The sequence below is a fragment of the Rhizobium mesosinicum genome (assembly GCF_019511345.1).
GTDB lineage: Bacteria > Pseudomonadota > Alphaproteobacteria > Rhizobiales > Rhizobiaceae > Rhizobium > Rhizobium mesosinicum.
The window spans coordinates 509,137-563,671 of record NZ_JAEUAK010000002.1 but is presented as its reverse complement, the minus strand read 5'-3'; the positions used below and the strand labels follow the sequence as shown (position 1 = coordinate 563,671).

The following is a 54,535-nucleotide window of genomic DNA, read 5'->3' as shown; positions in this document are numbered from 1 at the left end:
CCTCATAGGCCGCGATCTGGCCGAGCGAGAAGGCGCGCATGTCGGCTCCTTCGCGGTTGGCCTTGTACCAGGCGGCTGTCCAGTCGATTGTCCGCTGCAAGGTCAGGCGCGGGCGCCAGCCGATGGCGGAAAGCGCCAGAGCCGAGCTCAGCGTAAGCGCGGGCGCCTCCGGCAGGTGTGCTCCGGGTGCCTGTTTCCAGACGTCGTTTACGCCATGGGCGAGGCCGAGGGCTTCGGCGAGTTCCGCAACGGTTGCGAAACTCTGCGGATCCGGACCGAAATTGAGCGCGTCGGGTAACTCCGCCTCATCCGAAACCGTCAGCGCTTCGGCAAAGGCAAGATAACCGCCGAGTGGCTCCAGCACGTGCTGCCACGGACGGATCGCCTGCGGGTAGCGGAGTTGGATCGGCTGGCTACTTTCAAAAGCGCGGATGAAATCCGGGATCAGCCTATCCTTCGACCAGTCACCGCCGCCGATGACATTGCCGGCACGCACGGTGGCAACACTGATATCGCGCCCCTTGAAGAAGCTGTCGCGATAGCTCTGGACCACGAGCTCGGTGCAGGCTTTGGAATTGGAGTAGGGGTCCTTGCCGCCGAGCGTATCGCTTTCGATAAAGGGAACGCCGCTGCCATTGTTGGCATAGACCTTGTCGGAGGTAACGACGAGAACCGTCCTGACCGAGGGCGTGTCGCGCACCGCATCCAGAACGTTTGCAGTTCCCATCACATTGGTTGCGAAGGTCTCGGTCGGATTTTCATAGGAGCGCCGCACCAGCGCCTGTGCTGCCATGTGGATGACGATTTCCGGTTCGAAATCGGTGAGGTGCTGCTTGAACGCCGTCGCATCCCTGATGTCGGCGATGTGGTGTTCTCGCCCACTCCAGGGCGAAAGCCGCGCATAAAGGGAGGGGCTGGTTTCGGGTTCCAGCGAGACTGCCGCCACGTCCGCGCCGAGCTTTTCCAGCCACAGCGAAAGCCAGGATCCCTTGAACCCCGTGTGCCCCGTCAGGAACACGCGCCTGCCATTCCAGAAGTCCGTCAGGCCCATATCTTCCACGGTGCCTTTCCGGTGCGCCAGAGTTCCTCGAGCTGATTGCGCTCACGAAGCGTATCCATCGGCTGCCAGAAGCCATCATGGCGGAAGGCGGCAAGCTGCTTGTTGGAAGTCAGCCAATCGAGCGGCCCGGCTTCCCAGATCGAATCATCACTATCGATGAGATCGATGACGGAAGGATCGAGCACGAAGAAGCCACCATTGATGCGCTGTCCGTCGCCCTTCGGCTTTTCGGTGAAGGCGGTCACGACATTGTCTTCGATGATCGTCGCACCGAAGCGACCGGGAGGTGCGACAGCTGCCATCGTCGCCTTGAGGCCGTGGCTGCGGTGGAAGGCGACCTCTGCGGTGATGTCGATATCGGCGACACCGTCGCCATAGGTCATGCAGAAGGGTTCGTCCGGGTCCAGGTAGTTGCGCACGCGTCGGATACGGCCCCCGGTCATGGAATACATGCCGGTATCGACGATGGTTACCTTCCAGTTAGGCTTGGAGCCTTTGTGGTATTCGATCGCGTTGGTGGCGAGGTCGACGGTGATGTCGCTGTGATGCAGGAACAGGTTTACGAAATATTCCTTGAGCATGTAGCCCTTGTAGCCGGCGCAGATGATGAAATCATTCAGGCCGTGATGGGCGTAGATGTTCATGATGTGCCAGAGGATCGGCTTTTCACCGATCTCGACCAGGGGCTTGGGCCGCACGCTGGTCTCTTCGGCGAGGCGCGAACCCAGACCACCTGCCAGAATTACGACTTTCATCCCAGGCGAACTCCAAAGGGTCTGATAACATTCATTGCCGCCGGTAGGCGCCTGGCGAGTATGTCCGCTATGCGGGCAAGGATCGCCGCGGAGCGCAACGGCAGTAACTTCATCGTGATGCCGGTATCCGACTTCGTTCTTGTGCGAGGCTTGCCTTAGCTGACGCGAAAATAACCGGCAGCCGCGCGGCGTCCGCCCGCCCGGCAGAGTGGTTTGCCGATAGTCTGCTGGAATTATTTGCTATTTTCGCAGCGCCCCGAATGGGCGCTGCATGCCTATGATTTTTGAGGGGTAAGAAAAGCGCTCTGCAGGAACGAGGCGTTCAGAGAATGCGATCGAGCTTATGCTGGATATGCAGATTGGGCATCAGCCCGGCCGTATGGGCGGCGCGATAGGCGTTGCGCGCGGCATCGAACGTAACGCCCCACATGATGGCGCTCAGGAGAAAGGCGATGATGTAGACCTGAATCCGCATACTGACCATCGAAATAGAGCATATTGGCATTAATGTGGCAATGTTGAAGCGGCCCCGCGACGGGACGGCTTCTCGACCGAAATTACTGGAAAATAAGCTCTTTCGAGAAGGAATGGTGCCCAGAAGAGGACTCGAACCTCCACGCCTCGCGGCACAGGTACCTGAAACCTGCGCGTCTACCAATTCCGCCATCTGGGCGACGGAGAGCCATGTACGGGGGTGGCTCGTTGCTGTCAACAGGGTTTTTGAAGTTTTCCTGACAGTCTGTGAAAAAGCGTCACGAAGCCGTGGTCGCACCCACTGCTCAGCGGATGGCATGGCCTGTTTCTCCGCCCTATATAAGAGGATGTTGGAAAGGAACCGCCATGTTCGACCTTCGCCCTGCTCTTCTTGCCGGTCTGCTTGCCGCGGTGCCGCTGGCCGAGGCCGTTGCTGCCTCGCCGTCGCTTGGGCCTGTCAATACCCAGTCGACGATCTGCGACTATCGCGGCTGCTTCGGGTTCGGCCCGCAGCAGTGGCATCGCCCGGCCTATGTCCAACCGAACTATCGCCCGCCCAATGCCGCCGGTCCGAAATATTACCAGCCGCCCGGCGCCCTGCCGCCAAGGTTGACCTACGATCCGCCGCCGGTGCAGCGGGTGCGGCCCCCGGCGGACGATCGAAGCCGTCATGTGGAATGGTGCAGGAACGAATACCGCTCTTACAATCCGCGCACCGATCGTTTCGTGACTTACGAGGGCATCTACAAGACCTGCCGCTCGCCTTATCGCTGAGTATCAGCTTTCCAGCGAGGCCCGGTCGGCATGGCCGAGATCGCGGTCGGGCTCGATGATGTCGCGCACTCGTTGCTTGAGTTCCTTTGGTCCCGGAAAACCGCCGTCGCGCTTGCGCTCCCAGATCAGATCGCCATTGACGCGGATTTCGAAATTGCCGCCAGTGCCAGGAATGAGCGCCACTTCGCCAAGGCTGTCCGTAAAGGTCTGCAGCAGTTCCTGTGCCATCCAGGCGGCACGCAGCAGCCAGTTGCACTGGGTGCAGTACAGGATCGTCACGCGGGCTTTCTCGGTCATGGGGATCTCCTTATTATCCGTGAGATCTAAAGTCTTCCAAAAGACGCCGCAATGGACCGCCGCCGAATCGGCACGCCGAAAGTTCGGATTCAATCTTTTTTGACAATTTTCCGTTAGCTATTCCAGACTGGTGTTCTTCACGGATGAAAGAAGCACCTTCGGTCTTGTTTTGCGTAACGGTGCTCATGCGTTCCACGGCTGTTCCAGCGATCCTTTTTGCTTGCCTTGCTCTGGCGAGCTGCTCGTCGGCTTCCGGTCCGGAAACTCTTTCGGCCGGTGCCACCCCGAAACCGTCGAAGGAAATCACCGCTTCCGTCACCCCGCCGCCGGCATCAGTGCCGCAGGCCACAGGCCCGGCAGCCGAAACGGACGATGCGATACCGCAGGCAAGCCTTGCCTGGGAAGCACCCGCGCCTGCGCCGCGCGCCTTCTCGGCAATGACGCCCTCAGCCGTTTCGCAGCCGGGGATGCCGGTTCCGAGCGAACGCCCCGTCGAATTCGCGATGGCGGCGGCGCCTGCCATCGAGCCGCCGACCCGCGGCCGCTCGAGGGTCTATGGTTATGGTTTCCGCGATGCCAAGCCGATCAACTTCGGCAGGATTTCGCCGCGCAAGCTCGCGGTCCATGGCGTCGACGTTTCCCGCTGGCAGGGCGACATTGATTGGGAAACGCTGCGGACCCGCGGCGCAAACTTCGCTTTCATCAAGGCGACCGATGGCGGCGACCATCTGGACCCGATGTTCAAGACCAATTGGCGGCGCGCCAAGGAGGCCGGCATCAAGCGCGGCGCCTATCACTTCTTCTACTGGTGCCGTACGGCCGGCGAACAGGCGGACTGGTTCATCCGCAACGTCCCGCGCGATCCGGATGCACTGCCGCCGGTCATCGATGTGGAGTGGAACGGTGAATCGAGCTGCAAGGTGAAGCTCTCCCGCGCCCGCGTGCTGGAAAAGATGCAGGTCTTCATGGAGAAGATCGAGCGACACTATGGCAAGCGCCCGATTATCTACACTGCCCCGGATTTCTATGCCGACAATCTCGAAGGCGCCTTCCAGAACTATCACTTCTGGCTGCGAGCGGTCGCGGAACATCCCTCCAAGGTCTATCCGAACCGGAAGTGGCTCTTCTGGCAATATTCCGGCTCCGGCCTGTCGCACGGCGTCGAAGGCCGCATCGACCTCAATGTCTTCCGCGGCAGCGAGGAAGAGTGGCACCGCTGGGTGGCTGGGCTTTAAAAGCAAAAGGCTGGCTCGAAGCCAGCCTCTGATTTCGCGCTTAACCCTGAAGATCGGGCACGCAACTCTATAGCCTCGCTTACTCGTCGCCCATCTTGAGCGCCGCGATGAAGGCTTCCTGCGGAATTTCCACCTTGCCGAACTGGCGCATGCGCTTCTTGCCGGCCTTCTGCTTGTCGAGCAGCTTGCGCTTGCGGGTGGCGTCGCCGCCGTAGCATTTCGCGGTCACGTCCTTGCGCAGCGCCGAGATCGTTTCTCGGGCAATCACATTGCCGCCGATTGCCGCCTGGATGGGGATCTTGAACATGTGCTTCGGAATCAGCTCCTTGAGCTTCTCGCACATATCGCGGCCGCGCTTTTCGGCGGCCGTGCGATGCACCATCATCGAGAGCGCGTCGACCGGCTCGCCATTGACGAGGATCGACATCTTCACGAGGTTGCCCTCGCGGTGGTCGGTGAGCGTATAGTCGAAGGAGGCATAACCTTTCGAGATCGACTTCAGCCGGTCATAGAAATCGAAGACGACTTCGTTGAGCGGCAGGTCGTAGGTCAGCATGGCGCGCGTGCCGACATAGGTGAGCTCGATCTGGATGCCGCGCCGGTCCTGGCAGAGCTTCAGGATACCGCCGAGGTAGTCGTCCGGTGTCAGGATCGTCGCGCGGATCCACGGCTCGTGGATCTCCGAGATCTTGACGACATCGGGCATGTCGGCAGGGTTGTGCAGCTCGCGCTCGGTGCCATCAGTCATGTACATCTTGTAGACGACGGACGGTGCGGTGGCGATGAGGTCGAGATCGAACTCGCGCTCAAGCCGCTCCTGGATGATTTCGAGATGCAGGAGGCCGAGGAAGCCGCAGCGGAAACCGAAGCCGAGGGCGGCGGACGATTCCATTTCGAACGAAAAGGAAGCGTCGTTCAGGCGAAGCTTGCCCATGGCGGCGCGCAGATCCTCGAAATCGGCGGCATCGACCGGGAAGAGACCGCAGAACACGACGGGCTGCGCCGGCTTGAAGCCCGGCAGCGCTTCGGCGGTTGGGCGCTTGTCTTCGGTAATGGTATCGCCGACGCGGGTATCGGCCACTTCCTTGATCGAAGCGGTGATGAAGCCGATCTCGCCGGGGCCGAGGCTGTCGACATTGACCATCTTCGGCGTCAGCACGCCGACACGCTCCACCTGGTATTTCGCATCCGTGCCCATCATCCGCACCGTCTGACCCTTGGTCAGCACGCCGTCAATAACGCGCACCAGGACCATGACGCCGAGATAGGTATCGTACCAGCTGTCGACGAGCAGTGCCTTCAGCGGCGCCTTCTCGCCGCCGGGGCTCTTTGGCGCCGGCAGCTTGTGAACGATCGCTTCGAGCACGTCGGGAATGCCGAGCCCGGTCTTGGCCGAAATCAGCACGGCCTCGGAAGCGTCGATGCCGATCACTTCCTCGATCTGTTCCTTGATGCGGTCAGGCTCGGCAGCCGGGAGGTCGATCTTGTTGAGGACGGTGACGATCTCGTGATTGTTGTCGATCGCCTGGTAGACGTTGGCGAGCGTCTGGGCTTCCACACCCTGCGAGGCGTCGACGACGAGCAGCGAACCCTCGCAGGCCGACAGCGACCGGGAAACTTCATAGGCGAAGTCGACATGGCCGGGCGTGTCGATCAGGTTCAGGACATATTTCTCGCCGTTGTTCGCCTGGTAGTGCAGGCGCACGGTCTGTGCCTTGATGGTGATGCCGCGCTCGCGCTCGATATCCATATTATCGAGCACCTGCTCAGACATTTCGCGCTCGGCAAGACCGCCGGTCGTCTGGATGAGGCGGTCAGCAAGCGTCGATTTACCGTGGTCGATGTGGGCCACGATCGAGAAGTTGCGGATATGGGATAGCGGGGTCGTCGAATTGGTGCTCATGCGCGCCATATAGCAGCGCGCAGATCGCCCGCAAAGCGGTAATTATTCCGCCGTTTACGCTATTTTGCTATCCGGGGAGCGTGCCTCAGACGGGCCACTTCTCCAGTCGCCAGGCCGAATCCCAGAACATCCATTCATATTGCGAGGCACGCACGAAGACGTCCATCATCTGCTGGCGCTCCACCAGAGAGGCGGCGCGCCCGGCAATATCAGTCAGAGCGATGACCTCACGAGCGCCGGCCGCGAACTGCGGATCGCCATAGGTATTGATCCAGGCCTGGAAGACGTTGCCCTCGATCGCCGGCCTGCTCTTGATGCCTTCGCCGACATGCCAGTAGATCCAGAAGCACGGCAGGATGGCCGAGAGCGCAACGGCATACGAGCTGTGATAGGCAGTCGCCAGCAGGAAGTTCGTATAGGCGAAGCAGGATGGCGAGGGCTCGGCCGCCGTCACATCCGCGCTTGAAATGCCGAACTGGGTCAGGAAACCGGCATGCAGGCCCTGCTCGACTGTGATCGCCTTCTGCGCCGAACCGAGGAAACGCAGCACCTGCGCATTATCGGGCGCCTTGGCGGCGACGATCGCAAGGCAGCGGGCATAGTGTTTCAAGTAGATCGCATCCTGCAGGATGTAATGGCGGAAAACCTCCGGCGGCAGCGTGCCGTCAGAAAGCCGTTCCAGCAACGGCAATCGTCCGATCTCGGCCATGATTGGCTTGATCCGGTCCCAGGCTGCAGCCGTGAAGCTTCCCGCCGTCTCAGTGCCTTGCGCAATACCGTCCATCTTGCTCTCCGTCGAATGCCGCTGCCATATATCGACGGCGCCATGGTGAAAGCAAGGGTGTTCGCAGGGACTTGATTCCATCATTGGATCATGTATTTCTCCTATAGTAGAATTGCGGATCATGAAATGGAACAGGAACTCGAACAAGCGATTGGCATCCGCATCCGCACATTGCGGATGGAAAAGGGGCTGACGCTCGATGATCTCGCCTCCGCCTCAGGCGTCAGCCGCGCCATGATCTCTCGCATCGAGCGCGCCGAAGCGAGCCCGACTGCATCCCTGCTGGCAAGGGTCTGCGCCGCACTCGGTCTGTCGCTATCGGAGTTTTTCGCCGAGGAAGGGCAGGAAGCGTCGCCGCTGTCGCGTCGGCAGGACCAGCAGATCTGGCGCGATCCGGAAACCGGTTATATGCGCCGCGCCGTCTCGCCGCCAGGCACGGCCTCCAATGTCGATATCATCGATGTGGAATTTCCCGCCGGTGCCAAAGTAAGCTTCCCGCCGCACGCAGCGAGCCGCGGCATGACCCAGCATGTCTGGCTCTTCGACGGCGAGTTGGAAATGACCGTCGGCGAAACCGTTCACCGCCTGAAGCCCGGCGATTGCCTCTTCATGCCGGTCGGTGACGGCCATGTCTTTCACAATCCGGGCCACGCGCCCGCACGCTATTGCGTCGTGCTGGATCACGGCACCCGCTAATTCACGCGCTCATTGACCAGGAACCATCATGTCGACCGTCCGTTTTCTCTCCGCCGCCGAAGCCTATGCAGCCATTCCCGATCTTTGCGAGGTGCTTGCCGATTGCGTCAACGGCGGCGCTTCGGTCGGCTTCATGCAGCCCTATACGCCGGCTGATGCAGAACCCTATTGGCATAGCGTCGCCGAAGCCGTGGCCGATGGCGCCACTCTGCTCTTCGCAGCCGAAATGAATGGCAAAATAGTCGGCACGGTGCAGGTCGGCGCCGCCCAGATGCCGAACCAGCCGCATCGCGGCGACCTGAAGAAGCTGCTTGTTCATCGCTCAGCCCGCGGCCATGGGTTGGCGCGCCACTTGATGGAGATGGCCGAGCAGGAAGCAGCCCGTCGCGGCAAGACGATTCTCGTTCTCGACACGGCAACCGGCAGCGATGCCGAAGCGATTTATCCGCGTCTCGGCTGGGAGCGCGTCGGCGTCATCCCCGATTATGCGCTCTGGCCGGAAGGCGGGCTTTGCGCCACGACGCTTTTCTACAAGCGGGTGGGCTGAGGGTTCTGCGTAAAGACGGCGATGGCATCTGCGAGCGCCGACGCGGGCGTCCAATGCAATGCCTTCCAGCCGAATTGCGTGGCAGCCACGATATTTTCCTCGACATCGTCGATGAAGCCGATGTCTTCAGGGGCGGCACCGACGCCATCGGTAGCAAGACGGAAAAAATCGCTTTCGGGCTTTCGAGCACCAAGGGCTGCGGAATAGAAGATGCCGTCGAAAAGCGCGCCGAGTTCGAGCACGTCGCGCAAGTAAGCCGCCCGCCTGTGCTCCTGATTGGTGGCAAGATAAAGAAGCGTGCCTTCATCCTTCAGGCGGGCGAGGTCGGCAAGCAGTTGCCGGTCCAGGCGGGAATCGTTTTCAAACCAGTAATCGAGCAGTTTTTCGGCGGTAAGATGCGGAGCGATCCGGTCGAGAACCTCCGTCAGACGGGGTTCGATCGGCTCTTGTCCCGTAATGATCCCCGGCCAGTGCGGCTTGAAGAACTCCCGCTGAAGCAAGGACGGCGACAGGCCAAGGTCGCGTTCAAGATAGGTAAAGAGCGGCAGCCCGTCCGCTGGCCGTCCGTGGATCAGCACGCCATCGACATCGACCATCAGGATTTTCATGGGACTTAATCTCTCGAGAAAAGGAAGGCGTTCTGAAATCGGCCTGAACGTGGCGTCATCCGCCGTGGCGATCAAGACGTGTTCAACGGCTTTTTTCTTGGGGCGGGCCTGTGTAAGGCTTGAGTCTGACAGACTGATTTGCGGAGGACACTCGTGCGCGTCATCTATTCCGAAGACCACAAGCTGCGCGATGCGAAGACGGAGCTGCACGACGGCCAGCTCGTGACGCCCTTCGAGGCGCCGTTCCGGGCGGAATGGATTCTCGCCGCGGTGAAGGAGGCGGGCTTTGCGGACGTCGTCGCACCAGAGGCACATGGCTTCGAAACGGCGCGCAAGGTCCATGATCCGGCCTATCTGGAGTTCCTGGCGACGGTCTGGGATCGCTGGGTGGCCGCGGGATATACGGGCGAGGCGATTGCCAACTCCTTCCCCGTCCGCCGCACCAGCCAGCGCATACCGGAAAATATCGTCGGCGCGATCGGCCATTATGCCAATGCCGCCGACACGTCCATCACCAAGGGTTCATATGAGGCAGCCGTTGCCTCCATGCGCTGCGCGATATCGGGCGCGGACTGGCTGAATGCCGGCAACCGCTTCGCCTTCGCGCTCTGCCGCCCGCCGGGCCATCACGCCGGCATCGACCTCTTCGGCGGCTATTGCTTCATCAACAATTCCGGCGTCGCGGCCCAGCGTCTGCTTGATCACGGCGCCAAGAGGGTCGCCGTGCTCGATGTCGATTTCCATCACGGCAATGGCACGCAGGATCTCTTTTATCGCCGCAGTGATGTCTTCACCGCCTCGCTGCATGGCGATCCCATCCACGCCTTTCCCTATTTCCTCGGTCATGCCGATGAGGCGGGCGAAGGGCAGGGCGAAGGTGCCAACCGCAATTACCCGATGGCGCCCGGCACCAGTTTCGATATCTGGTCGGCAGCTCTTGCCGATGCGCTCTTGCGCATCAAGACCTTCGGCGCGGAAGCGATCGTCATGGCCCTCGGCGTCGACACGTTCGAGCGCGACCCGATCTCCTTCTTCAAGCTGAAATCGGAGGATTTCATTCGTATGGGCGAGATGGTCTCCGCTGCCGGCTTGCCCGTCGTCACCTGCATGGAAGGCGGTTACGGCGTGCCGGAAATTGGCCTCAACGTCGCCAATGTGCTCAAGGGATTGGAAGCCTGATCGCTGCCGATGACCGAGGAGACCATTCCATCCGATGTTCCGACGCCGCGTATGCTGAACTGGGCGCGCAACTCGACCATCTATCGCCTCGAACGGCGCATGATGACGGAAAAGCAGCTCTTCGACGCCATCACCCGCAAGGCGAAGGAGAAGTTCGAGGATATCAGCCCCACGCAAATCAAGGCCGTTGCCGATTTCGCCGTCAAATTCGCCTATGACATCAAGGCGATCGACGATGTCGCCTATGCGGGGATGAGCACGCGCTCCGCGGTGCGTAGTGGCAAGTCGAAGCGCGCTATTGCCCGGAAGCTCGCGGTCAAGGGCGTGTCGAGCGACAAGGTGGAGGCCGCACTCGAAGAGGCTGACGATCTCTACGCCGCAACGGTCTTTGCCCGAAAGCGCGCCTTCGGCCCCTTCCGCCGCATCGAACTCGACGAGAAGAGGAAGGCGAAGGAACTCTCCGCCTTCGCCCGCAATGGCTTCAGCTTCGAAATCGGCAAGAAGGTTTTCGATATGAGCTTCGAAGAGGCCGAAGAAGTGATCCTCTCAGGCCGCCTCTGACATCGCATCAAGCCTTTTGCTGCCCCGATCAGAAGTTTGAATTTGTCGCTTGCGCGCCGTCCCCATATGAAGAGCGCGTCATTGGAGGCATCAATGGAAGAAAGAACGAACGCCGGAACGAGCACCCTGACGGCGCAGACGCCCGCAGCGTTTGGTGGCGTCGCGGCTGGCGGGCTGATGTGTCTCATGTCCATGTCCTCCGTCCAGTTCGGTGCGGCTCTTTCCTCCTCCGCCATCGCCACCTATGGGCCGGTCGGTGCTACCTGGCTGCGCCTTGCCTTTGCGGCCATTATCCTCGCGATCGCCGTGCGCCCGCGCATGTCAAGCTACAGCCGCGCTCAATGGACGAGTGCCTTTGTTCTCGGCACCACGACGGCGCTGATGACGATGAGCTTTTTCTCGTCGATCGAACGCATTCCGCTCGGTCTTGCCGTGGCGATCGATTTTCTCGGGCCGCTTTCGGTCGCAACCATCGGTTATGGATTGAACTGGCGCCTCATCTGGCCGCTCGTCGCCGCTTTCGGCGTTCTGGCTCTCGCCCACGACGGCGAAGGCTGGGTTGGAGATTCCCTCGGTGTCCTGTTTGCATTCGGCGCTGGAACCGGCTGGGCGATCTATATCGTGCTCACGAAGAAGATCGGCGCAAGCTTCAGGGGGCTGGAAGGACTTTCCATGTCGCTCATGGTCGCTGCTCTGGTGGCGACACCCTTCGGCTTCTCGGATGCCGCGCCGAAGCTCGATGCTTTCGGTCTGGTCGAAATGGTGGGTCTCGCCATTCTCGTGCCGCTGCTGCCCTACACGCTGGAGCTGATCGCGCTGCGTCGCATGCCGACCGCCTCCTTCGGCATCCTCATGAGCCTCGAGCCGGCCATTGCAGCCCTCGCAGGCTTCGTCATCCTGGCCCAGCCGATGACGTTTCTGCAAATGGCCGGGACGGCTCTGGTCGTCGCCGCAAGCGCGGGTGCGACCTTTTCGGCGAGGCAGTAAAGGGTCAGCCCGTCTTCTTTGTGGAATCGTCGAGTGCCGGATTGTAGAAGAGCGACAGCGTCAGGCTCTTTGCGATCCGCTCCGCTGTCGCCATGAACCAGTCCCTGGCTTCCGGTGTCGGGGCCACGTCTTCGAACGTTTGCGAAAATAGCGAAAGCCATTTCGGGAAAAGATCCGGCGTCATGTTCGCCACGCCGAGATGCGCCTGCACCGGCTTGCCGCCATAGGCGCCGTTGCGGAAGGCGACGGACGACCAGAAGCTCTTCATCTTCTGCATATGTTCGGCCCAGCGGCCGGAAAGCCGCGCATCGAAGACCGGTCCGAGCTCGGGATGCGCGAGCACCCGCCCGTAGAAAGTCTCCACCAGCTTCGAAATGAAGACCTCGTCCACGCCGATCGCCTTCATCTCGGCTTCGGCTTTGTCACGGATCGCGGCAATATGCGCGGCCCGTCCCTGTATCTCGCTATTCATCTTTAACCCCGGTGCTGCTTGTGGCTAGCAGCCTCCATATAGGTTGGCGCGCCGCCTCCGCAAAGCGCGATCGGCCGATCGCGGCAATCTGTCAATCTCGCGGGGTTTCGATCTTGACCCACGGGCTACGCCCCTCTAAGTTTAGAATAATTCTAAATTATTGGAGACTACCTATGTTGGCCCGTTTTTTCAGATCACCGAAACGTTCCTTCCGCTCTCTCTCCGAGCAGGAAATCCTGGCGCTTGCTATCGCCTCGGAAGAGGATGACGCTCGCATCTACCTCGCTTATGCCGAACATCTGCGACAGGAATTTCCGGCCTCCGCCAAGGTGTTCGAAGACATGGCGGAAGTTGAGGACACCCATCGCAGGTCGCTGATCGAAATGCACCGCCAGCGCTTTGGCGAGCGTATTCCCCTGATACGCCGCGAGCATGTCGAAGGCTTTTATGAGCGCAAGCCCGACTGGCTGCGCGCCAATCTCTCCCTCGATGCGATCAGACAGGAGGCCGAAGCGATGGAGGAGCAGGCCTATCGCTTCTATGTCGAGGCGATCAAGCAGACCTCTGACGCCTCTACTCGCCAGCTTCTCGGCGATCTTGCCCTTGCCGAGCAAGGCCACGAGGATATTGCCCGCATGCTCGGCGCCAAGCACACGCCCCAAGATGTGAAGAAGGAAGAGGATGAGACAGCACGCCGACAGTTCGTGTTGACTTATGTGCAGCCGGGTCTCGCCGGTCTGATGGACGGCTCGGTCTCGACGCTGGCGCCGATCTTCGCCGCGGCCTTTGCCACGCAGGACACCTGGCAAACCTTCCTCGTCGGCCTGTCGGCCTCTGTTGGCGCCGGCATTTCGATGGGCTTCACGGAAGCCGCCCATGACGACGGCAAGATCTCCGGCCGCGGCTCGCCGATCAAGCGCGGCCTTGCCTGTGGTATCATGACGGCGCTCGGCGGCCTCGGCCACGCGCTGCCCTATCTCATCCCGCAATTCTGGACCGCGACCGTCACCGCCGCCATCATCGTTTTCTTCGAGCTCTGGGCGATCGCCTTCATCCAGAACAAATATATGGAGACGCCGTTCCTGCGCGCTGCCTTCCAGGTTGTCGTCGGCGGTAGCCTCGTGCTCGCAGCCGGTATTTTTATCGGGAATGCGTGAACGGCGCTCGCGCGTAGCCCAGCCAATACACGGATGGCAGCGCGAGAAGATCCTGGAATGAAAAAGGCCGGCTTTCGCCAGCCTTTCCCACAGTCCCCTCGAAACGTCTTACTTGAGAGCGCCGACCAGAACGTCGCGGCCATTCTCAATGGTGACCCAGCGGCCGGCATTGAAGCTCGACTGGCGCTTGATGAAACTATAGGGCGTCGCAAACCAGGGCTTGACGTCGGAAGCGAGGTTGTCGAGCACGAAATCGCCCTCGGCGGTGCGCAGCGTCAGCACCGCATGGCCTTCGCCATCCGGCTTGCGCACGACCGTCATCAGCAGATCGGCAGGCGAGAAGCCGCGCTGGATGAGGATGCGGCGCTTCAGAAGCGCGAAGTCCTCGCAGTCGCCGGCCGTGGTCGGATAGGCCCAGACCTCGTCCTTACCGTAGATTTCCTTATCGGTCATCGGCGTGATCGTGCGGTTGACGGTCGCGTTGACCGAACGGACGGTTGCCCACCTGGCGCCCGTCATCGCGACCGGGCCGGTATTGCGGTCGGCACCGCATTCGCTGCGGTGCGTCTGACAGAAATCGTAATGACCAACCGGCTGCGATGTCGCATTGCCGGTCACCATGGAGGCATTCTTGCTCGGAGCCGGAATAGCGGCCGGCGCCATTGCAAACACGGCCATCATGGCCACGAGGAAACCCTTGATCCGCACGCCCTACTTCCCTGCATCGCCCTTTATTTATTAACAAAGAGTTAACGGAGAGGGCCGAAAGGAGTCAATCGTTACTTCTTGGGAGGGCCGTACAACTCGCAGACATGGTTAAAATGCAACATAACCTTTGGATGATCGAACAGATCTTGTTCAACCATGACCTTCTATTTGGGCAGTTGCATATGTTTTGATGAGGGAGCGGCTTCCGCTCAGCGGATCATGCCTTTGACGGCGGTGCGCAGCCGCTCTATGTCCTGCGGGCGCGAAAGCCGGTGATCGCCGTCGCGAATGAAGGTCAGCAGCACGTCGTCTGCCGGAAGATGTTCCACGAGCTTCATCGCATGCAGATAGGGAACATCGGCATCTTTCATACCCTGCAGGATATGGATCGGGCAGCCCGTTTCTATGATGCCGGTCAGCACCCGATTCTGGCGGCCATCCTCGATCAGCGCGCGCGTATAGATGTTGGGCTCAGGGCTATACTGCGAGCGTTCCTCGAAATAGCCGCGCTCTTCCAGCGAGGCGCGTTCTTTCTTCTTGAGGTTCGGCTCGATCAGATCGGAAGTGAAATCCGGCGCCGGCGCGATCAGAACAATGCCTTCAAGCTTTGGCCCGCCACCCTTCGCAAGCTCCTGTGCAACCCGCAATGCGATCCAGCCGCCCATCGAAGACCCGATGAGGATCATTCGTTCCGGGGCGGTATTGCGGATCACCGCGAGCGCCTCCTCCAGCCAGCGGGAGATCGTGCCGTCGGTGAAGGCGCCGCCGGAAAGCCCATGGCCGGAATAGTCGAGGCGGATGCAGGCGGCACCGAGTTCCTCCGCCAGCCGGTCGATTTCGACAGCCTTGCTGCCGCTCATGTCCGATCGGTAGCCGGATAGCCAAATGAGAGCGGGAAGATCGGTGTTGGCCTTCGCCGGCCGTATCAGCATGGCGATTTGCCTCGCCGCCTCGCCTTCGCCGACCTCAAGGAACTTGGGCTCAAGAACGGACATCTGGTCGGACATCGGGCGAAACTCCTGTTGTTTTGGCCTATAAAACAGATTCTTGACGGGCTGACAGCAGGTGATTTTTCCGCTAAAGGATGTTATTGAATCCGTTGCAGCGATGGTGTGACCCGTTTGTGCCCCTTTTCGAACTGGGACACGAAGCTGCAACGTTCCGAACAACGCGAGGAGAATACGACCATTCGCAGACCCTTTAAAACCGACGCGCCCGTGAAGGATGGACCGCGCTCGAATCGGGATATCCGCATTCCCAAAGTTCAGCTGATTGCTGCTGACGGACAGAATATGGGCGTTGTGCCCACCGACCAGGCCTTGAGAATGGCGGAAGAAGCCGGCCTCGACCTCGTCGAAATTTCCCCCAATGCCGAACCGCCTGTGTGCAAGATCCTCGATCTGGGCAAGCTGAAATATGCCAACCAGAAGAAGGCTGCCGAGGCGCGCAAGAAGCAGAAAATTGTCGAAGTCAAAGAAATCAAGATGCGCCCGAACATCGACACCCATGACTATGAGGTGAAGATGAAGGCGATGGGTCGCTTCTTTGACGAAGGTGACAAGGTGAAGGTGACGCTGAAGTTCCGCGGCCGCGAAATGGCCCACCAGGAACTCGGTATGAGGCTTCTCCAACAAGTCAAGGCCGACACGCTCGAGATTGCCAAGGTCGAGGCCGAGCCCAAGCTCGAAGGCCGCCAGATGATGATGGTGCTGGCGCCGAAGTGACCGGTGCCGCATCCTTTCGCTCAAAGCCGTCCGACAGGGCGGCTTTTGTGTTTCTTGAAGTCGGCAAGATTCCTCATCGGCCCCGTTGCACTTTCATGACGCTGCGGTTATAAGCGCGCGTCCGAACTGACCGGCAGGGCATGCCGTGGCAGTTTCGAATGCTTGCGGGCAGGTTTCGTCACTGGACCCGCAGATCAACAACAAACGCTCCCGCGCCTTTGGCGAAGACCGGAAAACCGGGCTTTCGCAGAAGGGCTTCTTTGATGAAGCATGTGAGGAGCTCTCAGAACGGAGTAGCAAAATGCCCAAGATGAAGACGAAGTCCTCTGCCAAGAAGCGGTTCAAGATCACCGCTACCGGCAAGGTCAAGGCGGCTGCCGCTGGCAAGCGCCATGGCATGATCAAGCGCACGAACAAGTTCATTCGCGATGCACGTGGCACGATGGTTCTGGCAGAACCCGATGGCCGCAAGGTCGTGAAGAACTATCTGCCGAACGGTCTCTGAGACTATTCCGGTAACGCGTTAGATTAAGGAGATCATGAAATGGCACGTGTAAAAAGAGGCGTCACCGCCCACGCCAAGCATAAGAAGGTTCTGAAGCAGGCCAAGGGTTTCTACGGCCGCCGCAAGAACACCATCCGTACCGCCAAGGCTGCCGTCGATCGCGCCAAGCAGTACGCATATCGCGACCGCAAGGTTAACAAGCGCAACTTCCGCGCCCTCTGGATCCAGCGTATCAACGCTGCCGTCCGCGAATTCGGCCTGACCTATGGCCGCTTCATCGACGGCCTGAACAAGGCTGGCATCGAAGTCGACCGTAAGGTTCTCTCCGACATGGCAATCCATGAGCCGGAAGCATTCGGCGCCCTGGTTGCTGCGGCCAAGAAGGCCCTTGAGTACCTCAAGGAAACGGGCACGGCGAACGAGTTTGAAGGCGCGGTTCGGTAACCAGCGCTTCCCAGGCTCCATGCTCTATTGAATTTTGGGAAACCCGCGCTGGTTTGGGCTGGCGCGGGTTTTTCTTTCTTTGTACTGCTGGCGCCGGCCGCCCCGGCCCCGCCTTTCGAACGCCGCCTGATCTGGACGGAAAGAAGACAATGTCAGATATCGACCAGCTTAAATCCTCTCTGCTTGCCGAAATTGCCGCCGCCAATGACGAGCCGGCGCTCGAAGCCGTCCGTGTTTCGGCACTCGGCAAGAAGGGCTCGGTCTCTGAGCTCCTGAAGACGCTCGGCGCCATGACCCCGGAAGAGCGGCAGAGCCGCGGCGCAGCAATCAACGCGCTGAAGAACGAGGTGACCGACGCTCTCACCGGTCGTAAGACGGTGCTGAAGGACGCGGCGATCAATGCCCGTCTGAAAGCCGAAACGGTCGATGTCAGCCTGCCGGTACGTTCATCGCCCGCCGAGTGCGGCCGTATCCATCCGATCAGCCAGATCGTCGACGAAATCACTGCGATCTTCGCCGATATGGGCTTCTCCATTGCCGAAGGTCCGGACATCGAGACCGACTATTACAATTTCACGGCTCTGAATTTCCCCGAGGGACACCCGGCCCGCGAGATGCACGACACCTTCTTTTTCAATCCGGATGAGAAGGGCGAGCGCAAGGTTCTGCGCACGCACACCTCGCCTGTGCAGGTGCGCACGATGGAAGCGCAGAAGCCGCCGATCCGCATCATCATCCCCGGCAAGACCTACCGCCAGGATTCCGACGCCACCCATTCGCCGATGTTCCATCAGGTCGAGGGTCTGGTCGTCGACAAGAAGGCCAATGTTGCCAACCTTCGCTGGGTGCTGGAGGAATTCTGCAAGACCTTCTTCGAGGTCGACGGCGTGACGATGCGCTTTCGCCCGTCCTTCTTCCCCTTCACCGAGCCCTCCTTTGAGGTCGATATCCAGTGCGACCGTTCCGGCCCGATCGTCAAGTTCGGCGAAGGCACCGACTGGATGGAAATCCTTGGCTGCGGCATGGTCCACCCGAACGTACTGCGCTACGGCGGACTCGATCCGGACGAATATCAGGGCTTTGCCTGGGGCATGGGGCTCGACCGCATCGCCATGCTGAAATACGGCATGCCGGACCTGCGCGACTTCTTCAACGCCGACGTCCGCTGGATAAACCATTACGGCTTCCGCCCGCTTGACATGCCGACGCTGTTCGGCGGTCTCAGCGTTTAAGGGAGGATTTGACCTATGAAATTCACGCTCTCCTGGCTGAAAGATCATCTGGAAACGGATGCCACGCTCGATGAAATCTGCGCCCGCCTGACTGAGATCGGGCTGGAAGTGGAAGATGTCGACGATAAGGCCGCCTTCAAGCCCTTCGTCATTGCCAAGGTTCTCTCCGCCGAAAAGCATCCGCAGGCGGACCGCCTCAAGGTGTTGATGGTCGATACCGGTCAGGGCGCTCCGGTGCAGGTCGTCTGCGGCGCGCCGAATGCGCGTGCGGGCCTCGTCGGCGCCTTCGCCGCTCCCGGCACCTATGTTCCAGGCATCGATGTGATGCTGTCGGTCGGCAGCATTCGCGGTGTCGAAAGCCGCGGCATGATGTGCTCGGAAAAGGAACTGCAGATCTCCGACAATCACGACGGCATTATCGATCTGCCCGATGATGCGCCTGTCGGCACGAGCTACGCCGCCTATGCCCATCTCGACGATCCGGTCATCGAGATCAACCTGACGCCGAACCGTCCGGACTGCACCTCGATCTACGGCATTGCCCGCGATCTTGCTGCCTCCGGCCTCGGCACGCTGAAGACGCGTCCCGCGCCATCCTTCGCTGTCGAAGGCGAAACGCCGGTCAAGCTGACGCTCGATCTCGACGATGCCAAGCTCTGCCCGGGCTTTAGCCTGCGGCTCGTCCGTGGTGTCAAGAATGGCCCGAGCCCGCGCTGGATGCAGCAGCGGCTGCTCGCGATCGGCCTGCGCCCGATCAATGCGCTCGTCGATATTACCAACTACATGACTTTCGATCAGGGCCGGCCGATGCACGTCTTCGACGCTGCCAAGGTCAAGGGCAGCCTGACAGTGCGCCGCGCCAGGGAAGGCGAAACCGTGCTGGCGCTCGATCAGCGCGAATACAAGCTCGGCCCGAACAACGTCGTCATCGCCGATGAAGACGGCATCGAATCGATCGGCGGCATCATGGGCGGCGAACATTCCGGCTGTGATGAAAATACCGTCGATGTGCTGATCGAATCCGCTCTCTGGGATCCGATGAACATCGCCAAGTCAGGCCGCGCACTCGGCATCATCACCGATGCCCGCTATCGTTTCGAACGCGGTGTCGATCCGGAATATATGGTTCCGGGTCTGGAACGCACGACGGAACTGGTGCTCGAGCTTTGCGGCGGCACGCCAGCCAGGGCCGAAATCGTCGGCTACAAGGGCTACGAGCCGAAGATCGTCGACTTCCCCTATTCGGAGGTCAAGCGCCTGACCGGCCTGGAGGTTTCGACGGAAGAAAGCAACACGATCCTGACCCGTCTCGGTTTCAAGGTTTCAGGCTCGGGTGAGCGCGTCTCCGTGGCCGTTCCATCCTGGCGTCCCGATGTCGACGGCAAGGCCGATCTGGTGGAAGAGGTCATGCGCATTCACGGCGTCGACAACATCAAGCCGGCGCCGCTCGAAAGCCATGCTGCCGTCAACGGTAAAATCCTGACGGTGCTGCAGATCCGCACGCGCACCGCCAAGCGCGCTCTCGCCTCGCGCGGCATGCTGGAAGCCGTCACCTGGTCTTTCATTTCCGAAGATCAGGCAAAGCTCTTCGGCGGCGGCTCGGCAGCCCTCAAGCTCGCCAACCCGATTGCGGCTGAAATGTCGGATATGCGCCCCTCGCTGCTGCCTGGCCTGCTGACGGCTGCCCAGCGCAACGCAGACAAAGGCTATGGCGACGTGGCGATCTTCGAAGTATCGGGCACCTACGAGAACGACAGGCCGGAAGGCCAGCGCCGCGTGGCCGGCGGTATCCGCCGCGGCACGGCATCACTTTCCGGTGTCGGCCGCATGTGGTCGAACGCCTCAAAGGGCGGCGGCAAGCCGGTCGACGTCTTCGATGCCAAGGCCGATGCGCTCGCCGTCATCGAAGCCTGCGGCCTGCCGACGGGGAACATTCAGATCGAGCAGGGCGGTCCCGAATGGTATCACCCCGGCCGCTCAGGCACGATCAAGATGGGCCCGAAGGTGATCCTCGGTTATTTCGGCGAGTTCCATCCGACCACGCTTGAAAAGCTCGATGTTTCCGGGGCGCTCTGCGGTTTTGAAGTCTATCTCGATGCCATGGCCGAGCCGAAGAAGAAGGCGACCCGTACCAAGCCGGCGCTCGACCTCTCGCCCTTCCAGGCCGTCAAGCGCGACTTCGCCTTCGTCGTCGACAAGACGGTGGAAGCCGGAGCGATCATCAAGGCTGCCACCGGCGTCGATCGCAAGCTGATAACGGGCGTCAATGTTTTCGATATTTTCGAAGGCGCCTCGGTCGGCGAAGGCAAGAAATCCGTTGCGATCGAAGTCCAGATCCAACCGGCCGAGCGCACGCTGACGGACGAGGATTTCGAAGCGTTGACCCAGAAGATCGTCGCAAGCGTTGCCAAGTTCACCGGCGGCGTTTTGCGAAGCTGATCCGGCTAAGTGATCTCACGCAAAACTGGTTCGCGTCCAGAATTGCGTTGAGCAAAAGATAGAGCGTCCTTTGTGCGTCTGATCAGGCGCGCAAGGGTCGTTCCGACTTTATGGACCTGTTTTTCCGAACTTGAGGCGATGCAGCGCCTGCATCGGACGGTGATCTGCGGTCTGTTGCAGACGGAAGGTACAGGTCCCTAAACATGGAGATGATAAAGCTTGCTGACGATCGTCCAGCGGCCTTCGATCTTCAGCAGCGAGAGATAATCGGTGAAGCGCATGCCGGCGAATTCGTCGGTGACTTTCACGGTCGCAGCATCGCCCGATATATCGATGCTGCTGATATCCATGTAAGGCTGGGTGCCGGGTGGCGCTGCCCCTTCCTCGACAATTGCAGCAATGAATTCATCGCGCGAGAGCCATTCCACCGCATTTTCATAATGCCCGACGATGGAGCTCTTTGGATGGAAAGCTTTCTTCAGGGCCGCCTCGTTGGCGAAGGCCATGCCCTCGACATAGAGATGAACCGTTGCCTCGATTGCCTGCCTGTCAGCCATATCGACACCTCGCCTCGTATTCTGAAGGAAATGATAGAGGGGTCGTCAGCGAAGACAAGGCTGAAAGAAGGAGAGCGGCCGGCGCCGGCCGCCCTCCTTGCGGATGCGAGTATCAGGCTGCGCGTGCCTTTTGGTTTGCGGCAGTCGTCGCAAGCTTCGTCAGAAGCTGGTCGGTTTTGCCTTCTTCCTGCAGAGTCTGATCGAGGAGCATGACGGCGTCCTTGAAGCCCAGCGTCTGCGCCCACGTCCTCAGCGTACCGTAGCGGGCGATTTCATAATGCTCGACGGCTTGGGCCGCGGAAATCAGGCCGGCATCGACGGCCGATGTGCCTTTGAATTCCTCCATGATCTCCTCGCCCTCGGCGATGATGCCCTGGATCGCCTCGCAGGTTTTGCCCTGGGCGCGTTTGCCGATGATCTCGAAAACCTGCTGCAGTCGCTCGACATGGCCTTCGGTTTCTTCACGGTGCTTTTCGAAACCTGCCTTCAATTCCGTCGACTGGGCGGCGCGTGCCATCTTCGGTAAAGCGCGCAATATCTGCCGTTCGGCGAAATAGATGTCCTTGAGCGTATCGTAAAACAGATCTTCCAGTGTCTTTTCCTTGGCCATGGTTCCGTTCCTTCGTTGAGAGATTTGCGCCCTTGGGCGACATTTCTTAGAAGTTGGCACCGGGCTAATTGTTCCCGCGCATTTCGGGTGGAACGACTGCATTGCCCGGGCAATGAATGTCGGTGGCAATCGGGAGGACCGCGCTTGAAAAAACCAGGATCGATGAAGGGGCTCGAGGATCTCGGTCGGGTGCGCCTGTCGAAGAATTTCTTCTTCCGCGATTTCCTCCACTCCGAGATCGCCGATTTCTATCGCATCTCGAACATTCCCGACGATCCCGATCTGGCAATCGAAGCGGGCAGGCGCCTTTGCGAGGACTTGTTGGAGCCATTGGAAGCGAGTTTCGGGCGCCTGCACATTCGCTCCGGCTATCGCTCGCCGGCAGTCAACCGCTTCGGCAACGAGAACAAGCTGAACTGTTCGACTAATGCCGCCACGGCCGCCCACCATATCTGGGATATCAGAGATTTTGACGGCTGCATGGGCGCTGCCGTCTGCATTGCGATCCCATGGATGGTCGATCATTATACCGATGAAAGTGATTGGCAGAGGCTAGCCTGGTGGATCCATGACCACCTGCCTTATGCGTCCCTCTGCTTCTTTCCGAAACTGTGGGCCTTCAACATCCAGTGGCATGAGAGGCCGAAGCGTGTGATCCAGAGCTATGTGCGCCCGCGCGGTATCCTGACCAAGCCGGGCATGGTCAATTGGGAAGGCGATCATTCCGAATGGTATGAGGGCTTCCCGCAGCTCAGAAATTGATGCGGTAGCGTATATGGCCGTCACTCTTGACGTAAGTGTCGTAGAGCGCCTGAGCCGTCTTGTTCTGCTCGCTCGTATGCCAGTAGAGCCGCGACCAGCCATTCTTCTTGCAGAGGGTAACGAGGTCGTCCATCAGCGCCCGGCCGACACCCTTGCCGCGCACATTCCCGGAAACGAACAGGTCTTCGAGATAGCAATCCTTGCCGCGAATCCATGTGCCTTCATGCGTCAGGCAGAGCGTGAAGCCCACGACTTCGCCGTCGAGTTCCGCCACCCGCATGAAGATTGCCGATGCCGGATCGAAGACACGGCGCCAGGTGGAATCGGTGATGTCGGCATCGACGGTTACTTCGTAGAAAGCGAGATAGTCCGCCCAGAGCCGGCGCCAGCGTGCCTCGTCTTCGGGTTTCGCATCGCGGATCGTCACGGCCATGCCATCACCTCGTTTCATGCGCCCGCCTTATCCAGCAGCGCCATCGCCTCGTCGGAGAGTTTGAGCGTCGCTGCTTTCACCAGGCTGTCAAGCTGGGAAAGGCTCGTAGCACTGGCGATCGGCGCCGTCACGCCCTTCTTGCGCAATAGCCAGGCGAGCGAGATTTCCGCAGGCTTTGCGCCCGTTTCGGCCGAAACTTTGTCGAGTGCCGCAAGAATGCGCATGCCCTTGTCGTCGAGATACTGGGAAACGCGGCCTTCGCGGGCGCGGCCCTCTGTATCTGCCTTGCTGCGGTACTTGCCGGAAAGGAAGCCGGCTGCGAGGCTGAAATAGGTGATGACGCCGATATCTTCTTTGATGCAGAGATCGGCAAGCGGGCCTTCGAAGCTCGAACGCTCATAGAGGTTATATTCAGGCTGCAGCGCCTGATAACGCGGCAGGCCTGCTCTGTCGGCGGCATCGAATGAAGCCTGCAGCTGGCTAGCATCAAAGTTCGAGCAGCCGAAGGAACCGATCTTGCCCTGTTCCTGAAGCTTGGCATAAGCGCCAAGTGACTCCTCATGCGGCGTATCGGCATCCGGCCAATGCGACAGATAAAGATCGATATAGTCAGTCTGCAGCCGGCGCAGAGAATCTTCGACTGCCCTGAGAATGTAATTGGCCTTCAACGTCTTGCCTTGGCCCATGTCCGAGCCGACTTTGGTGACGATGACAACCTTGTCGCGGGAGACCTTTGACCTTTTGAGCCACCTGCCGATGATCTCTTCGGAATCGCCGCCCTTGTTGCCTGGTACCCAGGCGGAATAGACGTCAGCCGTATCGATGGTGTTGAGACCGGCGTCGAAAAAGCCGTCCAGAATGTCGAAAGATGTTTTCTCGTCGGCCGTCCAGCCGAGTACATTGCCGCCGAAGACAATCGGCGAGACCGAAAGCCCTGTTTTCCCAAGCCGGCGCATTTCCATGGCGCTCTCCAAAAATGCTGAGGTGATTGAATGTGAGGAAACGGCAGAACGCCGTTCGTCAGTACCCTAGCGCGGAGTCTTCCTGGAGGAAACCAAACTTCCGTGATCGCCCCCGCGCGCCATTGCACCGCATGACAGGGCTGCATAAGGTGCGCCCGATCGATTTCAGGAGGATCTTTCATGTTGCGTTTCGGTATACTCTCGACGGCCAAGATCGGCCGGGACAATGTCGTTCCCGCCATTCAGGACGCGGAAAACTGCGTCATTACCGCGATTGCCAGCCGTGATTTTGCACGTGCCCGGGAAATGGCGGATCGTTTTTCCGTGCTGCATGCCTTCGGCTCCTACGAGGAAATGCTGGCGTCCGACGTGATCGACGCCGTCTATATACCGCTGCCGACCGCCCAGCATGTCGAATGGTCGATCAAGGCCGCTGATGCCGGTAAGCACGTGCTCTGCGAAAAGCCGATTGCACTGAAAGCTTCCGAGATCGACAATCTCATTGCTGCGCGCGATCGCAACAAGGTCATCATCAGCGAAGCCTTCATGATCACCTACTCGCCGGTCTGGCGGAAAGTTCGCTCGCTCCTGCAGGAGGGTGCGATCGGCGAACTTCGCCATGTCCAGGGCGCCTTCACCTATTACAACCGCGACCCCGGCAACATGCGCAACATTCCGGAGCTTGGCGGCGGTGGCTTGCCTGATATCGGCGTCTATCCCGTCATCAGCACCCGCTTCTCCACCGGCAAGGAGCCGTCCTGGATCCAGGCGATCACCGAGCGCGATGCGGAATTCGGTACGGATATTTATTCCAGCGTGAAGGCTGATTTCGGCGATTTCGAGCTAAGCTTCTACATCTCCACCCAGATGGCCGGCCGTCAGATCATGGTGTTCCACGGCACCGACGGCTATATCGAAGTGAAGTCGCCCTTCAACGCCAATCGCTGGGGGCCTGAGGAGATCGAGGTGACCAATCGCGGTCACAACGAATCCCGCATCATCCGCTTCCAGGACAGCCGCCAGTACAAGTGCCAGGCGGAAGCCTTTGCCCGCGCTGCTGCAGGCGAAAAGGAAGAAATCGTCACGTTGGAAGATTCCAAGCTTAACCAGAAGGTCATCGACGCCATCTACCGCGCCAGTGAGCAGGATGGCTGGGAAGCGGTCTGATACTTATTCGGCCTTGCCGCGGAACACGAAGCGGGAATAGCCGAAGAAGCTGAAGAACATCGACGCTGCCGTCGCAAGCACCATTGCGATAAGCGGCTGCAGCGTCGGTAATGACAGAAGCAGCGCCGAATAGAGCCCGTAGTTGACGAGGGCGGCCGTCACGCCGACCGAACCGTAGCGGAAGCCTTCCACTGCCAGAGACCGGCCTGACCGGTCGAATGTGAAAGTCCGGTTGAAGGCCCATGTCGTCGCCATCGCGAGTGCAATGGCAATCAGCCGGGCAATGAAGGGACCGAGCGGGGTGAGGTGCAGAAGAGCAGCAAGCACGCCCGCATCGACGATGAAGCCCAGCCCACCGGCGATCGCGAAACGAATGAGCTTCTTCATGCGGCATCCGCCTTCTTGCCATCGAGCGTTATGGCTGACGTTTTATCCTTTGCCGAAACCGGCGCTGCGAGGCTCATATAATGGATGCGCAACTGCTCTGCCCGCGCCCGCGCAACGGAATCGAGGATCACGCCGGCAGTAAACAGCATAATAGAGATCATCGCCAGCGCCGTCGAAAGCACCCAGGTCGGCAGGCGGCTTACGAGGCCGGTCGCAAAATATTCCGCCAGCACCGGCCCCATGAATACGAGGCTTGCCAGCATGAAGAGGGCGCTGATCGTGCCGAAGAAAGCGAAAGGCCGCGTCTCCTTCATCAGCATGGCGAACATCCAGAGGATCTTGCCGCCGTCGCGGAAGGTCGAGAGCTTCGAATGCGAGCCCTCCGGGCGCCGGCCATAATGCAGTTCCAGTTCGCTGACAGGCAGTTTGAGCCGTGACGCATGCACCGACATTTCCGTTTCGATCTCGAAACCGCCGGAAACCGCGGGGAAGCTCTTGACGAAACGGCGTGAAAAGGCCCGGTAGCCGGAGAAGATATCAGTGAAGTCGGGCCCGAAAATTGCGCGATAGAGGATGTTGAACAGCCGGTTGCCGAAAGCATGTCCCTGCCGGCCGGCATCGTCATGCACGCCGCGCCGCGTACCGACCACCATATCGGCCCGTTCCGTCAGCAGCGTCCGCACCAGTTCTTCAGCATCCTCAGGCGCATAGGTCCCGTCGCCGTCGGCGATGATGTAGATGTCGGCATCGATATCGGCGAACATGCGCCGTACCACATGGCCTTTGCCCTGACGCCGCTCGCGCACCACATCTGCGCCGGCGAGCATGGCAGACAGCGCCGTGCCGTCGGTGGAATTGTTGTCGTAGACATGGATGTGCGCATCGGGCAGGGCCGCCCGAAACCCCCTGACGACAGGGCCGACGGTCGCCGCTTCGTTGTAGCAGGGAAGCAGAACGGCAATATCGGGACTGTCGCTGAGCGATCGCGCCATAGGGTTACACTCGTTACAAAGAAACCGTGGTGAATTTACGCCACGCGGCGTTAACAAGCCCCTATGAGGAACGAAACCTGTCACGTCGCGTGGTTTACACTTTCTTGATAAGCCAAGGTTAAGGTTTGCCCATCACGCAACGACCTGGCTATCATGATGAACGCAGTGCAGCCGATCGCCAAGGCGCAATCCGCATCAGCCAGGACTGGAATTATCGACAGTATTCGGCAGATGCTGACGCGTCTCCTGCCATCCGCCCTCATCTACAGCCTTGTTCTAATCGGCATTATCACCGTCATGAAATACGCAGGGGGGCCGGTCGATTATGTCGGCCCCGATAATGACGACGGCATGCGCCTCGTGGAGGTCAGGGATTTCCTGAACGGGCAGGGCTGGTTCGATTTGATGCAGTATCGGCTCGGCCTCGGCGAAGGCACGCTCATGCACTGGTCGCGGCTGATCGACCTGCCGATCGCTGCGCTCATCCGCTTCTTCGGCCTCTTCCTCGGCCATGATGCCGCGGAAGCTGCCGCACTCGTGGTCTGGCCCCTGTCGCTCGTTTTTCCTGCTATGCTTGCCATGGGCCTTGCCGGCCAGCGCGTCGGCAGCCTTGCCGGCATGCACTTGTCCTTCTGCCTGGCCGGCATGGCGATCTATACCGGTAATCGCTTTGCGCCCGGCGCCATCGATCATCACAATGCCCAACTCGCGCTCGTTGCAACCATGGTGGCGCTGCTTTTCGATGAAAAGCAGCGCGCATGGAACTACGCCGTCGCCGGCGTGTCGGCCGCATTGGCGATCGCGATCGGCGCGGAAACCACGCCTTTTGTTGCCATTTATTGCTTGGTCGTGGCGTTTCTCTGGGTCTGGGAAGGCGGGCCCTTTGCCGCCGCCACGAGAGCTTTCGGCCTTAGCCTCGCTGTTGCGATCAGCATCCTCTTCTTTGCGACCGTGCCGCCACAGCGCTATTCGGCGGTCACGTGCGACAATCTCTCGCTCGGCTTCTACAGCCTGGCGACCATCGGTGGCAGCCTGCTGCTTGCCTCCGCACTCTTTGCCAGCCGTCTCGGCCGCGGCTTGCGTTTTACAGTGCTTGCGGCGGTCGGCGCCGCCGTTTTCGGTTCGGCCATGGTCATTGCGCCCGACTGCCTGCGCAATCCGCTTGCCGATCTCGATCCTATGCTGGTCGAGCTCTGGCTGCGCAATGTCTCGGAAGCGCAATCCATTCTCGCGCTCGGCCGGACGGATCCCTTTTCCCTCGGCGCATTTTATGCGCCCGGCCTGCTCGCGATCGCCGTCTGCATTTTCCGCTCCGTGCAGGGCGATCGCATGCAGGTCCATCTTATCCTTCTGGCGCTCTTGAGCGTCAGTTGGGCCGTTGCGCTGGTCCAGGTGCGGGGCGCCGTCTTTGCAAATTTGCTTTCTATCCTGCCGCTGGCGCTGTTGATCATCGACATCAGGCGCGTGTTGAACGGCGATAGCGAGAATGCGGCGGCGGCTCTCGTCTACATCATCACGGTTCTGGCAAGCGTGCCGGCCGCATGGGCAGTCGGCGGCGCGCTCGTCGAAATGCAGATCAATAAGACAAAGACTGCTGACGAGCCGGGGAGCCCCTCATGTTCCTCCAGGCAGGCACTCGCGCCGCTTGGCGGCTTGCCTGCCGGTCTCGTCTCGGCGCCGTCGGAAATGGGTGTACCGATCCTACGCTATACCGCCAACCGTGTTTTGTCGGCGCCTTATCATCGCAATCAAGGTGGGATGCTGACCGAGATGCATATCGGTCTGGCCGAGCCGCAGGAGGCTGAAGCATTTCTGAAGGGAGCGGGCGTCTCCGTGCTTGCCTTCTGCCCGGATGATCTGCAGACACGTGAAATCGCCAGATTGAAGCCCGAGGGGCTTTATGCGCAGCTTGGCAAGGGCAATATCCCAGGCTATCTCGACCCGTTGCCGAAAGCGTCTGACAGCGGCGTCCAGTTCTTTCGCTATCTGAGGAAGCCGGACTGACGCCCTGTCTTTCAGGAGTGGACCAGCACAGCCCGCAGGCGATCGGTGGTGAAAAGGCCGCCGAGATAAAGCAGCAGGCCGGCATTGTAGCCGATGATCGTGTAGAGAAGCGCCAGGAATGATACCGCGCCGCCGGAGGCTATGGCGGCGAACGCAAAGGTGACGCCGATCAGCATGGCGACAAGCGCGATGACGCTGGCCGAGCGCATGAAACCGACCGTGAGGCCGAGTGTAGTTGCTGTCAGGATGATCATGTCGTCACCTCTTCTTCAGGTCGTTTGCGAGGAACCTAGGCGTCCTCCGCTAACAAAAGTTTATTTGCCACCCTTAACGAAAGCTGCACTTGCAGCCATGGTTACGGATGCGTTCACCTGACGGCATTTCCTCCGGCTCGCGCCGGGTATGTGTTCCGATCCAGATCAACTCTGTTACAGGCTGAAAAGTTCCGTTACTTTTTCACTTACGTAAACGGAAGTCTTCAGGTGCAACCACAGCGTTGAACGAAGCAGCACGACGCTGACAATTCGATCCCGTCTGATCAGCCGATAGTCCAGAAAGAGCGCGAGCCGATTCCTATGAGGTTGAGCATAGCGATGATGAGAAAGGCGATCGCTCCCGCGTCGTCATCGACGGAGAATTTTCACTGTCATCAGCATGCTCATTTTCGGGTCGGTGTTCGCCACTCCCTACGAACATGAGTGATACTAAGTTTTTTTTGAGAGTAGCGATATCCCTATTTCTTGGGTCCCCCACCAATTTTTGGATAAAAATTCGCCCTTCACCTACCCCGATCTTTCCGTTTGGAAGCGATCAAAATAGAAAGGGGAGATGAGCAATGTCTTTGATGGCGATTCGCCTACCAATCTTGCAGAATATTCGGTGTCGGAACTCTCCGGTTCCATCAAGCGGACCGTCGAGACAGCCTTCGATCAGATACGTGTGCGCGGCGAGATTTCAGGTTATCGCGGCCCGCATTCCTCGGGCCATGCTTATTTCTCGCTGAAGGACGACCGCGCGCGTATCGATGCGGTCATCTGGAAGGGCACTTTTTCCCGCCTGAAGTTTCGGCCGGAAGAGGGGATGGAGGTCATCGCCACCGGCAAGGTCACAACCTTCCCCGGCTCTTCCAAATACCAGATCGTCATCGAGACGCTGGAGCCCGCCGGCGCGGGCGCATTGATGGCGCTGATCGAGGAGCGCAAGCGCCGCCTTGGTGCCGAAGGTCTGTTTGATGCTGCGCGCAAGAAGCGTCTGCCTTTCATGCCTAAGGTAATCGGTGTCGTGACTTCGCCGACGGGCGCCGTCATCCGCGATATTCTGCACCGCATCTCCGACCGTTTCCCCGTCCATGTCATCGTCTGGCCGGTCAAGGTGCAGGGCGAAGGTTCCGGCGAGGAGGTGGCGAACGCCATCAACGGCTTTAATGCCCTGGAGCCTGGCGGCGGAATTCCGCGCCCTGACGTGCTGATCGTCGCCCGCGGCGGCGGCAGCCTCGAAGATCTCTGGAGCTTCAACGACGAAATCGTCGTGCGAGCCGCAGCCAATAGCCGGATTCCGCTGATCTCCGCGGTCGGCCACGAGACCGACTGGACGCTGATCGATTACGCAGCCGATGTCCGCGCCCCGACGCCAACCGGCGCTGCCGAAATGGCGGTGCCCGTCAAGGCCGAGCTTGAGGCCCAGGTCGCAGGTCTCACTGCCCGCCTGCAGGGATGCATGAGCCGCCAGATGGATCAGCGCCGCCAGTCCGTCCGCGCCTTGATGCGGGCCCTGCCGTCGCTCGATCAGCTCCTGGCGCTGCCCCGTCGCCGCTTCGATGAGGCCGCTGCCGGTCTCGGCCGCGGGCTGGAGCTCAACACCATCAATAAGCGCCGCGGTTTCGAACGTGCCGCCTCGCATCTACGGCCGGACGTGCTCTCAAACCGCATCACCGAGCGCCGACAGCTTTTGAACGAACGTATGGCCCGTGCCGAGCGCACCGTCGAACGCCTGCTCGACCGCTCGAAGTCGCGCATCGAACGCGCCGAAGCAATTCTTGCCTCGCTGCCCGCCCGGCTGAAGACTCAGACAGACCGCGGCCGTGAGCGGCTCGGCAACCTTTCACGCCACGCCGACACCGCCATCCGCCATCAACTCACCCGAGCACGCGCCGAGCTTTCCGCGCAGGATCGTGTGCTGCAATCGCTTTCCTACAAAAATGTGCTGAAGCGCGGCTACGCGGTCATCCGCGACGAGGATAACAGGCCGGTCTCCCAGGCATCGACCCTCTCCGCCGGCATGGGCATCGCCATTGAGTTCGCCGACGGCCGCGTCGGCGCCATGACGACGGAAGGCGGCGCTGCGCCATCAGGGGCCAGGAAGCGCACGGTCAAGGCTGGCGAGCCATCGAAACAGGGAAGCCTGTTTTAGCAATGCGCATTCTGCTGGTACTTGCCCATCCGCTGCCGGAAAGCTTTGCCGCCTCGGTGGCGCGCGCAGCCCGCGAAGCACTGGAAGCCTCCGGCCATGTCGTCGATCTTCTCGATCTCTACGCAGAAGATTTCGATCCGCGCCTGTCCGAAGCCGAGCGCCGTGGTTATTTTGATGTGCCCTACGACACTTCAGCCGTGGCCGGTATTGTCGATCGACTGAAGGCAGCCGATGGACTCGTTTTGGTCTTTCCGCAGTGGTGGTTCAATTTCCCTGCCATTCTGAAGGGTTTCATCGATCGCGTCTTTGCGCCTGGTGTCGCCTTCACCCATGATACCGCCGGCGGCCGCATCGTACCGCAGCTCACCAATATCAAGCTGCTCTACGCGCTGACGACGACAGGTTCGCCCTGGTGGCTGGTGCATGTCTATATGGGCAACCCCGTTCGCCGTCTGTTGAAGCGCGGGATCGCCAATTTCTGCGCCAAGCGAGTGAAGTTCCGGATGTTGAGCCTGCACGATATGGACCGCACGACCGACGCCAAGCGCAAGACGCATCTGGAGCGCGTTCGAAAGGCACTGGCAGCCGTCTGACTATTCGAATTCCGACAGGAATTTTCTGAGCAACCGGTCGAGATCGGCTTTGTCTTCTGCCGTCAGGTTGCACGTCAGCCGCTGCTGGTTGGCGACATGCGCGCCGACAGCTTCTTCCACTGTTGCCAAACCCTTCTCGGTCAGCGCAATCAGCACGCTACGCCGGTCTTCGGGGTTAAACAGACGCTCCACGAAGCCGGCTTTTTCCAGCTGATCGATCCGGTTCGTCATCGTGCCGGAACTCACCATCGTCATGCCGAGCAGTTCCCCCGGCGAGAGCCGATAGGGGAAGCCGGAGCGGCGAAGCGTGGCCAGTACATCGAAGGCGGAGGAGGAGAGCCCGTACTTGAGAAGCACCGCGTCCACCTCGCGGCCAATATGGGTCGTCAGCCGCTTCAGCCGACCGAAGATGCCCATTGGTTCGACATCAAGCTCCGGCCGCTCGCGCCGCCATTGCGCCAGAATCCTGTCCACGTGGTCTTCTTTGGTTCTGCCCATGGTGCATCGATATCAGCAGGTATCTTGACGTCAAGATAAAAAGTGTTACCCTGAATTTATCTTGAAGTAGAGATTCTTGAAATGAAGACAAACTTTCGCTATGCTGCCGATGTGTTGATGACTGCGATCGCGCCCACCATCTGGGGCAGTACCTATTTCGTTACGACATCCTTCCTGCCGCAGGGTTACCCGCTCACCGTTGCCACGCTACGGGCGCTGCCGGCCGGCCTGCTTCTGTTGCTGATTGTCCGGAAGCTGCCCACAGGCATCTGGTGGGGCCGTGCCTTCGTTCTCGGGGCGCTGAACTTCTCGTTCTTCTGGGCAATGCTCTTCGTTTCCGCCTATCGCCTGCCCGGCGGCGTGGCCGCGACAGTCGGCGCCGTGCAGCCGCTGATCGTCATTGCGCTCTCGCGCCTTTTCCTAGGCAAGCCAATCCGCTTCATTGCCGTTATCGGCGGCCTGATCGGCATGGCGGGCGTGGCACTTCTGGTGCTGACACCGAGGGCGGCACTCGATCCCGTTGGTGTTGCCGCAGGTCTTGCCGGCGCGCTCTCCATGGCCTTCGGCACGGTGTTGACCCGCCGTTGGCAGCCGCCAGTCTCCAGCCTCACCTTTACATCCTGGCAATTGACCGCAGGCGGCGTTCTGCTCGCGCCCGTGGCCTTCTTCCTGGAACCGACGCTGCCTGTGCCAACGACAGCCAATATCCTCGGCATTGTCTGGCTCGACCTCGTCGGCGCTGCCTTCACCTATCTGCTGTGGTTCCGCGGCCTCTCGCGCATAGAGCCTTCGGCCGCGGCGTCACTGGGCTTCTTGAGCCCAGTCGTCGCGACGGTACTCGGCTGGCTGGCGCTAGGCCAGAACCTGACGCCAAGCCAGCTTGTCGGTTTTGCCATGGTTCTGGCCAGCGTCTGGCTCAGCCAGCGCAGCCTGATGCCGAAGGCGGGCGTTGTTACGCCCACTCGCCCTGTCGCATCACCGGCACCCGCGAGCCATCGGGCTTGATTCCGTCGATATCGACCTTGTCGGAGCCGATCATCCAGTCGATATGGATCAGGCTGGAATTCCCGCCCTGGGCCTTGATCTGCTCCTGGCTCAGCGAGGCGCCGTCGAGGAAGCATTTCGAATAGCACTGGCCGAGCGCGATATGACAGGAGGCGTTTTCGTCGAACAGCGTGTTGTAGAAGAGGATGCCGCTTGCCGAGATCGGCGAGGAATGCGGCACCAACGCCACTTCACCCAGCCGGCGGGCGCCTTCATCCGTATCGAGCACCTTGTTCAGCACTTCCTCGCCGCGTGAGGCCTTGGCCTCGACGATGCGGCCGCCCTCGAAACGCACGCGGATATTGTCGATCAATGTACCTTGATGTGAGAGCGGTTTGGTGCTCGACACATGCCCTTCCACGCGCAAAGCATGCGGCGTGGTGAAGACTTCCTCGGTCGGGATATTCGGATTGCAGGTAATGCCGTTCTTTGCCGTCGAGGCGCCGCCATGCCATTCATGGCCGTCTGCCAGGCCTACGGTCAGGTCCGTGCCTGGCCCGGTGAAATGCAGAGAGGCGAAACGCTCGCCGTTCAGCCAGGACGAGCGTTTGCGCAGATCGGCGTTATGCTCGGCCCAGGCTGCGATCGGATCAGGCACGTCGACACGCGACGCTGCAAAGATCGCCTTGGCGAGCTTGGCGACCGCAATTGCTTCCGGATCGTCGGGGAAGACGACCTTCGCCCAGGAAGGATTAGGGTAGGAGACGATGTTCCAGTTGATGTCGAAGTTGGAGATCTTCTCCAGCGCTGGCTTGTAAGCCGTGGAATTGGCGCGGTTGGCGCGGCCGACCTTGCTCGGATCCTGTTCCGACAGCAGCATGGGGTTGTCGCCGGCAATAGCCAAACGGGCGGCACCCTTCTCATAGGCCTTCGCCATGCCGTCATAAAGCCAGCCGGAAGCCCGGTCGAAGCTCTCGTCACTGCCATACTGATAGCGGGCAAGCGTCGTCTCTTCGTCGGAATAGAAGGTCGAAACCAGGCCAGCGCCGGCGAGATAGGCGTGTTTGGTGATCAGCCGCACCAGTGGCAGCGCCACGACCGGGGCGGTGATGACGAGATCCTGCCCTTGTTCAAGCTGCAGACCCACCTTGATGGCGACTTCCGCAAGTTTCTCAAGTTTGCCGGGATCAACGGAGCTGTGGCTCTGGGGCATGAACGTCATGGGATCAACCTGCCTTCTGATGTCTGCGACGGGAGGTGAAAGACTTAGACCCCTTTACGGCGAAAATGAAGCGCGCAGCATCCGATTTGAAGGCGGCCGGATGCATGTCCGGCCGCCAGTGCGCAGGCGTCAAGCGGCGGCGGGCAGCCGGAGCAGGACCGAATTATGCTTCTGAAGGAATTCCATCAGGCGCTGCGGATAGTCTTCGCCAACGGCGCCCCGGACGCTTGCCCGCTCCGACAACGCCTTGCGCCAACGCTTGACCCGCTCAAGCCCATCGAAGATGGGACTATCGCCGAGCGTATCGAACAGATCGAAGTATCGAAAGATCGGCCCGAAGACCGCGTCGACGAGGCTGAAGTTCGCCCCGGCGAAATACGGTCCGTCTGCCAGCGCCCCCTCGATAGTTGCAAACTTGGCTACAAGCGCCTTGTGCTTGGCCTCCATCTGCGCCGTATCCTGCGCCGTCTCATAGCCCCAGAGATCGGAAAGCACGGAAGAGCCGAATTCCATACATCCGCGATGGCGGGCACGGGTCAGCGCGTCGGTGGGATGCAAAGCAGCACCCGCCTGCGTTTCCTCCAGATATTCGCAGATGACGCTGCTTTCGAATAACACCTCTTCGCGGCCATCGTCCTCTTGTATCCGGAGCAGTGGCACCTTGCCGAGCGGTGAAATTTTCAGGAACCAATCCGGCTTGTCAGCAAGATCGATGTTGATGCGCTCGAATGGCACGCCCTTTTCGAGGAGCGTGATCGCGGCGCGCTGCACATAGGGGCAGAGGTGATGACTGATGAGGGTTAGCTTGATCATGAAAGTCTCCCGGTGGTTTGCAAGAGATTGTTGGCTGCATGTATGCACATGCATCTAATATCGCTTGCGCTGAGTTTCAAGATAGATGTAGTTGCATTTATGCCTGAGAATATTCCTGAGCCGAACGAAGCGGCGGTTGCTGCCTGGACGCGCCTTATGCGCGCCCGCGAGCGGCTGCTGGGCTTAATTGAAGCCGATTTGAAGACAGCCGGTATGCCGCCGCTTGCTTGGTATGACGTGCTGTGGGAATTGGCGCGCTCGCAATCAGGCAGGCTGCGCCCCTATGAGCTCGAGGAGCGGACACTGCTGGCGCAGTACAATCTTTCCCGTTTGATCGATCGGCTGGAAAAGGAGGGTCTGGTCGCTCGCGAGGTCTTCGCAGAGGATGGTCGCGGCCGCTGGGTGGTGATCACTGATGCCGGCCGTCAGCTTCGAGAGCGCATGTGGAACGTCTATGGCAAAGCGATCAAAACTCATATCGGCGACAAGCTTGCAGAAGGCGAGGCGAGGACGATTGCCGGCCTGCTGGACCGCTTTCTCTGATCAGGCGATCAGCGGTGCGGTCGCCGCCTTCAGTACCTTCAACGCTTCCTTCGGATCGAGCCGCACCTGCAGCCCGCGTTGCCCGCCATTGATATAGACGAGCGGTTCGGTAAGAGCCGTTTCCTCGATTGCCGTCGGCACGATCTTCTTCTGCCCGAAAGGGCTGATGCCTCCGACATGGTATCCCGTGAGCCGCTCGGCATCGGCCGGTTTCATCATATTGGCCGACTTGCCATGAAAGGCGCTCGCGAGCTTCTTCATGCTCACTTCGCGGTCGGAAGGCACGACCATGCAGACCGGCTTCCCGTCCACCTCCGCCATCAGCGTCTTCAGCACGCGATGCGGCTCCTCGCCGAGCGCTTCGGCTGCCTGTAGCCCGACGCGCTCGGCATTCGGATCATAGTCATAGGTGTGAACCGTGAAGGCGACGCCGGCTTGTGTCAGGACCTGGGTGGCGCGAGTGGTTTTGGACATGGCTCAGCCCTTGAGCGCCTGCGCGTAGATATCCGGCTTGAAGCCGATCAACAGCTTGCCGCCAGTTTCCAGTACTGGCCGCTTGATCATCGACGGCTGGTCGAGCATCAGGGCGATGGCTTTATCGCGGTCGAGATTTTCGCGCGCGGCGTCAGGGAGGTTGCGGAAGGTCGTGCCGGCGCGATTCAGCACCGTCTCCCAGCCTGCCTCGTCGATCCATCGTTCCAGATGCGCTTGGTCGATGCCGACGGCCTTGTAGTCGTGAAAGTCGTAGGCGACGTTATGAGCGTCCAGCCAGTTGCGGGCCTTCTTCATCGTGTCGCAGTTCTTGATACCGTAGATGGTGACGGCCATGCGGGTTCGATCTCCCTGATTCCTGAGGGAGATACCACGCCGTATCAGCGCTGCAAACGCCGTCGGTCCTTTATCCCTCGAGCTCTTCGATAAGGGCAGGCAGGTCGGCCGCCGTTTCGATGACGTAGTCGGCACCGGCGGCAATCAGCTTCTCACCGATCCGCTTGTGCAGCGCGGCTCGCGCCTCTGGCGAAAGCGCATCCAGCTCTGCAGGCGTCAGACCCGCCTCGTTTCCCGAGAGCGTCACGCCAACGGTGACGCAGCCTGCGGCGGCACCCTCGGCAATGCCGGGTTCGGTATCATCGACCTTCAGAACGGCGGAGGCCGGATAGACCATCAGGTCGAGGAAGCACTTATACATGCCGATCGGCGTCGGTCGGCCAAGCGGCAGATCGTCGGCACAGATCAGATTGTCGGGTGCATAACCCTGTTCGGCGGCAAGCGGCAGCACGCGCTCCATGATCGAGCGTGTGTAGCCTGTCGTCGAGCCGATCTTCATCTGCCGCTCGCGCAGATATTCGATCGTCTTGATCGCGCCAGGCACCAGCGCACAATAATCGGTCACGACAGCTTCGTTCAATGGCACGAAGAGTTCATAAACACGGTCGATGGCCGCCTCGTCCGGAAGTGGGCCTTGTGCCGCCTGCCAGCGGGCGGCGATATGCGGCTCGGCCAGCATCGCCGCGATATGCGCGCGCTTTGGAAGTCCCATTGGCTTGCGGGCGTCGGCGATGGTCACCTCGACACCGAGCTTGCCGAAGGTTTCCACAAAGGCCCCCATCGGTGCGAAAGAGCCGAAGTCAATCATTGTACCGGCCCAATCGAAGACCACTGCCTTGAATTGCGTCATACTGCGCTCCCGTAGAGATCCTCGATGGTTTCCTCACCAATACCGAAGGCGGTCGAAGCACCGCAGCCTGCCGTCACCACGACGATCCGCAGCGCGTCGGAAGGCTTGTCGGTGAACCGCCAGCGGTCCGGGGCGGAGGCATATGTGCCGATCCAGCGCTCGGTAATGAAGCGACCCGGCAGGTTGAGCACGGCGTCCATTTCATCGAGAGTCAGCCGGTCGACCCGCTCCAGTCCAAACGGATCGGGTGTTTCGGAGTAATGGTGGCTGTCGCCGACGATCAGCGATCCGTCTTCCGACTGCGTCACGATCAGGTGGATGCCGTTTTCCCGCTCCGGCTTGAATTCCCGGTCAAGCCGCGCCTTCAGGGCAGTCGCCTCAGGCAATTCGGCATAACCGAGATAACGCCCGAGTCCGAGATCGGACATGACCGCAGTGCTGAGAGAAACCCGCTGGGCCGGCACGACACGCATCATTTGCAGCTTGCAGCGTGTGACGTTATAGGCAGCGATCCGGTCCGCAAACAGGCTCTTGAAATCGTCACCTGGGCAAACAACCACCGTCTCCGCTTCGATCAGGCCGGTTGACGTCTCGATCCGCGGCGGCTCGACGGCGCTCACTGCTGTCGAGCGGCGGAACTCTACGCCATACTTGACTTCGAGATAGCGGGCGAGCAGCGGAATAGCTGTGCGGGATTCGACCCGCACCTCATGCGGGCTATAGAGTGTAAAGCGCCCCGCTTCCGGTCGCAGTGCCGGCACAAGCCGCCGTGCTTCGTCGAGCGTCAGCCTTTCGCAGCCCTCGCCCATCTCTGTGCGCAGGAAGGCATCGATCACGGCTTCGGATTCGTCGAGCCTTGCGGCCAGGAGCAGCCCGCGCTGCAGGACGTCGATGCCGGCGTCATCGACAATCTCGGCCCAGATATCGCGGGCGTGGCGCGCCTTGTTCCAGCAGTCGCCGGCCTGCTGCCCGGTCACCGTCACAAAGCCGAAATTGCGCACCGAAGCGCCGTTTGCCTGTGCGCCACGGTCAACAACGACGATCCGTTTGCCGCGCTTTGCCGCCGCCAGCGCATGCGCCAGCCCGACAATTCCCGCGCCGACGATCGCAATGTCGTAATGCGGCATGAAAGCTCCTTCGCAACCTGTCTGCAACGGCTTGGCGGAAAGCCTGTGTGACAGTTGCGCGGAGCCTTACATTCGCGCGTGGAAAAGAATGCCGCTTCAGTCTTCCAGCGTGCCGGCCTTTCGCGTTGCTTTGCTCGGCTTGTCGGCGGCGATTTTCATCAGGTCGCCGCGCCGGCGCACCAGCCGGTCGGACGTGCGGGTCAGCAGCAGCCCGTCCTGCGGCGCCCGGATCTCGATATCGCCCTCGGCAAAACCGGGTCGGGTGACGATCGTCGCCAGAAGCTCTCCTTCCGAGACACGCTCGCCGATATTGCGGTGGAAGAGCACGATACCGCCCTGCGGCGCACGCACGATCTCAACATTGTCGAGCGGCACGGCTGGTCCGGAGAAGGTCTTGTCTCCGGCAGTTTCGCCGTTGACGATACCGCGCCCGATCAGGAATTGCAGCAGGCCTTCCGCATCTTTCGCGGCCATACCGGGATCGACGTCGCGCAGGCCGCGCAGTTCCAGCGTCACTGAAAGTTTGCCCGGAAGTTTCGCCTTGCGCTCGCCCGGCACCTCATATTTCCAGGCAAAACCGACCGCTTCTTCGAAGGCGGAGCTTTCGCCATCCGAAAGCAGCACGGCTTCCATGTCGAGCGCATGGGCAAGGTCCGCCGCCTCCGGCCAGAAGGCTTCGTCGATATAGGCATATTGCAGCGATTCATCATCGCAATGCAGATCGAGCACCAGATCGGCGCCGAGTGCCATGTGGATGAGCTCTCGTTTCAACCGATCAGCTGCCGGGTAATTGTCCAGCCCGTCAACCAGCTCTGGCCGATCACGAACGGAGATCAGCGGAAAGTCGCGGTTGAAATTGGTCCGCGATCCCAGATCGAACCGGCCTTGCAGCTCGCCGAAATGCGATTGTGCCGCACCGATCGGATTTGCCTGTGGCACAAGCGTAATATCGCCGGCGATCCGTCCTTCGCCTTCGGCCTGCCTGAGTTGTAGGCAGAGAAAATGCGCCAGCGCCGTTCCCGGCAGTTCGTTCGCGTGCAGTGCGGCCTGGATATAGACCTTCGGGGCGGCGGGATCGCTTCCCTCGAAACGGATGACCGGCAACCGCCATTCGATGCCGGGCGTATCGCCGGGGATGATGATCTCTGAAACGTCCACTGTCCTGCTCCGCCTGTGCCTATTGGGTGGGGAGTTGTATGCGAGTCCCCACCCACGGTGCAAGCTTGTCTCAGCCGAGCAGAGGCCAACGGCCAATCACATCATGCTCGCTCTTTCCATAGATGCTATGGATCAGCAGGAACTCCCGGACAGTCCACCGCACCGGCCGATTAAGCTCTTCAGGCAGAACGGTCTTGCGATCGTAGAGCAGCGTCATATGCGGTGTCAGATGGCCACCGAGGTTATAGGGCAATCCGGCCTCATACAGACCTTCCTGGATCTGGTGGCGAAGATCCAGCAGCGCTTCGTTTTCCTGCCTGGTGCAGATGACGAAGGCCTGCGGTTCGCCCGGATGGCGGAAGCTCATGATCTCATCAAGCACCAATTCGAACGGTCGGACGCGTATCGTCGCAGCCATCTGTTCCGCAGCGAACGCGATATCCTGCGGCAGCCTGCGATAGGCGCCCACACCATTCAGCGTGATATGAAGCAGCTCAAGGGGTCGCGAAGGCCCCGTCAATGCATGGACGTTGCGATAAGTCTGGGCGATCTCCATCGCTTCGGATGCTGCCTCAGCGGTCGGGCGGAGCATGAAGAACAGCCTGTGGTGGCGTCCCCCGCCGGCGCCGGATTTCTTCCGGGGATCGGAGCCATTCGGGTCGAGCGGAAAATGAGGCATCTGAACTACGGACTACATCGTCCGCCTCCTTGTTTTACAAGGAGGAGCTTATCAGAGCTGCCCTTTTCGTCAAGAACAAAACAAGAACAAAGAAGGCGGAGCTATACCTGAAACAAAAACGGCTGCCGAGCGGCAGCCGTTTGCTGATGTCAATTAAACGGTGAATGCGTGCCTTAGGCGGCGTCCTTGGCCGCCTCAGTCACCTCTCCGGAGGACGAGGCAAAAACGGGAATCCGTGTCGGGTTTCCCAGATCTTCATTCCCACTCGATCGTTTGGGGCCATGTCAAATATCTGAATTTGTCGCAGAAAATACTTCTGCGTGCAAATACTACCGGCCCAGGACCCGTCAGAAACCTACACTGCCGATATCGTTGAGGAATTTCCGCCGGCTCCCCGCAAGCCATCTATCGACTACTATCGGCTCTTTGCGCGCCATTCCAGCTCCGACGCCCGACCCCGGATCGCGGCGAAAAGTACCGTCAAAGTTGGTCCGGCTCGGTGCCTACGCGAGCAGGCGAAGACTGGCCTGCGTCCCCAATTCTCCGACCACTGGAGGATAAATGAGCGAAAGGCTAAGCCGCCTGCGCGTCCTGATCAGCATGACCACCATACAAATCCGCTTTCGAGCGGACCACCTAAAGACCGAACGGGGGGCCGTTCGCAGCAGTTGTCCAAGCACGCATAGACCCAGCGGCGGAGCCCCCAATCGCAGTTCAACCGAGTTGAGACGCTACAGCTTGCTGAAGCCGAGACCGGTAGCGACCGGGGCTCTCGCCGAACTTTCTTTTGAAAGCCAGGCCGAAAGCTGTTTCTGATTCATAGCCAATGGCCCCGGCAATTTCCCCAAGAGGCGCCCTATCCCGCTTCAGCGCGTCGCGAGCAACCGTCATGCGCCAATGGATCAGATATTCGAGGGGCGCCGAGCCGACTAGCCGCTTGAACCTGTCCGCGAAGGCGGTGCGTGACATGCCGACAGCTGCCGCAAGGTCCGCTACTCTCCAGCGCCGGGCCACGTCGAGGTGCATCGCCTGGATCGCCGCTCCGACGTGGCGATCGGCCAGCGCGCCCAGCCAGCCGGACGGTCGCTCACCGCTAGCGAGGTAGGCACGCAGGATATTGACCAGAATGATGGCGCAAAGACCGCCACCGATAGCGGCGGTGCCCATCCGTTCCTTTTCCGTCTCGAAGGTGATGAGCGCCAATGCGGCCTGCAGGGCGCTGGCCTGGGGTTGACTTCCCCGAATATGAATGATCGGCGGAAGCATCGACAGAAGCAGGCTCGATGTTTCGTCATCCAAGACAAAACGCCCGCCCACCCCGACGCTTCGCGGCTCGCCGCTGCCGAAGCGCACCACGCCATCGGCCTGCAAATGCTTGTCCATTACACCGAGACCATCCATTGGCACCGCATCGTGGTCGCTGGCAAAGCAGTATGGGCCGCCATTGGTCAAGAGATAGAAGTCCCCCGCTTCCAACTCCAGTATCTCGGACCCGCCCTCCATCCACAGCCAACGCTTTCCCTCGATCACGCCGCCGAACTTCATGTAGCGATAGGCAGGAAAACGCAGGGCCCAAGGTCCCGATGCCTCCACCCGGCGGGAGAGAAAGCTCCGCACGTCGAGAAGGGCCAGCATGTCGCTGAGCGGGTCACAAGCGCCGATTTTGGACGATTGAATAGGAATCAGGGTGCTTGCATTATGGAAATGCAGAATAAAAACGCAACAATGCGCGGGACTTTCACCACGAGGACCATTCATGCGCATTCTGGAACACTGTTTTCGGGTCTATGCAGACTCCAGCCACTTTGACAAAACGATCGCCTTCTACGAGGCGCTGCAGGGTGTCGCGTGCGCGCGTCGCCTGACGATTGCGGAAACCGGCGTCAAGGTCGCCAAGATTGGTGGCTTCCTGCTTCTCTCAGGGACCGAAGATCAGCTCGCCACGGCGCGGCCGGTCGATGCGATATTCTATATCGATGCGCTGGACGACGCCGCCGCGTGGCTGACGGCCAAAGGCGCCGAAATCCTGCGTCCGCCCCATGCCGTCACCGGAGGAGCCAACCTGCTGGCGCGCCACCCCGACGGTCTCGTCGTCGAATATTTCAAAGCCGCGTCCGGGCAATGACAGGGACAAAGCTCATGAAAGCCTGGAATATCGATCGCCTCGGCGGCTCGCTTAGCCTTGTCGAGCGCGCTGTGCCCGCAGCGCGCGCCGGCAGCGTGCTCGTCCGCATCGAAGCCCAGTCGTTGATGTCCTATTTGGGGCCCTATCTGAAAGGCGCGCTGCCGGCCTATCGTGCACCGAAAAATTTTACGCCCGGCGGCAACGGCATAGGCGTCATCGAAGCTGTCGGCGATGATGTCTGGCATCTTCGACCGGGGCAGCGGGTCATTGTCTCCTCGCATCTCGTCGCGCACGAAAATGTTCAGGAGCCGGGCCAGATCTTGCTCGGCATCACCTCTCCGGGCGGAATTGGCGACGCGCTGCAAGCATCGTGGCAAGACGGAACGCTTGCCGAGTATGTGCTCGTCCCCGCGCAACTCGCAACGCCGCTCGACGGGCTGGAGCATCTCGATTCGGTTCGGCTTGCGGTGCTGACCCGGCTGGTCGTGCCCTATGGTGGACTTCTACGCGGTCGCCTCGCCGCCGGGGAGACGGTGATCGTCAACGGCGCAACCGGCGCCTATGGAACAGCGGCGGTGCTGGTTGCGATTGCAATGGGCGCGGCACGGATCGTAGCGGCGGGGCGCAACGGCGATGTATTGCAGCGGCTCGCTGATACGGCCGGGCCGCTGGTCGTGCCGGTGGCGCTTATCGGCGATGTGGCAGACGATACCGCGCGGCTGCGCGACGCCGCCGGCGGGGGCGCCCATCTCGCGCTCGACATGATCGGGGGGGCCGCCGATGCGAAGTCGACCAGCTCGGCGCTGGGTACCCTTTACCGGGGTGGCCGGCTCGTGATGATGGGGAGCGCGCGTGCGCCGCTTCCGCTCGACTACTTCCAGATGATGTTCAACGATCTCGAAGTGCTCGGCAACTTCATGCATCCGTCCGATGCGCACCTGCGTCTTGTCGCCCTGGTGCGCTCGGGCCGCCTTTCGCTCGACCCGATTGCCCCGCAGGTCTTTGCGCTGGATGACCTCGATTCGGCCGTGACGGAAGCGGCCGGGGCGGGCAATCTGGAGATGGTCGTGGTGACATCCTGAGCCTTGCCTCCGGGCAGTATTCCCCGGGGGCATCTGGCTTTTAGGCGGCGTCGGCGCACGCCTGTCGTTCGCGCCATAGCGAAGGGGAAACGCCGGTCATTCGCTTGAAGGCATTGCTGAAGGCCCCTTGCGAGGAATAGCCGGCCAAAGCGGCCACCGACGCCACGGGAAGCCTCTGGTCCCGCAACGCCTTGCAAGCCAGATGGATGCGCCAGCGCGCCAGATAGCCGAGCGGCGCGATGCCGGCCGTCGCGGTGAAGCGCGCCGCGAAGGTCGAGCGCGACATCGCACAGGCGCGTGCCAGCTCGTCGAGATGCCATGCGCGTGCCGGTTCGTCATGCATCAGCTGCACGGCCGGCACGAGGCGCGGATCGCCCAGCGCGCGCAACCATCCGGGCGGAATGCGCCCGTCGCTGTCCATCTGCGCCCGCAGGATCTGCACGAACAGCAACTGCGCGAGCTGCGACGCGACCAGGGCGCTGCCCGGCAGGCGTTGCTTGCGCTCGTTCACCAGTTCGCCGAGCAACCAGCGAAAGCGTGCCGCCTGCTCGGTCGCTCCGTCGACCCGCAGCCATGGTGGCAGCGCTTCCGACAGCAGCGGTCCACTCGTCGGATCGAGCAGGACATGCCCGCCCACATAGTGGCAGTTCGTTCCGTCGCCTAAGATGACGAACGAGCGGCCACGCCCGGAAAACAGCGCCATTGCGTCGACCGGCGTCACTGATGGGTCGCTCGACAAGGTGTAAGGACGCCGCGCCGTCAGAAGGCCCACATCGCCTTGTTTGAAGCGCACCGGTGCCTCGCCGTCGATCTGCGCCCAGCAAAAGCCCTTGGTCAGCGCGAAGAACTTGATCGACTTTGGCGCCGGAAACCGAAGCGCCCAGGGGCCTCCCGCCTCGAAGCCCCCGGTCACCATCGACTCCACGGTGGTCAGGCTGAGTATCTCGGAAAGCGCGTCGGAGGGCATTTTCGGATTATCGCGTATAAATACCGGACGTTCAAGCATTCTCGATCCAGATTCGAGCCTTATCTGAAAGACGACACCAACTCGCTTTCGGAGCAGCCATGGCAGACGACACCATCCTCATCACCGGTGCGACCGGCTTCATCGCCCAGCATAATATCATCGCCGCGCTCGCCGCGGGCTTCCAGGTGCGCACCGCCATCCGCTCGCTTGATCGTTCGGACCAGGTTCGCGCGTATCTCGCCAAAGGCGGTGCCGAGCCGGGAGATCGACTGAGCTTCGTCGAGACCGATCTGCTCAAGGACGAGGGATGGGCGGAAGCCACGCAAGGCTGCACCTATGCGATCCATAGCGCGTCCTCGACGCCCTCAGGCGATTATGCCAGCGAAGAGGAATGGATCCGACCGGCAGTGGACGGCAATTTGCGATTGCTCCGCGCCGCCCGTGCCGCCGGAGTAAAACGGGTGGTGCTCACCTCCGCCTTTGGTGCCATCGGCGCGGGCAAGGCCAGCCCGGGACGCCCCTTTACCGAAGAAGACTGGAGCGATCTGAACGGCAACATCGCTCCCTATCAGAAATCCAAGACGCTAGCGGAGCGCGCGGCGTGGGATTTCATCGCCCAACAGGGCGGCGGGATGGAACTGGCCACGATCAATCCGACCGCCGTGATGGGCCCGGCGCTGGGGCCGGATACGTCGCATTCGCTGATGATGCTGAAGGGCATGCTCGAGGGCCAGCCCGGCCAACCTCGGATCCAGTCCTGTTTCGTGGACGTGCGCGATGTGGCCGACCTTCACATGCGGGCAATGACCAATCCGGCCGCGGCGGGTGAGCGCTTTCTCGCGACCTCCGGTGAGGCTCTGTGGCTCGCCGATGTGGCCAAAATCCTCAAAGAACGCCTCGGCAAACAGGCCCGCAAAATATCGACGATGCAGGTTTCCGACATCGCCCTTAAAGCCAAGGCTTTGGTCGATCCCAGGGTGAAGGGGCTGTTGCCGCTGCTCGGCGTCGATTTGTCTGCCAGCGGCGAAAAAGCGAAACGCATGCTCGGCTGGAATCCCCGCCCGCCCGCCGATGCCATCGAGGCCGCCGCGCGCAGCATGATCGAAGTCGGGCTCGTCGACGTCTGAACACTCGCTCGGGCGAGCGGATGCGGCCGCCCCCACCCGCGCTTCCCGAGCAAGCCCCTCAGTCTCTCGCCGCTCCTGTACACCGCCTCGTCGCGTGCGAGATGCGAGTCCGGCCATTTCTTCGGGCTTACCGACATCGATTGGTGCCTATCGAATGTTCCAAGCCATCAATGTTCGCTACTGTTTCCCTCAGTGACCCAAACTTGCCCCGTTACTCCCACTCGATCGTGCCCGGCGGCTTGCTGGTCACATCATAAACCACGCGGTTGATACCACGGACTTCGTTGATGATGCGGGTCGCGGCCCGGCCGAGGAATTCCATGTCGTAGTGATAGAAATCCGCCGTCATGCCATCAACCGAGGTGACGGCGCGTAGCGCGCAGACAAATTCATAAGTGCGGCCGTCGCCCATGACGCCGACAGTCTGGACGGGCAGCAGCACGGCGAAAGCCTGCCAGATCGCGTCATAGAGGCCGGCCTTGCGGATCTCGTCGAGATAGATCGCATCGGCTTCGCGCAGGATATCGAGCTTCTCGCGGGTGATGCCGCCGGGGCAGCGGATGGCGAGGCCTGGACCCGGGAAGGGATGACGGCCGATAAAGCTGTCCGGCAGGCCAAGTTCCTTGCCGAGCACGCGAACCTCGTCCTTGAAGAGTTCGCGAAGCGGCTCGACGAGCTGCATCTTCATTCGCTCCGGCAGGCCGCCGACATTGTGGTGCGACTTGATGGTGACGGAAGGGCCGCCGGTGAAGGAAACGGACTCGATCACATCGGGATAAAGCGTGCCCTGGCCGAGGAAATCCGCGCCGCCAAGCTTCTTGGCCTCGTCCTCGAAAGTCTCGATGAACAGGCGGCCGATGATCTTGCGCTTCGTTTCCGGGTCGGAAACGCCTTCGAGCTCGCCGATGAAGCGATCGGAGGCGTCGACATGGATCAGGTGCAGATTGTAGTGCTCGCGGAACATGGCAACGACGCCTGCGGCCTCGTCCTTGCGCATCAGGCCGTGGTCGACGAGGATGCAGGTCAGCTGGTCGCCGACTGCTTCGTGGATGAGAAGGGCCGCGACCGACGAATCCACTCCACCGGAAAGCGCGCAGATGACGCGCTTGTCGCCGACTTGGCGGCGGATATCTTCGACAGCCTTTTGGCGGTAGGCGGACATGGTCCAGTCGCCTTGGATGCCAGCGATGTTGTGGATGAAGTTCGCGATCAGCTTGGCGCCATCAGGTGTGTGCACGACCTCAGGATGGAACTGCACGCCGTAATATTTGCGCTTCTCGTCGGCGATAAAGGCGTAAGGCGCGTTGGACGAAGTAGCGACGACCTCGAAACCTTGGGGCAGTTTCGTCACGCGGTCGCCGTGGCTCATCCAGACCTGATGACGCGAACCCTTGGACCAAAGACCTTCGAAGAGAGCGCATTCCTCGTCGACTTCCAGGAAGGCGCGGCCGAATTCGCGGTGATGACCGCTTTCCACCATACCGCCGAGCTGCATGCACATCGTCTGCTGTCCGTAGCAGATGCCGAACACCGGAAGCCCGCTGTCGAAGATGATCTGAGGCGCCCGGGGCGATCCTTCATCGACCGTCGAGGCCGGGCTGCCGGACAGGATTACCGCTTTCGGCTGAAGGCGCTTGAAGCCTTCTTCGGCGGACTGGAAGGGAACGATCTCGCAATAGACGCCGGCTTCACGCACGCGTCGTGCGATGAGCTGGGTCACCTGGCTGCCGAAATCGACGATGAGAACGCTGTCGGGATGTGCTGTCTGGGTCATGGCGAGCCTTTAATGAAAAGCGCCTCTGCTTGCAATCCGGGAATTCGGCCGTATCAGGGTTTTATTGTCCCGATTGTCCCTGTTTTCAGCGCTTGCAGCGTGTCGCGATCTTTCATATTCGCTGCCACGGTTCAAGCTTTTATCTTCGCATGTCGTTATCGCAAAACCGCTGCACACTTTTGCGCGACATGCTTTAGAACCAGAAAACACCATCTTCCAGAGCAGTAAACAGACTATCGACGGCATAGGAAAGCTTGCGGTCGACAATGTGCAGATATTCCGTCCAGCCCGAAATATGCTGCAGCTCGACTGCGCCATCTGAAATGCCGCGAAGGCCGATCAGCGGCAGTTTGTAGCCCTGGCAGGCGCGCAGCACCGCATAGGTCTCCATGTCGACCATGTCGGCTGCAATATTGGCATAGGCGGCACCGGAAACGACGTTGCCGCCGGTCGAAAGGCTGGCTTCGGGAATGCCGGGAATGCGCAGCGGCAGGTCGAGATCGGCAGGCAGATCGAGAAAGGGAGTCTTGCCCTTTTCGAAGCCGAGCGGCGAGGCATCCATGTCACGATAGGAAACGGAGGTGACCTGATAGACTTCGGTCTGCTGCAGGCGCGCCGAACCGGCCGAGCCGAGCGAAACCACGAGATCGGGCAGATCGTCGGAAGCATCGAGACGGGAGAGCGACTTGGAGATCGCGATTGCCGCCTCGACCGGGCCGACGCCTGTCATCAGCGGTTCGATCCGCGAGCGCAGGAACGGGCCGTACTCGGCCTCCGCGGCCATGACGAACAGGATGGACTTGCCTGCGACCGACTTCAGTTCGAATTTCATCCCGTAATTCCCTCTCTTCCGCGAATGACCATCATCGTCCCGGTCATGGACGCGATGAGCTTGGCAGGCCCGTCGCTGATCGCATAACCTCGCCCATCGGCGACGATGATGTTGGAGCCGGGCTTTGTGATCTCGCCTCTGAAGAGGAAGCGTTCCCCACGCCCCGGCGACATGAGGTTGACCTTGAACTCGATCGTGAGGATCGAGGCTTCGGCATCGATAACGCTGTAGGCGGCAAAACCGCAGGCCGAATCGAGCGCTGCGGAAATGATGCCCGCGTGCAAAATGCCGTGCTGCTGTGTCAGTTTGACGTCGAAAGGAAGCTCGATTTCCACCACGCCGTGTTCGACACGCGTCAACTCCGCGCCGATGGTGTGCATGGCCGCCTGGCGGGAAAAACTCTGGCGGATCCGCTCGCGGAAATCGCCCCTGTCGGTGTCGTTCATCATGGTCCCTCTTGCGATCGCGAAAGTGGCATGGCCGGTCGGATTCGACAAGGTTTCAAACCGGCTCACGATGGTTTTGTCTTTTCGATACGAGTTTTCGATCACGCAGCACCGGGCTGTGTTGCCTGCGGGTCCGGCCGGGCAGGGCCGATGAAGTGCAGGCGCTTCTCGCCGGCATGATCAACTCCAGCAGGGTAGAAGCGGTAATATGCGCTAGAATATCTGGCAGGATCAGGCCAATGCTGACATCATCATCCTGGATGGGCTCTACACGGACAATGCCGTCGTGGCCGCTATCACAAGAGGCCGCATTTCCGGGGTGATTTCGCTGTCATCAACGACCTCTCCGAACGCAAGGCCCTGGTGCTCGATCCCGTACAGATTACCTGGCAGTTCGACGAACGCTCACAACTATCTCAGGGACTAAACAATGGCGGCGCGGGCAGCCGCCGAAGCCTTCCAAAAGGAATGGAAAGACTACCGCATCTGCGCCGGCTGAGTGATGCGGACGATATGCTGATCCCAGGCGACATCGCTATGAGCCGACAGGAAATCGCCGTCATAGGAGGAAACGGCAAAGCCGCCGGGAGCAGGCGCAATGCCCGCGGCATCGTGAACGCTGTCCTCACGCAGCACCTTACCCGTTTTCGCATCGATGGTGACGGACGCGCCGCCGATCGGCGAGGTGACGCCGACCAGGCCTTCCTTTCGGTTGACTGCGATCGCCCCGACATAATTGGCAAGTCGCCGGGTCGTCTCCTCGGGCAAGTCGATGAAAACAAGATCCTCGCCCTTGCCGAAATGGCCGACGAGCGGTGGCAGGTCCTTCCGATGGCCCTCATATTGGCAGGCAAACCAGATACGGCCACCGGCATCGACATCGACATGGCGCGTGGAAACTGACGACCATTGCTGCGGCATGATATGTTTTTCGATCAGTGCGCCGGTCGCCGCATCGATGAGCACCAGCGACGGCTGCATATTGCCGAGATTGAGCTTGGTGCGGCCGAAATCCGGATGTGTCTCGATGCCGCCATTGGCGACGACGAGCATGCGGCCGTCATCGGAAACCGCCATGTCATGCGGGCCGACGCCATAGGTCTCATATTCGCCGATACGGACAAAGCGGTTCGTCGCATCATAGAGGCCGATCATGCCCCTGTTATTGTCGAAGTCGTTCTCACTGGCATAGAGCAGCCGCCCGTCCGGCGAAAAGGCACCGTGGCCGTAGAAATGCCGGCCCTCCGGTGAAGTGATGACGACGGGCTCACCCTTGTTCCAGGGGTCGAAGATCATCGCGAAGGTACCCGGCCGGCGGGCGAAGGCGACGATGTGACCGGTGGCGACGCTATGGGCCATGCCATGGGCGCGGGCGGGCAGCGCCACCTGATCGACAATCTCTCCTCGTTCGGTGACCGTCGCCACCGCAAAGGAGCCGTTGGCAGCGCGGATACCGGATGCGTAAACAGCGTCGGCGCGCGTGAGAGCCAGTAGCGCTTCAGGTTTCAGCGCGGCCAGAAAGCCGATACCAGCGGCCTTGATGAAGCCACGGCGGTCGATGGCGGCGCCGCGCCACATCGGTCAGTCTCCGTCCGAGAAGGAGAAGCCGGCCGAAAGACCGATTGCCGCTCCATATTGATCGCTGATCGTAGTGATGAGATCGCGGCTTTCGGTCAGCAGTGTATCGAGCTTGGCCTTCTCCGCATCGCTGACCGCGACTTCGATATCCGGGTTCAGCTTCGAGATGCTGTCGATGATCGTCTTCAGCTTGGCGTCGATCGAATCGGCAACAGCCTTCTTCTCCGGCGGCAGCAGTTCGGCCATGCCGGCCTTCTGCCAGAGCGTACGGACGCCCTCGAGATTGGCCGCCATCGACTTCCATGTATTTTTCGAACGCCAGTAGATCGCCATGCGCGGGCGGGCGGGCGTATCCCTGCCCTTGTAAAGCTGCTCCAGCCGCTGATCGCGAACGTTTTCCGCACCATGGACGAGGATGCCGAGGAGGGCGGTTATGGCCTCCTTGTTGTCCATGAAATCGTCGCTCTGCGGGCCAGGATGCTTCCAGCTCGCTTGTACCCCGTCAGGCTTTTCCCAGGCGGCGACCACTTCGCCAGCCTCGCGCTGGATATTGCCGGCGACCGCCTGGCCATAGAGGCAGCGAAAGCCGCCCTTCTGCTTGATGAGGTCGTCCGAGCCGTTGCCGTAGAGGACATATTCCAGTGCGGTCAGGCCCTGCAGAGCCACGCTCTTGCCGGCGATTGCATCGACGGTCGTGTCCTTCGGATCGGCCTTGGCGATCAGCGCCTGAACCTGCTTGAGACCGACACCCTTTCTGTCGGGATAGAAAAGGATGTGTTCGAAGAGATTGTCCTGGATGACAGGGCCGGTCTGCACGATCTCGATCGTCGACCAGTAGCGGATCGTATCGTCGAAAGCGGATTTAGCGCGGTCGAGCGTCTGCTGAGTACCGGAGGCGCAGAGATCGTTCATGGCGGTCGTCAGGCGCGCGGATGACTGCTGCATGTTGCGATAGCCGGGTCGGATAACCTCATCGACAGCGCGCTGCATGACGGAAGGCGCAGCATCCTGGTTGAGACCCGATGCGGGCGGTGCGGCGCTCTGGGCGGCGGCCGACGTGGCAAGGCCGGTCAGAGCGAGCCGAAGGAGGGTGTGCCAGGGGCGCATCAGAATGACTCCAGGAATATAATCAGGGCCTCTCTATCGTCTTTTGACAGCGAGGAGAATGCGTTACGGGCTTTTTCAGCTTCGCCGCCGTGCCAGAGAATTGCTTCGGTGAGATTTCTGGCGCGGCCGTCATGCAGGAAGAAGCTGTGTCCGCTGACAGTCCGGGTCAGTCCTATACCCCATAGCGGCGGCGTGCGCCATTCACGTCCGCTGGCAAGTCCTACTTGCTGTCCGTCGGCCAGGCCATCGCCCATATCGTGCAGCAGGAAATCGGAGTAAGGCCAGATGAGCTGGAACGATTGGGCCGTCTCAGTGCTATCCCGGCGTGTAACGAACTTCGGCACGTGGCAGGAAATGCAGCCGGATTCGTAGAAAAGCTGCTTGCCGCGCAGGGTCCCGGCAAAACTCGCCTTGCGGCGCGCCGGCACGGCGAGGTTCTCGGAATAGAAGGTAACGAGATCGAGCACGGGGCCCGGCGCCTCCTCGCTGCCGAGGCGTTTCTGCACGCCGTCAGGCATGACGAGGCACTTTGTCTCAGCCGCGGTGCAGTCGCCATCAGCGTTCGGCGCAGCCGGCGTCGAGATGCCGATATCGGCGGAGAAGGCGTCCGCACTCTGATCGCGCACTGTGGCATTTTGCGCCTTCCAGCCGAAACGGCCGAGCGCGATCTGGCCGGTACGATGATCGCGCACGATCGCGGCCTTACCGGAGATGCCATCATGATCGAGATCGTCTGGATCGGCATGGGCCAGAATATCTGCCTCGGGAATTGCTGCGATCAGCCCGAGGCCGATCATCGGCGGGGCGACCCGCGCCGAGATCGTTGTCGCCGGGTCAAGCGGGCCGTAGGCGAGGTCTTTGACTGAATAGACAGGCTTGCGCAGGTTCACCGTCTCGCCGCCGGCAAGCGTGATCGTCTCTTCGGTGTAGGTGACCGCGACCTTGCCCTCGGCGGCAAGTCCTGGAACGGCGAGATCCTGAAGCTGGCGGCCGTAGACCGGATCGGGGAAATTGACGACATCGGCGTCGGCGATCGCTCTTTCTTCCTTTGATGTCTTTGCCGCACGGGCCACGCGCAGGACCATCGAGGTAGCGCTCGGACCGCCCTCGGGCGGTTTGCCGCGGCCGTCATTGGCGTGACAACTCATGCAGGAGCGGGCGTTGAAGAGCGGACCAAGCCCATCGGATGCCTGCGTCGAGGAGGGTGCGGAAACCCAGAGCTTGCGGAAGAGCGCGTTGCCGAGCCGGAAATTCTGCTCTTCCTCGAAAGGGATATTGGCCGAGATATGCGAGAAACTGTCTTCGGTAACCGGATCGATGGAGGTCGCAGCACCGGCCTGCATGGCCTCGTAAGCTTCGGCCTTGCTGAAGTCACTGGTCGGCCGCGTGACATCGGCGACGCGCTTCAAATCCGCATCGGAAAGATCGGTACGTCCAGTCGGAAGATCAAAGGTACCGGCGATCGCAACGGGAAGTCCGGCGAGCAGAGCGCAGAAAGCTGCGCTGACAAAAAGACGTCTGGCCGGGTTATGCGACATTCAAGGGTTCGGGCCGCTCCGGGTTCGGAGCGGCCCGCCTTTTTGTTTATTTGAAGACAGCGTTAGGATTATCCAGGCTGTCGGAACCTTCAAGCTCGACGGTGCCGAGGTCAAGTGCGGCAATAACGCGCTGGACCGACTTCGTCTGGTCGATAAGACCGTCGATAGCGGCCTGGACGATGGCGTTGCCTTCCTTGTTGCCCTCACCGATCATCTGGTCGTACTTCTCGACCGTCTCGCCGCGCTTGGCCATGGCGTGCATGGCATCCAGCGTCTTGTTGAGCTTGCCGGTCATCTCGGCATCAAGCGCCTTATCCTTGGCTGCGACAAGATCGTGCAGCGACGGGCCAGTCATCTTGGTGCCGTCGACGCGGGTGTATTCGCCCGAATAGGCGGCTGCGATGCCGATCGCGTCGTTCAGGTGCGAGTTGTAAGTGTTGTCGGAGAAGCAGTCATGCTCTTCTTCGGGATCGTGCAGCAGCAGGCCGAGCTTCATGCGCTCCCCCGCGAGTTCACCGTAGGAGAGGGAACCCATGCCCGTCAGGATGGCGACGAGGCCGGCCTTCGGATCGGCTTCGACGTGCTTGGTGGCTTCTCCGTCGGGCGCCCACTTGTCGGTCATTTCCTGCAGGTCGGAAACGAGCAGCGTGGAGGCGGACTTCAGATATTCGGCGCGGCGGTCGCAATTGCCGTGCGTGCAATTCTTCAGGTCATAGTCGGTTGCTGGGCGCTCGCCGGCACCCGGTCCCGTGCCATGCAGATCCTGACCCCAGAGCAGGAATTCTATGGCGTGATAGCCGGTCGCGACATTGGCTTCGATACCGCCGGCTTCGGCAAGCGTACCGGACAGGAATTCCGGCGTCAGCTTGGATGCGTCGACATCCTTGCCGTCGATCTTGATCGTCTTGTTGGCGATGACGTTGGCGACATAGAGAGAGTTCTCATCGCTTTCCGAGCCATAGGAAGGATCGACATAGTCGATCAGCCCCTCATCGAGCGGCCATGCGTTGACCTTGCCTTCCCAGTCGTCGACAACAGGATTGCCGAAGCGGTAGACTTCCGTCTGCTGATAGGGGACACGCGCCTTGATCCAGGCATCCCGGGCAGCCTTCAACGTCGTATCGTTGGGCGTCTTCAGGAATATATCGATGGCCGCGTCGAGCGCCTTCGCAGTCGTCAGCGAGTCCTCGTACTTGGCATGGGCGACTTCGGCATAGTGTTTCACGATTGCAGCAGCATCGGGCGCCGCATAGGCGGGAAGGGCGAGCAGGGCGGCGGGGGCAATCGCCAGCGCGGCTGCGCGGAATGTGCGGTTGAGCTTCATAATCCTCTCCTGTGACGGATTTCCGTCTGAATCCGGCAATCGTCTCTTCGCGCAAAAGCAAACTGGTGTCAAACACTCTAGTTTGGAATGGTTTTAAGGATGAACGCCTGTATTTAACTGGTCGTTTGAAGAGTATCTGGCCGCAGATTTCAGGATCACCTGCACAAACGGATCGCGCCTTCTGCCTACTGCGTCACGTGATGAACGCGGATGATGCAGGGTTTTAAATTTCCGCTGCAAGCGCTTCTCAGCCGTCCCTTCTCAGGCGGCAGAAGAAGAAGCCATCCGTATCCGTCGACGCCGGCGTCAGCGTGATCGTCTTGCCATCGGAAGAGCGTGGGCGTGCGCTGTCCTTGCCGAACAGGCTGTCCCAGGCGGGCAGCGCGCTGTCAATCTTGAAATCGCCATTCTCGGCGGCAAAGCGCCGCACCTGTTCTTCGTTCTCCTGTGGCAGCACCGAGCAGGTAACGTAGATCAGTTCGCCGCCTGGGCGCACGAAGCTGCTCGCCTGCGTCA

At 60.7% G+C, this 54,535-nt stretch carries 60 protein-coding genes and 1 tRNA gene (2 of these 61 running past the window's edge); 23 read left to right on the top strand and 38 right to left on the bottom strand.

What is annotated here, in order from left to right; all coding sequences use genetic code 11:
- The 4 genes from rfbG to JNB85_RS06735 all read right to left on the bottom strand — a co-directional run.
- Positions 1-1,051, bottom strand: partial view of a CDP-glucose 4,6-dehydratase gene (rfbG, locus tag JNB85_RS06750; RefSeq protein ID WP_220333740.1) — the 5' portion only. 14 nt of this gene lie to the left of the window's left edge; only the first 1,051 of its 1,065 coding nucleotides appear in the window; the start codon lies at positions 1,049-1,051; its stop codon lies off the left edge, out of view.
- A complete protein-coding gene (rfbF, locus tag JNB85_RS06745) occupies positions 1,042-1,815 on the bottom strand; it encodes a glucose-1-phosphate cytidylyltransferase (protein ID WP_220333576.1) in 774 nt (257 codons plus the stop codon). The genes rfbG and rfbF overlap by 10 nt, the downstream gene beginning before the upstream one ends.
- A 322-nt stretch (positions 1,816-2,137) precedes the next feature.
- Positions 2,138-2,290 carry a hypothetical protein gene (locus JNB85_RS06740; RefSeq protein ID WP_183745823.1) on the bottom strand — a complete coding sequence of 51 codons (153 nt, stop codon included), beginning with the start codon at positions 2,288-2,290 and terminating at the stop codon, positions 2,138-2,140.
- A gap of 113 nt (positions 2,291-2,403) precedes the next feature.
- Positions 2,404-2,488, bottom strand: a tRNA-Leu gene (locus JNB85_RS06735).
- Between the two features lie 167 nt (positions 2,489-2,655).
- Here JNB85_RS06735 and JNB85_RS06730 point away from each other — a divergent pair.
- Positions 2,656-3,063: a BA14K family protein gene (locus JNB85_RS06730; RefSeq protein WP_220333575.1), complete on the top strand. Its 408-nt coding sequence runs from the start codon at positions 2,656-2,658 to the stop codon at positions 3,061-3,063.
- A 3-nt stretch (positions 3,064-3,066) separates the two neighbouring features.
- Here JNB85_RS06730 and JNB85_RS06725 read toward each other — a convergent pair whose 3' ends face one another.
- Positions 3,067-3,360 (bottom strand): Rdx family protein, encoded by a 294-nt coding sequence (locus JNB85_RS06725; protein ID WP_220333574.1) that lies wholly within the window; start codon positions 3,358-3,360, stop codon positions 3,067-3,069.
- A gap of 13 nt (positions 3,361-3,373) precedes the next feature.
- Positions 3,374-3,679: a hypothetical protein gene (locus JNB85_RS31065; RefSeq protein WP_338050309.1), complete on the bottom strand. Its 306-nt coding sequence runs from the start codon at positions 3,677-3,679 to the stop codon at positions 3,374-3,376.
- Here JNB85_RS31065 and JNB85_RS06720 point away from each other — a divergent pair.
- Positions 3,570-4,595 (top strand): glycoside hydrolase family 25 protein, encoded by a 1,026-nt coding sequence (locus JNB85_RS06720; RefSeq protein WP_338050308.1) that lies wholly within the window; start codon positions 3,570-3,572, stop codon positions 4,593-4,595. The two genes, JNB85_RS31065 and JNB85_RS06720, sit on opposite strands and share 110 nt — an antisense overlap.
- Positions 4,596-4,674: 79 nt before the next feature.
- Here the strand turns inward: JNB85_RS06720 and lepA are convergent, their stop codons facing one another.
- Together lepA and tenA are read right to left on the bottom strand one after the other, a co-directional pair.
- Positions 4,675-6,507, bottom strand: a complete 1,833-nt coding sequence (gene lepA / locus JNB85_RS06715; RefSeq protein ID WP_220333573.1) for a translation elongation factor 4 — start codon at positions 6,505-6,507, stop codon at positions 4,675-4,677.
- A gap of 76 nt (positions 6,508-6,583) precedes the next feature.
- Entirely contained in the window at positions 6,584-7,282 is a 699-nt protein-coding gene (tenA, locus tag JNB85_RS06710) for a thiaminase II (protein ID WP_220333572.1), read from the bottom strand.
- Positions 7,283-7,408: 126 nt separating this feature from the next.
- On the opposite strand from tenA, the gene JNB85_RS06705 reads away from it, so the two are divergent.
- Complete coding sequence (locus JNB85_RS06705) at positions 7,409-7,978, top strand: helix-turn-helix domain-containing protein (protein ID WP_220333571.1); 570 nt, start codon at positions 7,409-7,411, stop codon at positions 7,976-7,978.
- Positions 7,979-8,006: 28 nt separating this feature from the next.
- A complete protein-coding gene (locus JNB85_RS06700) occupies positions 8,007-8,525 on the top strand; it encodes a GNAT family N-acetyltransferase (protein ID WP_220333570.1) in 519 nt (172 codons plus the stop codon).
- Here JNB85_RS06700 and JNB85_RS06695 read toward each other — a convergent pair.
- Positions 8,507-9,133: an HAD-IA family hydrolase gene (locus JNB85_RS06695; RefSeq protein ID WP_220333569.1), complete on the bottom strand. Its 627-nt coding sequence runs from the start codon at positions 9,131-9,133 to the stop codon at positions 8,507-8,509. The two genes, JNB85_RS06700 and JNB85_RS06695, sit on opposite strands and share 19 nt — an antisense overlap.
- Positions 9,134-9,286: 153 nt before the next feature.
- Here JNB85_RS06695 and JNB85_RS06690 point away from each other — a divergent pair, with 153 nt between their 5' ends.
- From JNB85_RS06690 to JNB85_RS06680, 3 genes are all read left to right on the top strand, one after another.
- A complete protein-coding gene (locus JNB85_RS06690) occupies positions 9,287-10,312 on the top strand; it encodes a histone deacetylase family protein (protein WP_220333568.1) in 1,026 nt (341 codons plus the stop codon).
- 9 nt (positions 10,313-10,321) lie between these two features.
- Positions 10,322-10,873 carry a recombination regulator RecX gene (recX, locus tag JNB85_RS06685; RefSeq protein WP_220333567.1) on the top strand — a complete coding sequence of 184 codons (552 nt, stop codon included), beginning with the start codon at positions 10,322-10,324 and terminating at the stop codon, positions 10,871-10,873.
- A gap of 93 nt (positions 10,874-10,966) precedes the next feature.
- The gene (locus JNB85_RS06680; protein WP_220333566.1) at positions 10,967-11,860 is read left to right on the top strand and encodes an EamA family transporter; all 894 of its coding nucleotides are present in this window, start codon (positions 10,967-10,969) and stop codon (positions 11,858-11,860) included.
- A gap of 4 nt (positions 11,861-11,864) precedes the next feature.
- Here the strand turns inward: JNB85_RS06680 and JNB85_RS06675 are convergent, their stop codons facing one another.
- Positions 11,865-12,332 (bottom strand): group III truncated hemoglobin, encoded by a 468-nt coding sequence (locus JNB85_RS06675; protein WP_220333565.1) that lies wholly within the window; start codon positions 12,330-12,332, stop codon positions 11,865-11,867.
- A gap of 173 nt (positions 12,333-12,505) precedes the next feature.
- Between JNB85_RS06675 and mbfA the strand changes: the two genes are divergently transcribed.
- Positions 12,506-13,489 carry an iron exporter MbfA gene (gene mbfA / locus JNB85_RS06670; RefSeq protein WP_220333564.1) on the top strand — a complete coding sequence of 328 codons (984 nt, stop codon included), beginning with the start codon at positions 12,506-12,508 and terminating at the stop codon, positions 13,487-13,489.
- A 108-nt stretch (positions 13,490-13,597) separates the two neighbouring features.
- On the opposite strand, the gene JNB85_RS06665 is transcribed toward mbfA, so the two are convergent.
- Both JNB85_RS06665 and JNB85_RS06660 read right to left on the bottom strand, forming a co-directional pair.
- Positions 13,598-14,197 carry a transglutaminase-like cysteine peptidase gene (locus tag JNB85_RS06665; RefSeq protein WP_220333563.1) on the bottom strand — a complete coding sequence of 200 codons (600 nt, stop codon included), beginning with the start codon at positions 14,195-14,197 and terminating at the stop codon, positions 13,598-13,600.
- A 209-nt stretch (positions 14,198-14,406) separates the two neighbouring features.
- A complete protein-coding gene (locus JNB85_RS06660) occupies positions 14,407-15,204 on the bottom strand; it encodes an alpha/beta hydrolase (RefSeq protein ID WP_220333562.1) in 798 nt (265 codons plus the stop codon).
- 180 nt (positions 15,205-15,384) lie between these two features.
- Here JNB85_RS06660 and infC point away from each other — a divergent pair, with 180 nt between their 5' ends.
- From infC to pheT, 5 genes are all read left to right on the top strand, one after another.
- Positions 15,385-15,921 carry a translation initiation factor IF-3 gene (infC, locus tag JNB85_RS06655; RefSeq protein WP_183746499.1) on the top strand — a complete coding sequence of 179 codons (537 nt, stop codon included), beginning with the start codon at positions 15,385-15,387 and terminating at the stop codon, positions 15,919-15,921.
- A gap of 301 nt (positions 15,922-16,222) precedes the next feature.
- Entirely contained in the window at positions 16,223-16,426 is a 204-nt protein-coding gene (rpmI, locus tag JNB85_RS06650; protein ID WP_004108077.1) for a 50S ribosomal protein L35, read from the top strand.
- Between the two features lie 39 nt (positions 16,427-16,465).
- Positions 16,466-16,870, top strand: coding sequence for a 50S ribosomal protein L20 (rplT, locus tag JNB85_RS06645; protein ID WP_007813309.1), 405 nt, complete (start codon positions 16,466-16,468; stop codon positions 16,868-16,870).
- A 149-nt stretch (positions 16,871-17,019) separates the two neighbouring features.
- A complete protein-coding gene (pheS, locus tag JNB85_RS06640; RefSeq protein WP_220333561.1) occupies positions 17,020-18,102 on the top strand; it encodes a phenylalanine--tRNA ligase subunit alpha in 1,083 nt (360 codons plus the stop codon).
- A gap of 15 nt (positions 18,103-18,117) precedes the next feature.
- Positions 18,118-20,541, top strand: coding sequence for a phenylalanine--tRNA ligase subunit beta (gene pheT, locus JNB85_RS06635; RefSeq protein ID WP_220333560.1), 2,424 nt, complete (start codon positions 18,118-18,120; stop codon positions 20,539-20,541).
- 197 nt (positions 20,542-20,738) lie between these two features.
- Here pheT and JNB85_RS06630 read toward each other — a convergent pair whose 3' ends face one another.
- Positions 20,739-21,098 carry a nuclear transport factor 2 family protein gene (locus JNB85_RS06630; protein ID WP_220333559.1) on the bottom strand — a complete coding sequence of 120 codons (360 nt, stop codon included), beginning with the start codon at positions 21,096-21,098 and terminating at the stop codon, positions 20,739-20,741.
- A gap of 112 nt (positions 21,099-21,210) precedes the next feature.
- On the bottom strand, positions 21,211-21,708 hold the full coding sequence (locus tag JNB85_RS06625; protein ID WP_220333558.1) for a YciE/YciF ferroxidase family protein: 498 nt from the start codon (positions 21,706-21,708) through the stop codon (positions 21,211-21,213).
- Positions 21,709-21,852: 144 nt separating this feature from the next.
- Here JNB85_RS06625 and JNB85_RS06620 point away from each other — a divergent pair, with 144 nt between their 5' ends.
- Positions 21,853-22,470, top strand: coding sequence for a hypothetical protein (locus JNB85_RS06620; RefSeq protein ID WP_220333557.1), 618 nt, complete (start codon positions 21,853-21,855; stop codon positions 22,468-22,470).
- Here the strand turns inward: JNB85_RS06620 and JNB85_RS06615 are convergent.
- Both JNB85_RS06615 and JNB85_RS06610 read right to left on the bottom strand, forming a co-directional pair.
- Positions 22,460-22,903, bottom strand: coding sequence for a GNAT family N-acetyltransferase (locus tag JNB85_RS06615; protein ID WP_220333738.1), 444 nt, complete (start codon positions 22,901-22,903; stop codon positions 22,460-22,462). The two genes, JNB85_RS06620 and JNB85_RS06615, sit on opposite strands and share 11 nt — an antisense overlap.
- Positions 22,904-22,917: 14 nt before the next feature.
- A complete protein-coding gene (locus JNB85_RS06610) occupies positions 22,918-23,865 on the bottom strand; it encodes an aldo/keto reductase (protein WP_220333556.1) in 948 nt (315 codons plus the stop codon).
- Between the two features lie 180 nt (positions 23,866-24,045).
- Here JNB85_RS06610 and JNB85_RS06605 point away from each other — a divergent pair, with 180 nt between their 5' ends.
- Positions 24,046-25,032: a Gfo/Idh/MocA family protein gene (locus tag JNB85_RS06605; RefSeq protein ID WP_220333555.1), complete on the top strand. Its 987-nt coding sequence runs from the start codon at positions 24,046-24,048 to the stop codon at positions 25,030-25,032.
- Between the two features lie 3 nt (positions 25,033-25,035).
- Here JNB85_RS06605 and JNB85_RS06600 read toward each other — a convergent pair whose 3' ends face one another.
- On the bottom strand, positions 25,036-25,419 hold the full coding sequence (locus JNB85_RS06600; protein WP_220333554.1) for a GtrA family protein: 384 nt from the start codon (positions 25,417-25,419) through the stop codon (positions 25,036-25,038).
- Complete coding sequence (locus JNB85_RS06595) at positions 25,416-26,411, bottom strand: glycosyltransferase (protein WP_220333553.1); 996 nt, start codon at positions 26,409-26,411, stop codon at positions 25,416-25,418. The genes JNB85_RS06600 and JNB85_RS06595 overlap by 4 nt, the downstream gene beginning before the upstream one ends.
- A gap of 156 nt (positions 26,412-26,567) precedes the next feature.
- On the opposite strand from JNB85_RS06595, the gene JNB85_RS06590 reads away from it, so the two are divergent.
- Complete coding sequence (locus tag JNB85_RS06590) at positions 26,568-28,415, top strand: hypothetical protein (RefSeq protein WP_220333737.1); 1,848 nt, start codon at positions 26,568-26,570, stop codon at positions 28,413-28,415.
- A gap of 11 nt (positions 28,416-28,426) precedes the next feature.
- On the opposite strand, the gene JNB85_RS06585 is transcribed toward JNB85_RS06590, so the two are convergent.
- The gene (locus tag JNB85_RS06585) at positions 28,427-28,669 is read right to left on the bottom strand and encodes a hypothetical protein (RefSeq protein WP_220333552.1); all 243 of its coding nucleotides are present in this window, start codon (positions 28,667-28,669) and stop codon (positions 28,427-28,429) included.
- Between the two features lie 574 nt (positions 28,670-29,243).
- Here JNB85_RS06585 and xseA point away from each other — a divergent pair.
- Complete coding sequence (gene xseA, locus JNB85_RS06580) at positions 29,244-30,824, top strand: exodeoxyribonuclease VII large subunit (RefSeq protein ID WP_220333551.1); 1,581 nt, start codon at positions 29,244-29,246, stop codon at positions 30,822-30,824.
- A gap of 2 nt (positions 30,825-30,826) precedes the next feature.
- Positions 30,827-31,417 (top strand): NAD(P)H-dependent oxidoreductase, encoded by a 591-nt coding sequence (locus tag JNB85_RS06575; protein WP_220333550.1) that lies wholly within the window; start codon positions 30,827-30,829, stop codon positions 31,415-31,417.
- Here JNB85_RS06575 and JNB85_RS06570 read toward each other — a convergent pair whose 3' ends face one another.
- Positions 31,418-31,915: a MarR family winged helix-turn-helix transcriptional regulator gene (locus JNB85_RS06570; protein WP_220333549.1), complete on the bottom strand. Its 498-nt coding sequence runs from the start codon at positions 31,913-31,915 to the stop codon at positions 31,418-31,420.
- An 81-nt stretch (positions 31,916-31,996) separates the two neighbouring features.
- Between JNB85_RS06570 and JNB85_RS06565 the strand changes: the two genes are divergently transcribed.
- On the top strand, positions 31,997-32,920 hold the full coding sequence (locus JNB85_RS06565; protein ID WP_220333548.1) for an EamA family transporter: 924 nt from the start codon (positions 31,997-31,999) through the stop codon (positions 32,918-32,920).
- On the opposite strand, the gene JNB85_RS06560 is transcribed toward JNB85_RS06565, so the two are convergent.
- Complete coding sequence (locus tag JNB85_RS06560; protein WP_220333547.1) at positions 32,868-34,121, bottom strand: aminopeptidase; 1,254 nt, start codon at positions 34,119-34,121, stop codon at positions 32,868-32,870. The genes JNB85_RS06565 and JNB85_RS06560 overlap by 53 nt on opposite strands.
- Before the next feature lie 129 nt (positions 34,122-34,250).
- Entirely contained in the window at positions 34,251-34,934 is a 684-nt protein-coding gene (locus tag JNB85_RS06555; RefSeq protein WP_220333546.1) for a glutathione S-transferase family protein, read from the bottom strand.
- 99 nt (positions 34,935-35,033) lie between these two features.
- Here JNB85_RS06555 and JNB85_RS06550 point away from each other — a divergent pair, with 99 nt between their 5' ends.
- Positions 35,034-35,477, top strand: a complete 444-nt coding sequence (locus JNB85_RS06550; RefSeq protein WP_220333545.1) for a MarR family winged helix-turn-helix transcriptional regulator — start codon at positions 35,034-35,036, stop codon at positions 35,475-35,477.
- Here the strand turns inward: JNB85_RS06550 and ybaK are convergent, their stop codons facing one another.
- The 7 genes from ybaK to JNB85_RS06515 all read right to left on the bottom strand — a co-directional run bounded on the left by ybaK (position 35,478) and on the right by JNB85_RS06515 (position 41,883).
- Positions 35,478-35,951, bottom strand: a complete 474-nt coding sequence (gene ybaK / locus JNB85_RS06545) for a Cys-tRNA(Pro) deacylase (RefSeq protein ID WP_220333544.1) — start codon at positions 35,949-35,951, stop codon at positions 35,478-35,480.
- Between the two features lie 3 nt (positions 35,952-35,954).
- The gene (locus tag JNB85_RS06540) at positions 35,955-36,305 is read right to left on the bottom strand and encodes an ArsC family reductase (protein WP_220333543.1); all 351 of its coding nucleotides are present in this window, start codon (positions 36,303-36,305) and stop codon (positions 35,955-35,957) included.
- A gap of 70 nt (positions 36,306-36,375) precedes the next feature.
- Positions 36,376-37,155: a phosphonoacetaldehyde hydrolase gene (gene phnX, locus JNB85_RS06535; RefSeq protein ID WP_220333542.1), complete on the bottom strand. Its 780-nt coding sequence runs from the start codon at positions 37,153-37,155 to the stop codon at positions 36,376-36,378.
- Complete coding sequence (locus JNB85_RS06530; RefSeq protein WP_220333541.1) at positions 37,152-38,282, bottom strand: TIGR03364 family FAD-dependent oxidoreductase; 1,131 nt, start codon at positions 38,280-38,282, stop codon at positions 37,152-37,154. Before JNB85_RS06530 ends, phnX begins: the two co-directional genes overlap by 4 nt.
- A gap of 96 nt (positions 38,283-38,378) precedes the next feature.
- Positions 38,379-39,440: a M14 family metallopeptidase gene (locus tag JNB85_RS06525; RefSeq protein WP_220333540.1), complete on the bottom strand. Its 1,062-nt coding sequence runs from the start codon at positions 39,438-39,440 to the stop codon at positions 38,379-38,381.
- A 70-nt stretch (positions 39,441-39,510) separates the two neighbouring features.
- Positions 39,511-40,032, bottom strand: coding sequence for a 2'-5' RNA ligase family protein (locus tag JNB85_RS06520; RefSeq protein WP_220333539.1), 522 nt, complete (start codon positions 40,030-40,032; stop codon positions 39,511-39,513).
- 801 nt (positions 40,033-40,833) lie between these two features.
- Positions 40,834-41,883 (bottom strand): AraC family transcriptional regulator, encoded by a 1,050-nt coding sequence (locus JNB85_RS06515; RefSeq protein WP_220333538.1) that lies wholly within the window; start codon positions 41,881-41,883, stop codon positions 40,834-40,836.
- On the opposite strand from JNB85_RS06515, the gene JNB85_RS06510 reads away from it, so the two are divergent.
- The gene (locus JNB85_RS06510; protein ID WP_220333537.1) at positions 41,876-42,244 is read left to right on the top strand and encodes a VOC family protein; all 369 of its coding nucleotides are present in this window, start codon (positions 41,876-41,878) and stop codon (positions 42,242-42,244) included. The genes JNB85_RS06515 and JNB85_RS06510 overlap by 8 nt on opposite strands.
- Positions 42,245-42,258: 14 nt before the next feature.
- Complete coding sequence (locus JNB85_RS06505; RefSeq protein ID WP_220333536.1) at positions 42,259-43,326, top strand: quinone oxidoreductase family protein; 1,068 nt, start codon at positions 42,259-42,261, stop codon at positions 43,324-43,326.
- A gap of 40 nt (positions 43,327-43,366) precedes the next feature.
- On the opposite strand, the gene JNB85_RS06500 is transcribed toward JNB85_RS06505, so the two are convergent.
- On the bottom strand, positions 43,367-44,332 hold the full coding sequence (locus tag JNB85_RS06500) for an AraC family transcriptional regulator (protein WP_223216434.1): 966 nt from the start codon (positions 44,330-44,332) through the stop codon (positions 43,367-43,369).
- Positions 44,333-44,391: 59 nt separating this feature from the next.
- Here JNB85_RS06500 and JNB85_RS06495 point away from each other — a divergent pair, with 59 nt between their 5' ends.
- Positions 44,392-45,420, top strand: coding sequence for an NAD-dependent epimerase/dehydratase family protein (locus JNB85_RS06495; RefSeq protein ID WP_220333535.1), 1,029 nt, complete (start codon positions 44,392-44,394; stop codon positions 45,418-45,420).
- Positions 45,421-45,631: 211 nt separating this feature from the next.
- On the opposite strand, the gene guaA is transcribed toward JNB85_RS06495, so the two are convergent.
- The 8 genes from guaA to JNB85_RS06455 all read right to left on the bottom strand — a co-directional run.
- On the bottom strand, positions 45,632-47,194 hold the full coding sequence (gene guaA / locus JNB85_RS06490; RefSeq protein ID WP_220333534.1) for a glutamine-hydrolyzing GMP synthase: 1,563 nt from the start codon (positions 47,192-47,194) through the stop codon (positions 45,632-45,634).
- Positions 47,195-47,387: 193 nt separating this feature from the next.
- Entirely contained in the window at positions 47,388-48,026 is a 639-nt protein-coding gene (locus JNB85_RS06485; protein WP_220333533.1) for a 5'-methylthioadenosine/S-adenosylhomocysteine nucleosidase, read from the bottom strand.
- Positions 48,023-48,472 carry a PaaI family thioesterase gene (locus JNB85_RS06480; RefSeq protein WP_220333735.1) on the bottom strand — a complete coding sequence of 150 codons (450 nt, stop codon included), beginning with the start codon at positions 48,470-48,472 and terminating at the stop codon, positions 48,023-48,025. Before JNB85_RS06480 ends, JNB85_RS06485 begins: the two co-directional genes overlap by 4 nt.
- Before the next feature lie 477 nt (positions 48,473-48,949).
- A complete protein-coding gene (locus JNB85_RS06475) occupies positions 48,950-50,050 on the bottom strand; it encodes a DUF1513 domain-containing protein (protein ID WP_220333532.1) in 1,101 nt (366 codons plus the stop codon).
- Between the two features lie 3 nt (positions 50,051-50,053).
- Positions 50,054-51,157: an imelysin family protein gene (locus JNB85_RS06470; RefSeq protein ID WP_220333531.1), complete on the bottom strand. Its 1,104-nt coding sequence runs from the start codon at positions 51,155-51,157 to the stop codon at positions 50,054-50,056.
- Complete coding sequence (locus JNB85_RS06465) at positions 51,157-52,695, bottom strand: di-heme oxidoreductase family protein (RefSeq protein WP_220333530.1); 1,539 nt, start codon at positions 52,693-52,695, stop codon at positions 51,157-51,159. Before JNB85_RS06465 ends, JNB85_RS06470 begins: the two co-directional genes overlap by 1 nt.
- Positions 52,696-52,741: 46 nt before the next feature.
- A complete protein-coding gene (locus JNB85_RS06460) occupies positions 52,742-54,019 on the bottom strand; it encodes an imelysin family protein (RefSeq protein WP_220333529.1) in 1,278 nt (425 codons plus the stop codon).
- 247 nt (positions 54,020-54,266) lie between these two features.
- On the bottom strand, positions 54,267-54,535 hold the final stretch of the coding sequence (locus JNB85_RS06455; RefSeq protein WP_220333528.1) for an RsmB/NOP family class I SAM-dependent RNA methyltransferase. The gene runs 1,021 nt beyond the window's last position; 269 of the gene's 1,290 nt are visible here — the last part of the coding sequence; the start codon falls outside the window, past its right edge; it ends in the stop codon at positions 54,267-54,269.

Excerpts from the sequence above, each read along its gene's own strand:
- rfbF (WP_220333576.1), bottom strand. The coding sequence starts at position 1,815 with ATGAAAGTCGTAATTCTGGCAGGTGGTCTGGGTTCGCGCCTCGCCGAA.
- JNB85_RS06740 (WP_183745823.1), bottom strand. The coding sequence starts at position 2,290 with ATGCGGATTCAGGTCTACATCATCGCCTTTCTCCTGAGCGCCATCATG.
- JNB85_RS06730 (WP_220333575.1), top strand. The coding sequence starts at position 2,656 with ATGTTCGACCTTCGCCCTGCTCTTCTTGCCGGTCTGCTTGCCGCGGTG.
- JNB85_RS06725 (WP_220333574.1), bottom strand. The coding sequence starts at position 3,360 with ATGACCGAGAAAGCCCGCGTGACGATCCTGTACTGCACCCAGTGCAAC.
- lepA (WP_220333573.1), bottom strand. The coding sequence starts at position 6,507 with ATGGCGCGCATGAGCACCAATTCGACGACCCCGCTATCCCATATCCGC.
- tenA (WP_220333572.1), bottom strand. The coding sequence starts at position 7,282 with ATGGACGGTATTGCGCAAGGCACTGAGACGGCGGGAAGCTTCACGGCT.
- JNB85_RS06705 (WP_220333571.1), top strand. The coding sequence starts at position 7,409 with ATGGAACAGGAACTCGAACAAGCGATTGGCATCCGCATCCGCACATTG.
- JNB85_RS06700 (WP_220333570.1), top strand. The coding sequence starts at position 8,007 with ATGTCGACCGTCCGTTTTCTCTCCGCCGCCGAAGCCTATGCAGCCATT.
- JNB85_RS06695 (WP_220333569.1), bottom strand. The coding sequence starts at position 9,133 with ATGAAAATCCTGATGGTCGATGTCGATGGCGTGCTGATCCACGGACGG.
- recX (WP_220333567.1), top strand. The coding sequence starts at position 10,322 with ATGACCGAGGAGACCATTCCATCCGATGTTCCGACGCCGCGTATGCTG.
- JNB85_RS06680 (WP_220333566.1), top strand. The coding sequence starts at position 10,967 with ATGGAAGAAAGAACGAACGCCGGAACGAGCACCCTGACGGCGCAGACG.
- JNB85_RS06675 (WP_220333565.1), bottom strand. The coding sequence starts at position 12,332 with ATGAATAGCGAGATACAGGGACGGGCCGCGCATATTGCCGCGATCCGT.
- mbfA (WP_220333564.1), top strand. The coding sequence starts at position 12,506 with ATGTTGGCCCGTTTTTTCAGATCACCGAAACGTTCCTTCCGCTCTCTC.
- JNB85_RS06660 (WP_220333562.1), bottom strand. The coding sequence starts at position 15,204 with ATGTCCGACCAGATGTCCGTTCTTGAGCCCAAGTTCCTTGAGGTCGGC.
- rpmI (WP_004108077.1), top strand. The coding sequence starts at position 16,223 with ATGCCCAAGATGAAGACGAAGTCCTCTGCCAAGAAGCGGTTCAAGATC.
- rplT (WP_007813309.1), top strand. The coding sequence starts at position 16,466 with ATGGCACGTGTAAAAAGAGGCGTCACCGCCCACGCCAAGCATAAGAAG.
- pheS (WP_220333561.1), top strand. The coding sequence starts at position 17,020 with ATGTCAGATATCGACCAGCTTAAATCCTCTCTGCTTGCCGAAATTGCC.
- pheT (WP_220333560.1), top strand. The coding sequence starts at position 18,118 with ATGAAATTCACGCTCTCCTGGCTGAAAGATCATCTGGAAACGGATGCC.
- JNB85_RS06630 (WP_220333559.1), bottom strand. The coding sequence starts at position 21,098 with ATGGCTGACAGGCAGGCAATCGAGGCAACGGTTCATCTCTATGTCGAG.
- JNB85_RS06625 (WP_220333558.1), bottom strand. The coding sequence starts at position 21,708 with ATGGCCAAGGAAAAGACACTGGAAGATCTGTTTTACGATACGCTCAAG.
- JNB85_RS06615 (WP_220333738.1), bottom strand. The coding sequence starts at position 22,903 with ATGGCCGTGACGATCCGCGATGCGAAACCCGAAGACGAGGCACGCTGG.
- JNB85_RS06610 (WP_220333556.1), bottom strand. The coding sequence starts at position 23,865 with ATGGAAATGCGCCGGCTTGGGAAAACAGGGCTTTCGGTCTCGCCGATT.
- JNB85_RS06605 (WP_220333555.1), top strand. The coding sequence starts at position 24,046 with ATGTTGCGTTTCGGTATACTCTCGACGGCCAAGATCGGCCGGGACAAT.
- JNB85_RS06600 (WP_220333554.1), bottom strand. The coding sequence starts at position 25,419 with ATGAAGAAGCTCATTCGTTTCGCGATCGCCGGTGGGCTGGGCTTCATC.
- JNB85_RS06595 (WP_220333553.1), bottom strand. The coding sequence starts at position 26,411 with ATGGCGCGATCGCTCAGCGACAGTCCCGATATTGCCGTTCTGCTTCCC.
- JNB85_RS06590 (WP_220333737.1), top strand. The coding sequence starts at position 26,568 with ATGAACGCAGTGCAGCCGATCGCCAAGGCGCAATCCGCATCAGCCAGG.
- JNB85_RS06585 (WP_220333552.1), bottom strand. The coding sequence starts at position 28,669 with ATGATCATCCTGACAGCAACTACACTCGGCCTCACGGTCGGTTTCATG.
- xseA (WP_220333551.1), top strand. The coding sequence starts at position 29,244 with ATGAGCAATGTCTTTGATGGCGATTCGCCTACCAATCTTGCAGAATAT.
- JNB85_RS06575 (WP_220333550.1), top strand. The coding sequence starts at position 30,827 with ATGCGCATTCTGCTGGTACTTGCCCATCCGCTGCCGGAAAGCTTTGCC.
- JNB85_RS06570 (WP_220333549.1), bottom strand. The coding sequence starts at position 31,915 with ATGGGCAGAACCAAAGAAGACCACGTGGACAGGATTCTGGCGCAATGG.
- JNB85_RS06565 (WP_220333548.1), top strand. The coding sequence starts at position 31,997 with ATGAAGACAAACTTTCGCTATGCTGCCGATGTGTTGATGACTGCGATC.
- JNB85_RS06560 (WP_220333547.1), bottom strand. The coding sequence starts at position 34,121 with ATGACGTTCATGCCCCAGAGCCACAGCTCCGTTGATCCCGGCAAACTT.
- JNB85_RS06555 (WP_220333546.1), bottom strand. The coding sequence starts at position 34,934 with ATGATCAAGCTAACCCTCATCAGTCATCACCTCTGCCCCTATGTGCAG.
- JNB85_RS06550 (WP_220333545.1), top strand. The coding sequence starts at position 35,034 with ATGCCTGAGAATATTCCTGAGCCGAACGAAGCGGCGGTTGCTGCCTGG.
- ybaK (WP_220333544.1), bottom strand. The coding sequence starts at position 35,951 with ATGTCCAAAACCACTCGCGCCACCCAGGTCCTGACACAAGCCGGCGTC.
- JNB85_RS06540 (WP_220333543.1), bottom strand. The coding sequence starts at position 36,305 with ATGGCCGTCACCATCTACGGTATCAAGAACTGCGACACGATGAAGAAG.
- phnX (WP_220333542.1), bottom strand. The coding sequence starts at position 37,155 with ATGACGCAATTCAAGGCAGTGGTCTTCGATTGGGCCGGTACAATGATT.
- JNB85_RS06530 (WP_220333541.1), bottom strand. The coding sequence starts at position 38,282 with ATGCCGCATTACGACATTGCGATCGTCGGCGCGGGAATTGTCGGGCTG.
- JNB85_RS06520 (WP_220333539.1), bottom strand. The coding sequence starts at position 40,032 with ATGCTCCGCCCGACCGCTGAGGCAGCATCCGAAGCGATGGAGATCGCC.
- JNB85_RS06510 (WP_220333537.1), top strand. The coding sequence starts at position 41,876 with ATGCGCATTCTGGAACACTGTTTTCGGGTCTATGCAGACTCCAGCCAC.
- JNB85_RS06515 (WP_220333538.1), bottom strand. The coding sequence starts at position 41,883 with ATGCGCATGAATGGTCCTCGTGGTGAAAGTCCCGCGCATTGTTGCGTT.
- JNB85_RS06505 (WP_220333536.1), top strand. The coding sequence starts at position 42,259 with ATGAAAGCCTGGAATATCGATCGCCTCGGCGGCTCGCTTAGCCTTGTC.
- JNB85_RS06500 (WP_223216434.1), bottom strand. The coding sequence starts at position 44,332 with ATGCTTGAACGTCCGGTATTTATACGCGATAATCCGAAAATGCCCTCC.
- JNB85_RS06495 (WP_220333535.1), top strand. The coding sequence starts at position 44,392 with ATGGCAGACGACACCATCCTCATCACCGGTGCGACCGGCTTCATCGCC.
- guaA (WP_220333534.1), bottom strand. The coding sequence starts at position 47,194 with ATGACCCAGACAGCACATCCCGACAGCGTTCTCATCGTCGATTTCGGC.
- JNB85_RS06485 (WP_220333533.1), bottom strand. The coding sequence starts at position 48,026 with ATGAAATTCGAACTGAAGTCGGTCGCAGGCAAGTCCATCCTGTTCGTC.
- JNB85_RS06480 (WP_220333735.1), bottom strand. The coding sequence starts at position 48,472 with ATGAACGACACCGACAGGGGCGATTTCCGCGAGCGGATCCGCCAGAGT.
- JNB85_RS06475 (WP_220333532.1), bottom strand. The coding sequence starts at position 50,050 with ATGTGGCGCGGCGCCGCCATCGACCGCCGTGGCTTCATCAAGGCCGCT.
- JNB85_RS06470 (WP_220333531.1), bottom strand. The coding sequence starts at position 51,157 with ATGCGCCCCTGGCACACCCTCCTTCGGCTCGCTCTGACCGGCCTTGCC.
- JNB85_RS06465 (WP_220333530.1), bottom strand. The coding sequence starts at position 52,695 with ATGTCGCATAACCCGGCCAGACGTCTTTTTGTCAGCGCAGCTTTCTGC.
- JNB85_RS06460 (WP_220333529.1), bottom strand. The coding sequence starts at position 54,019 with ATGAAGCTCAACCGCACATTCCGCGCAGCCGCGCTGGCGATTGCCCCC.